Source organism: Stenotrophomonas sp. YJH_SMC_4, from assembly GCF_059371575.1.
Window position 1 is genome coordinate 1 of record NZ_JCAFUR010000013.1, and the last position, 55159, is coordinate 55159.

General features: G+C 65.6%; 55 protein-coding genes (1 of these 55 cut by a window edge). 27 read left to right on the forward strand and 28 right to left on the reverse strand.

The window, feature by feature from the left end; genetic code table 11:
- Window positions 1-330: 330 nt before the first annotated feature.
- On the reverse strand, window positions 331-579 hold the full coding sequence (locus AC5P9F_RS15870; RefSeq protein ID WP_006474562.1) for a hypothetical protein: 249 nt from the start codon (window positions 577-579) through the stop codon (window positions 331-333).
- A 182-nt stretch (window positions 580-761) separates the two neighbouring features.
- Here AC5P9F_RS15870 and AC5P9F_RS15875 point away from each other — a divergent pair, with 182 nt between their 5' ends.
- From AC5P9F_RS15875 to AC5P9F_RS15885, 3 genes are all read left to right on the forward strand, one after another.
- Window positions 762-1256: a lipocalin family protein gene (locus AC5P9F_RS15875; RefSeq protein ID WP_164225731.1), complete on the forward strand. Its 495-nt coding sequence runs from the start codon at window positions 762-764 to the stop codon at window positions 1254-1256.
- An 11-nt stretch (window positions 1257-1267) separates the two neighbouring features.
- Complete coding sequence (locus tag AC5P9F_RS15880; protein ID WP_012481468.1) at window positions 1268-2476, forward strand: NAD(P)/FAD-dependent oxidoreductase; 1209 nt, start codon at window positions 1268-1270, stop codon at window positions 2474-2476.
- Between the two features lie 126 nt (window positions 2477-2602).
- Entirely contained in the window at window positions 2603-3085 is a 483-nt protein-coding gene (locus AC5P9F_RS15885; protein ID WP_164225730.1) for a hypothetical protein, read from the forward strand.
- A 152-nt stretch (window positions 3086-3237) separates the two neighbouring features.
- Here the strand turns inward: AC5P9F_RS15885 and AC5P9F_RS15890 are convergent, their stop codons facing one another.
- Window positions 3238-3672, reverse strand: coding sequence for a PepSY domain-containing protein (locus AC5P9F_RS15890; RefSeq protein WP_308679363.1), 435 nt, complete (start codon window positions 3670-3672; stop codon window positions 3238-3240).
- Window positions 3673-3823: 151 nt separating this feature from the next.
- Between AC5P9F_RS15890 and AC5P9F_RS15895 the strand changes: the two genes are divergently transcribed.
- From AC5P9F_RS15895 to AC5P9F_RS15905, 3 genes are read left to right on the forward strand one after another with little or no spacing between them, the layout of a single operon-like run.
- Window positions 3824-4114 carry a PepSY domain-containing protein gene (locus AC5P9F_RS15895; RefSeq protein WP_033834860.1) on the forward strand — a complete coding sequence of 97 codons (291 nt, stop codon included), beginning with the start codon at window positions 3824-3826 and terminating at the stop codon, window positions 4112-4114.
- Complete coding sequence (locus AC5P9F_RS15900; RefSeq protein WP_005414726.1) at window positions 4114-4773, forward strand: response regulator transcription factor; 660 nt, start codon at window positions 4114-4116, stop codon at window positions 4771-4773. Before AC5P9F_RS15895 ends, AC5P9F_RS15900 begins: the two co-directional genes overlap by 1 nt.
- Window positions 4770-6089, forward strand: coding sequence for a sensor histidine kinase (locus tag AC5P9F_RS15905; RefSeq protein ID WP_164225729.1), 1320 nt, complete (start codon window positions 4770-4772; stop codon window positions 6087-6089). The genes AC5P9F_RS15900 and AC5P9F_RS15905 overlap by 4 nt, the downstream gene beginning before the upstream one ends.
- Before the next feature lie 302 nt (window positions 6090-6391).
- Here AC5P9F_RS15905 and AC5P9F_RS15910 read toward each other — a convergent pair whose 3' ends face one another.
- Together AC5P9F_RS15910 and speA are read right to left on the reverse strand one after the other, a co-directional pair.
- Window positions 6392-6712 (reverse strand): DUF6122 family protein, encoded by a 321-nt coding sequence (locus tag AC5P9F_RS15910; RefSeq protein ID WP_059035666.1) that lies wholly within the window; start codon window positions 6710-6712, stop codon window positions 6392-6394.
- 37 nt (window positions 6713-6749) lie between these two features.
- A complete protein-coding gene (gene speA, locus AC5P9F_RS15915; RefSeq protein WP_005411370.1) occupies window positions 6750-8639 on the reverse strand; it encodes an arginine decarboxylase in 1890 nt (629 codons plus the stop codon).
- 191 nt (window positions 8640-8830) lie between these two features.
- On the opposite strand from speA, the gene speE reads away from it, so the two are divergent.
- A complete protein-coding gene (gene speE / locus AC5P9F_RS15920; protein WP_005414731.1) occupies window positions 8831-9682 on the forward strand; it encodes a polyamine aminopropyltransferase in 852 nt (283 codons plus the stop codon).
- 118 nt (window positions 9683-9800) lie between these two features.
- Here speE and AC5P9F_RS15925 read toward each other — a convergent pair whose 3' ends face one another.
- The gene (locus AC5P9F_RS15925; protein ID WP_024957655.1) at window positions 9801-10706 is read right to left on the reverse strand and encodes an aspartyl/asparaginyl beta-hydroxylase domain-containing protein; all 906 of its coding nucleotides are present in this window, start codon (window positions 10704-10706) and stop codon (window positions 9801-9803) included.
- 435 nt (window positions 10707-11141) lie between these two features.
- Between AC5P9F_RS15925 and AC5P9F_RS15930 the strand changes: the two genes are divergently transcribed.
- Window positions 11142-11801, forward strand: coding sequence for an RIO1 family regulatory kinase/ATPase domain-containing protein (locus AC5P9F_RS15930; RefSeq protein WP_043034268.1), 660 nt, complete (start codon window positions 11142-11144; stop codon window positions 11799-11801).
- 279 nt (window positions 11802-12080) lie between these two features.
- Here AC5P9F_RS15930 and AC5P9F_RS15935 read toward each other — a convergent pair whose 3' ends face one another.
- A complete protein-coding gene (locus AC5P9F_RS15935; protein WP_005411374.1) occupies window positions 12081-12419 on the reverse strand; it encodes a P-II family nitrogen regulator in 339 nt (112 codons plus the stop codon).
- Window positions 12420-12574: 155 nt separating this feature from the next.
- Here AC5P9F_RS15935 and ubiK point away from each other — a divergent pair, with 155 nt between their 5' ends.
- Together ubiK and arr are read left to right on the forward strand one after the other, a co-directional pair.
- A complete protein-coding gene (ubiK, locus tag AC5P9F_RS15940) occupies window positions 12575-12826 on the forward strand; it encodes a ubiquinone biosynthesis accessory factor UbiK (RefSeq protein ID WP_005411375.1) in 252 nt (83 codons plus the stop codon).
- A 126-nt stretch (window positions 12827-12952) separates the two neighbouring features.
- Window positions 12953-13387, forward strand: coding sequence for an NAD(+)--rifampin ADP-ribosyltransferase (arr, locus tag AC5P9F_RS15945; RefSeq protein WP_044571000.1), 435 nt, complete (start codon window positions 12953-12955; stop codon window positions 13385-13387).
- On the opposite strand, the gene AC5P9F_RS15950 is transcribed toward arr, so the two are convergent.
- The 5 genes from AC5P9F_RS15950 to AC5P9F_RS15970 all read right to left on the reverse strand — a co-directional run bounded on the left by AC5P9F_RS15950 (window position 13380) and on the right by AC5P9F_RS15970 (window position 16912).
- A complete protein-coding gene (locus AC5P9F_RS15950) occupies window positions 13380-13826 on the reverse strand; it encodes a DUF4279 domain-containing protein (RefSeq protein WP_012481476.1) in 447 nt (148 codons plus the stop codon). The genes arr and AC5P9F_RS15950 overlap by 8 nt on opposite strands.
- A 98-nt stretch (window positions 13827-13924) precedes the next feature.
- The gene (locus tag AC5P9F_RS15955; RefSeq protein WP_197638249.1) at window positions 13925-14653 is read right to left on the reverse strand and encodes a hypothetical protein; all 729 of its coding nucleotides are present in this window, start codon (window positions 14651-14653) and stop codon (window positions 13925-13927) included.
- 58 nt (window positions 14654-14711) lie between these two features.
- Window positions 14712-15107, reverse strand: coding sequence for a hypothetical protein (locus tag AC5P9F_RS15960; RefSeq protein WP_143566062.1), 396 nt, complete (start codon window positions 15105-15107; stop codon window positions 14712-14714).
- A 634-nt stretch (window positions 15108-15741) separates the two neighbouring features.
- Window positions 15742-16071 carry a hypothetical protein gene (locus tag AC5P9F_RS15965; RefSeq protein WP_012481479.1) on the reverse strand — a complete coding sequence of 110 codons (330 nt, stop codon included), beginning with the start codon at window positions 16069-16071 and terminating at the stop codon, window positions 15742-15744.
- 238 nt (window positions 16072-16309) lie between these two features.
- Window positions 16310-16912: a DUF998 domain-containing protein gene (locus tag AC5P9F_RS15970; RefSeq protein ID WP_012481480.1), complete on the reverse strand. Its 603-nt coding sequence runs from the start codon at window positions 16910-16912 to the stop codon at window positions 16310-16312.
- Between the two features lie 627 nt (window positions 16913-17539).
- Here AC5P9F_RS15970 and AC5P9F_RS15975 point away from each other — a divergent pair.
- The 4 genes from AC5P9F_RS15975 (at window position 17540) to AC5P9F_RS15990 (ending at window position 22042) form a co-directional block, all read left to right on the forward strand.
- Window positions 17540-17896 (forward strand): hypothetical protein, encoded by a 357-nt coding sequence (locus AC5P9F_RS15975; RefSeq protein ID WP_043034263.1) that lies wholly within the window; start codon window positions 17540-17542, stop codon window positions 17894-17896.
- Window positions 17897-18031: 135 nt separating this feature from the next.
- The gene (locus AC5P9F_RS15980; RefSeq protein WP_258391028.1) at window positions 18032-18538 is read left to right on the forward strand and encodes a cold-shock protein; all 507 of its coding nucleotides are present in this window, start codon (window positions 18032-18034) and stop codon (window positions 18536-18538) included.
- Window positions 18539-18638: 100 nt separating this feature from the next.
- Window positions 18639-19301, forward strand: a complete 663-nt coding sequence (locus tag AC5P9F_RS15985; protein ID WP_024957931.1) for an imm11 family protein — start codon at window positions 18639-18641, stop codon at window positions 19299-19301.
- Window positions 19302-19342: 41 nt separating this feature from the next.
- A complete protein-coding gene (locus tag AC5P9F_RS15990) occupies window positions 19343-22042 on the forward strand; it encodes an XVIPCD domain-containing protein (RefSeq protein ID WP_308679372.1) in 2700 nt (899 codons plus the stop codon).
- A 99-nt stretch (window positions 22043-22141) separates the two neighbouring features.
- On the opposite strand, the gene AC5P9F_RS15995 is transcribed toward AC5P9F_RS15990, so the two are convergent.
- Complete coding sequence (locus AC5P9F_RS15995; protein WP_308679373.1) at window positions 22142-22900, reverse strand: carbon-nitrogen hydrolase family protein; 759 nt, start codon at window positions 22898-22900, stop codon at window positions 22142-22144.
- A 262-nt stretch (window positions 22901-23162) separates the two neighbouring features.
- On the opposite strand from AC5P9F_RS15995, the gene AC5P9F_RS16000 reads away from it, so the two are divergent.
- Entirely contained in the window at window positions 23163-24662 is a 1500-nt protein-coding gene (locus tag AC5P9F_RS16000) for a YifB family Mg chelatase-like AAA ATPase (RefSeq protein ID WP_012481486.1), read from the forward strand.
- Window positions 24663-24821: 159 nt separating this feature from the next.
- Here AC5P9F_RS16000 and AC5P9F_RS16005 read toward each other — a convergent pair whose 3' ends face one another.
- Together AC5P9F_RS16005 and AC5P9F_RS16010 are read right to left on the reverse strand one after the other, a co-directional pair.
- Window positions 24822-25208, reverse strand: coding sequence for a hypothetical protein (locus AC5P9F_RS16005; RefSeq protein ID WP_099472686.1), 387 nt, complete (start codon window positions 25206-25208; stop codon window positions 24822-24824).
- Between the two features lie 165 nt (window positions 25209-25373).
- Window positions 25374-27692 (reverse strand): TonB-dependent receptor, encoded by a 2319-nt coding sequence (locus AC5P9F_RS16010; protein WP_448177754.1) that lies wholly within the window; start codon window positions 27690-27692, stop codon window positions 25374-25376.
- 297 nt (window positions 27693-27989) lie between these two features.
- Here AC5P9F_RS16010 and AC5P9F_RS16015 point away from each other — a divergent pair, with 297 nt between their 5' ends.
- Window positions 27990-28523 carry a hypothetical protein gene (locus AC5P9F_RS16015; RefSeq protein ID WP_133050235.1) on the forward strand — a complete coding sequence of 178 codons (534 nt, stop codon included), beginning with the start codon at window positions 27990-27992 and terminating at the stop codon, window positions 28521-28523.
- Window positions 28524-28538: 15 nt separating this feature from the next.
- Here AC5P9F_RS16015 and yidA read toward each other — a convergent pair whose 3' ends face one another.
- Window positions 28539-29372 (reverse strand): sugar-phosphatase, encoded by an 834-nt coding sequence (gene yidA, locus AC5P9F_RS16020; protein ID WP_114619002.1) that lies wholly within the window; start codon window positions 29370-29372, stop codon window positions 28539-28541.
- 149 nt (window positions 29373-29521) lie between these two features.
- Between yidA and AC5P9F_RS16025 the strand changes: the two genes are divergently transcribed.
- Window positions 29522-30172, forward strand: a complete 651-nt coding sequence (locus AC5P9F_RS16025; protein WP_012481491.1) for an exopolysaccharide biosynthesis protein — start codon at window positions 29522-29524, stop codon at window positions 30170-30172.
- Window positions 30173-30319: 147 nt separating this feature from the next.
- Here AC5P9F_RS16025 and AC5P9F_RS16030 read toward each other — a convergent pair whose 3' ends face one another.
- Window positions 30320-31630 (reverse strand): PQQ-dependent sugar dehydrogenase, encoded by a 1311-nt coding sequence (locus tag AC5P9F_RS16030; protein WP_111173034.1) that lies wholly within the window; start codon window positions 31628-31630, stop codon window positions 30320-30322.
- Complete coding sequence (locus AC5P9F_RS16035; RefSeq protein WP_005411469.1) at window positions 31623-32063, reverse strand: DUF2231 domain-containing protein; 441 nt, start codon at window positions 32061-32063, stop codon at window positions 31623-31625. The genes AC5P9F_RS16030 and AC5P9F_RS16035 overlap by 8 nt, the downstream gene beginning before the upstream one ends.
- A gap of 309 nt (window positions 32064-32372) precedes the next feature.
- On the opposite strand from AC5P9F_RS16035, the gene AC5P9F_RS16040 reads away from it, so the two are divergent.
- Together AC5P9F_RS16040 and AC5P9F_RS16045 are read left to right on the forward strand one after the other, a co-directional pair.
- Complete coding sequence (locus AC5P9F_RS16040) at window positions 32373-34139, forward strand: S8 family serine peptidase (protein WP_005411470.1); 1767 nt, start codon at window positions 32373-32375, stop codon at window positions 34137-34139.
- Window positions 34139-34717: a hypothetical protein gene (locus tag AC5P9F_RS16045; protein ID WP_005414757.1), complete on the forward strand. Its 579-nt coding sequence runs from the start codon at window positions 34139-34141 to the stop codon at window positions 34715-34717. The genes AC5P9F_RS16040 and AC5P9F_RS16045 overlap by 1 nt, the downstream gene beginning before the upstream one ends.
- A 102-nt stretch (window positions 34718-34819) precedes the next feature.
- On the opposite strand, the gene AC5P9F_RS16050 is transcribed toward AC5P9F_RS16045, so the two are convergent.
- Genes AC5P9F_RS16050 through cyoA form a run of 5 tightly spaced genes read right to left on the reverse strand, consistent with a single transcriptional unit; the run spans window position 34820 to window position 39365 of the window.
- Window positions 34820-35500 (reverse strand): SCO family protein, encoded by a 681-nt coding sequence (locus tag AC5P9F_RS16050; protein WP_308679384.1) that lies wholly within the window; start codon window positions 35498-35500, stop codon window positions 34820-34822.
- An 11-nt stretch (window positions 35501-35511) separates the two neighbouring features.
- Window positions 35512-35844, reverse strand: a complete 333-nt coding sequence (gene cyoD, locus AC5P9F_RS16055) for a cytochrome o ubiquinol oxidase subunit IV (protein ID WP_005411473.1) — start codon at window positions 35842-35844, stop codon at window positions 35512-35514.
- A 1-nt stretch (window position 35845) separates the two neighbouring features.
- Window positions 35846-36481 carry a cytochrome o ubiquinol oxidase subunit III gene (cyoC, locus tag AC5P9F_RS16060; protein WP_005411474.1) on the reverse strand — a complete coding sequence of 212 codons (636 nt, stop codon included), beginning with the start codon at window positions 36479-36481 and terminating at the stop codon, window positions 35846-35848.
- Complete coding sequence (cyoB, locus tag AC5P9F_RS16065) at window positions 36478-38454, reverse strand: cytochrome o ubiquinol oxidase subunit I (RefSeq protein WP_006474876.1); 1977 nt, start codon at window positions 38452-38454, stop codon at window positions 36478-36480. Before cyoB ends, cyoC begins: the two co-directional genes overlap by 4 nt.
- 5 nt (window positions 38455-38459) lie before the next feature.
- Window positions 38460-39365 carry a ubiquinol oxidase subunit II gene (gene cyoA, locus AC5P9F_RS16070; RefSeq protein WP_308679388.1) on the reverse strand — a complete coding sequence of 302 codons (906 nt, stop codon included), beginning with the start codon at window positions 39363-39365 and terminating at the stop codon, window positions 38460-38462.
- 183 nt (window positions 39366-39548) lie between these two features.
- On the opposite strand from cyoA, the gene AC5P9F_RS16075 reads away from it, so the two are divergent.
- Genes AC5P9F_RS16075 through AC5P9F_RS16090 form a run of 4 tightly spaced genes read left to right on the forward strand, consistent with a single transcriptional unit; the run spans window position 39549 to window position 43421 of the window.
- A complete protein-coding gene (locus AC5P9F_RS16075; protein ID WP_005414762.1) occupies window positions 39549-40964 on the forward strand; it encodes an aminotransferase-like domain-containing protein in 1416 nt (471 codons plus the stop codon).
- Between the two features lie 55 nt (window positions 40965-41019).
- Window positions 41020-41298, forward strand: a complete 279-nt coding sequence (locus tag AC5P9F_RS16080; protein WP_258394007.1) for a hypothetical protein — start codon at window positions 41020-41022, stop codon at window positions 41296-41298.
- On the forward strand, window positions 41298-41897 hold the full coding sequence (locus AC5P9F_RS16085) for a DUF6436 domain-containing protein (protein WP_308679390.1): 600 nt from the start codon (window positions 41298-41300) through the stop codon (window positions 41895-41897). Before AC5P9F_RS16080 ends, AC5P9F_RS16085 begins: the two co-directional genes overlap by 1 nt.
- Before the next feature lie 9 nt (window positions 41898-41906).
- A complete protein-coding gene (locus tag AC5P9F_RS16090; protein WP_043034246.1) occupies window positions 41907-43421 on the forward strand; it encodes an aminotransferase-like domain-containing protein in 1515 nt (504 codons plus the stop codon).
- Between the two features lie 499 nt (window positions 43422-43920).
- Here AC5P9F_RS16090 and AC5P9F_RS16095 read toward each other — a convergent pair whose 3' ends face one another.
- The 3 genes from AC5P9F_RS16095 to AC5P9F_RS16105 form a co-directional block, all read right to left on the reverse strand.
- Window positions 43921-45222 (reverse strand): aminotransferase class V-fold PLP-dependent enzyme, encoded by a 1302-nt coding sequence (locus tag AC5P9F_RS16095; protein ID WP_043034245.1) that lies wholly within the window; start codon window positions 45220-45222, stop codon window positions 43921-43923.
- Window positions 45222-47624, reverse strand: coding sequence for a TonB-dependent receptor plug domain-containing protein (locus AC5P9F_RS16100; protein WP_080334777.1), 2403 nt, complete (start codon window positions 47622-47624; stop codon window positions 45222-45224). The genes AC5P9F_RS16095 and AC5P9F_RS16100 overlap by 1 nt, the downstream gene beginning before the upstream one ends.
- Window positions 47625-47841: 217 nt before the next feature.
- A complete protein-coding gene (locus tag AC5P9F_RS16105) occupies window positions 47842-48462 on the reverse strand; it encodes a hypothetical protein (protein WP_227860230.1) in 621 nt (206 codons plus the stop codon).
- Here AC5P9F_RS16105 and AC5P9F_RS16110 point away from each other — a divergent pair.
- The 3 genes from AC5P9F_RS16110 to AC5P9F_RS16120 are packed head-to-tail and all read left to right on the forward strand — an operon-like array spanning window position 48431 to window position 51077.
- Window positions 48431-49258, forward strand: a complete 828-nt coding sequence (locus AC5P9F_RS16110) for an AraC family transcriptional regulator (protein ID WP_005411484.1) — start codon at window positions 48431-48433, stop codon at window positions 49256-49258. The two genes, AC5P9F_RS16105 and AC5P9F_RS16110, sit on opposite strands and share 32 nt — an antisense overlap.
- Before the next feature lie 13 nt (window positions 49259-49271).
- A complete protein-coding gene (locus AC5P9F_RS16115) occupies window positions 49272-50351 on the forward strand; it encodes an alpha/beta hydrolase family protein (protein WP_043034243.1) in 1080 nt (359 codons plus the stop codon).
- A 54-nt stretch (window positions 50352-50405) separates the two neighbouring features.
- On the forward strand, window positions 50406-51077 hold the full coding sequence (locus AC5P9F_RS16120; protein ID WP_043034242.1) for a VOC family protein: 672 nt from the start codon (window positions 50406-50408) through the stop codon (window positions 51075-51077).
- A gap of 1 nt (window position 51078) precedes the next feature.
- Here AC5P9F_RS16120 and AC5P9F_RS16125 read toward each other — a convergent pair whose 3' ends face one another.
- The 3 genes from AC5P9F_RS16125 to AC5P9F_RS16135 all read right to left on the reverse strand — a co-directional run bounded on the left by AC5P9F_RS16125 (window position 51079) and on the right by AC5P9F_RS16135 (window position 54825).
- Entirely contained in the window at window positions 51079-52398 is a 1320-nt protein-coding gene (locus AC5P9F_RS16125) for a TPM domain-containing protein (protein WP_043034241.1), read from the reverse strand.
- A 2-nt stretch (window positions 52399-52400) separates the two neighbouring features.
- Complete coding sequence (locus tag AC5P9F_RS16130) at window positions 52401-54239, reverse strand: M3 family metallopeptidase (RefSeq protein ID WP_043034240.1); 1839 nt, start codon at window positions 54237-54239, stop codon at window positions 52401-52403.
- 73 nt (window positions 54240-54312) lie between these two features.
- The gene (locus tag AC5P9F_RS16135) at window positions 54313-54825 is read right to left on the reverse strand and encodes a hypothetical protein (RefSeq protein WP_043034239.1); all 513 of its coding nucleotides are present in this window, start codon (window positions 54823-54825) and stop codon (window positions 54313-54315) included.
- A gap of 82 nt (window positions 54826-54907) precedes the next feature.
- On the opposite strand from AC5P9F_RS16135, the gene AC5P9F_RS16140 reads away from it, so the two are divergent.
- Window positions 54908-55159 carry the 5' end (the start) of a YiiX/YebB-like N1pC/P60 family cysteine hydrolase gene (locus AC5P9F_RS16140; RefSeq protein WP_043034238.1) on the forward strand. Its footprint extends 375 nt past the window's final position, so only the first 252 of its 627 coding nucleotides appear in the window; its start codon is at window positions 54908-54910; the stop codon falls past the right edge of the window.

Consider the following 55159-nt stretch of genomic DNA (forward strand, 5'->3'; position numbering starts at 1 on the left):
ACGGTCAAACGGGCATTTTTATGGTGGTTCATCCGGGCTCTTTGGGGTCTGGAGAGGTGTGGTAACCACCATTTTCCAAAGATGTCCCGGATGAACAACGTACAGAGAGATCACAACTAACAGTCGACTCTACCCCGTCGATTTGCCCCGTCGATTTGCCCCGTCGGTTTGCCCCGTCGATTTGCCCCATCGGTTTGCCGCGTCGGTTTGCCCCATCAATTTGCCCCGCCGTTCATCCCGTCGGTTTATCCCGTCGGTTTATCCCGTCGATTCGCCCGGTCAGTTCGCCCAGCCCACGTTTCCGCGCGCCCGCACGCCACGCCGGCGGAATCAGTACTTCAGCCGCAGCTCTTCCACCGTCGGCTGCTGCAGCGCGTACCAGTCCTGGAACTCTTCCTCGGTGATCTCATCGGGCGCGTACACCGCCACCGGGTGCCAGTCGTGGTCGGTGGGCAGCGGCTGGCGCGGGCCGGCACGCAGGCTGTAGCTGACGCCCTCGTAGTCGACCAGGTCATCAACCTGCGGCCACTGCTCGCGTGCGAACGCGGATTCACTCTTCAACAGGATCACCTGGTACATCGGCACCTCCACCTCGGTTGGATCAGGAAAACACGGCGCTGGCGGCAGCATACCGCCACGCCGGTGACAACGGACACGCCGCAGCGGCGACGGAACGTTCTGGACACGGCCATCGCCCCGGCTTCACCCGCCCATGGCAAGGCCATCGGCATCGTGGAGGCCCACCCCTGCCACGACCGCCGATGACCGACCACCCGCCGCTGAAGACCGTCGCCGACCTCAAGCTGCCCCGCTACCTGGGCACCTGGTACGAAATCGCACGCCTGCCGATGCGCCACGAGCCGGAAGGCTGCACCGATGTGTCGGCGCACTACACCCTGCTCGACAACGGCAACGTCGGCGTCACCAACCGCTGCCGCATGGACGGCGACGTCGAGGAAGCCACCGGCGAGGCCTGTGCCGTCGACAACGACAGCGCGCGCCTGGAGGTGAGCTTCCTGCCCAAGGGCCTGCGCTGGTTGCCGTTCGCCAAGGGCGACTACTGGGTGATCCAGATCGCTCCGGACTACAGCGTGGCGCTGGTCGGCAGCCCGGACCGCAAGTACCTGTGGCTGCTGGCCCGCGAACCGCAGCTGGACGCTACCGTGCAGGACCATTATCTGGCCACCGCCCGCCTGCAGGGCTTCGATCTGTCCGAACTGATCCACACCCCGCACACCGGTCGCCCCACAGCCTGAGCCGCCCACTCATGGACCTGAAGAGTGGCTACCCGTGGTGGGCGGTGCGCAACGGCCTGATCCACGCCTTCCCACCGCTGGAGCGGGATCTGCGCTGCGACGTGCTGGTGGTCGGCGGCGGCATCACCGGTGCGCTGATTGCCGACGAGTTGTCCGGGCATGGCCACGACGTGGCGGTGATCGAGCAGCGTGACATCGGCTGGGGCAGCACCGCTGCCAGCACCGCGCTGCTGCAGTACGAGATCGACACCCACCTGCTGGAACTGGCCCAGCGCTATGGCCAGGACGCCGCGGCGCTTGCCTACCGGGCGTGTGCGGAAGCAATCCCAGCGCTGGGCGACGTGGCACGCGGGTTGAAGGACGTGGATTTCCAGCGCATGGACAGCCTGTACCTGGCCAGCCGCCATCGCGACGTTCCGCGCCTGATGGCCGAAGGTGAGGCGCGGCGAAGCATCGGCCTGGATGCCCGTTGGCTGGGCCCGGAGGCACTGCAGGAACGCTTCGACGTGGACGCCGGTGGTGCCCTGCTCACGCGCCAGGCGGCGCGGGTCGATCCGTATCGGCTGACCTATGCACTGCTGCAGCGCCTGCGCCGGCGCGGCGGCCACGTGCATGACCGCACGGTGCTGCACAGCCTCGACGCCACTGCGCGCGGGGTGACCGCCCGTACCGAAGACGGTGCCACCATCCGCGCACGCCACGTGGTGCTGGCCATGGGCTATGCCAACCAGCGCTGGCTCAAGCAACGGGTTGCACGCAACCGCAGCAGCTACGCCTTCATCACCGATCCCATCGATGCGGACGTGCTCGGCCGGCTGCGCACCACCATGGTGTGGGAGAGCGCCCGCCCCTACCTGTACCTGCGCGCCACCGGCGACCGTCGCCTGCTGGTGGGCGGGCTGGACGACGCCATCGACATCCCCGCCCGCCGCGACCGGCGCGTTCAGAGCAAGGCCGACAAGCTGATGAAGCAGCTGCTGCATTGGTTCCCACGGCTGGACCCGGTGCCGGCGTTTTCCTGGGCCGGCACCTTCGCCGAAACGGCGGACGGCCTGCCGTTCTTCGGCCCGCACGATCAGTGGGGGCCGCGGGTGCACTTCGCCATGGCCTACGGCGGCAACGGCATCACCTATTCGATGATCGGCGCGCAGCTGCTGCGGGCCGGGATCGAGCGGCGGGCGCATCCGCTGGCGGGGCTGTTCGGGTTCGGGCGCTTGTAGCCTGCAGCCAGGCATGGCCTGGCTCTACCGCGAGCGGGCGCCGACAGGCATCATTCAAGCAGCCCCTGCTAGCGTCGGCCTGTACCGCCGCGTGTTGCGCGGCCATCTGTCCGCTGGAGCACCGTCATGATCCGCCCCCTGACCCTGCTGCTGTGCCTGGCCCTGCCGGGAACCGTGCTGGCCCAGTCCGCCGCCGGCGCCACCGCGCCGCAGGCTGCCGGCCTGGACCTGACGCTGCCGCAGGCGCCGATGCGCTACCTCAACGACCCGGCCCTGCAGCAGGATCCGCCGGGCACGTACTACGGTGACAAGAGCGGCCCGCGCGTGCACGACGACGCGAAGATTGCCGACGTCACCGACGACAAGGTCAAGGTGTCCGGCAGCTTCACCACCGGCATCGGCTATTCCAAGAATGGCGGCAACAGCCACTACAACGCCGCCACGCTGAACCTGAGCAAGAACTACACCACCGATGAGGGCAAGACCCACGGGGTCAACGTCAACATCCACGTGAGCGAGGGCAAGGGCCCGGGCTTCTTCGGCCCGTACGGCGGCTACTACGGCCACGGCCCGGGCTATTGGGATTACCCGCCGCCGTTTGGCTGGTAACGCCCCGCGTCGGCCTGGGCCGACCAAGGTCGGCCACTACCGCTGCGTACGCCTGGTAGGTGTCGACCTTGCATGTGCCGGTGGGTGTCGACCTTGGTCGACACGCTCTGCATTCCGTGCCGGCCAGCGGCCGGCACCTACCCGCACGCGAATCAATCCAGCCAGCCATCGCGCTCGCTGTGCAGGATGCGGCCGTCATAACCGCTCAGGCGCACCTCCACCTTCTGGTTGCGGGCATTGCGGGCTTCCAGCGACCAGGTCGCACCATCGCGTTCCAGCGAATGGATCTCGCGCAGGCCATGCGCCTGTGCCCGTGCCAGCACCTGCTCGGTGGTCAACAGCGCGCGGCTGCTGTGCTCATCGAAGATCTCGCCGGTCTTCGGGTCCGCGTAGACCTCGCTGAAGCGGCCATCGGCGCGGCTCACGTCAGCCTCCCACAGGCCATCATCGCGTTCGATCTCGTGGATCTGGGTGTAGCCGGCCTTGCGCAGGGTCTGTTCAACCTGGGCCATGCCCAGCGGCGCAGCCTGTACGGCCGGCGCGACGGCCAGCAGGGCAACAGTGGCGAGGGTGAGTGACTTCAACATGGGGGTTCTCCTGTTCGTGTTCGTGGCCGGACCATCCCGGCAACGCCACAATGCACCCCGTGGTTAACAGTGCCTTAGCCGGCACTGTTAGCCAGCTGTTAGTCACCTCCGCCACACTCACGCCTGGTCCTACAGTCCTCCCCGCGCCCCGATGCTCTCCACCCTGCCCCTGCTGCTGGCCCTGGCCAGCGCCCCGACCGCCGCCGCGCCCGCACAGGACCCGGCGCAGCAGGTCGCGCGCCGCGCCGTGCAGCAGGGCCGCTACGTGCCATTGGAAAGCGTGGTGCGCGATGCGCTCAAGCGCTTTCCGGGCCAACTGCTGGAAGTGGAGCTGGACGACGGCGTCTACGAAGTGGAGATCCTGCGCAGCGACGGCGTGGTGGTGGAGCTGGACTATGATGCGCGCAGCGGAAAGCTGCTGAAGACGGAGCTGGACGACTGATGCGCATCCTGTTGGCCGAAGACGATGCCGCACTGGCACAGCGCCTGGTGCCCCTGCTGGAACAGGCCGGCTACGTGGTGCACGTGGTCGCCGACGGCCGCCAGGCCGAGGAGATCGGCCAGATCGAAGACCTGCAGGCGGCCATCGTCGACCTGGGCCTGCCCGGGCTGGACGGATTGAGCGTGATCGAGCGCTGGCGCGGCAACGGCCGCAGCTTCCCGGTGCTGGTGCTGACCGCACGCGGGCGCTGGCACGACAAGCTGGCCGGCTTCGACGCAGGCGCCGACGATTACCTCACCAAACCGTTCCAGGCCGACGAACTGGTGCTGCGCCTGCGCGCCCTGATCCGCCGCAGCCATGGCCACGCCAGCCCGCGCCTGCACTGCGGACCACTGCAGCTGGACGTCAACGCTGGCCGTTTCGAGCTGGACGGCCAAGCGCTGTCGCTCAGCCCGCAGGAATTCCGCCTGCTCAGTTACTTCATCCACCACAGCGGCCAGGTGATCGGCCGCGACCGCCTGGGCGAACAGGTGTTCGACGGTGGCCACGACCCGGACTCCAATGCGCTGGACGTGCTGCTCGGACGCGTGCGCCGCAAGCTCGGCATCGACCTGATCCAGACCGTGCGCGGCCAGGGCTGGCGGCTGGCCGCGCCGTGAGCCGGCAACCCTCCCTGCGACGGCGCCTGCTGCTGGCTGGCGGCGCCGGCCTGCTGCTGGTTTCGCTGCTGGCCAGCGCGCTGCTGGGCGAACTGTTCAAGCGCAGCGCGCGTGACCGCCTCGACCACGAACTGCAGCAGGACATGCTGACCCTGCTGGCGCAGGCCGAAGTGGACCCCGAAGGACAGCTGCGCCTGCGCCAGGAACCGAATGACGCGCGCTTCCAGCGCGTGTTCTCCGGTGCCTATTGGCAGATTGCCGGTGCCGATGGCCGTGTGCTGCTGCAGTCGCGCTCGCTGTGGGATGAAACCCTGCCGGCCATGGCCACAGGTGCGGCCACCCGCAATCTGGCTGGGCCACTACAGCAATCCCTGCGTGCACGCGTGCAGCAGGTGCGCCTGCCGCGCGCCAGCGCACCGTTCGTCGCCGTGGTTGCCACCGACCGCAGCGCGCTGGATGCGGATGTGGCCGCGTTCCGCAAGCGCACCGCCATCGCGCTGGGTGTGCTGGTCGCGGCCTGGCTGGCGGTGCTGGCCAGCCAGGTGCACTTTGGATTGCGTCCACTGCACCGCCTCGGTGCACAGCTGGAACGGGTTCGGCGCGGCGATGTGCAGCGCATCGAGACGCGGGGACTTGGGGCGGAAGTCGCACCACTGGGTGAGGAACTCAACGCGCTGCTGGACCACCAGCAACGCATGGTCGCGCGCGCGCGCACCAGCGCACAGGATCTGGCGCATGCGCTGAAAACCCCGATGAGCGTATTGGCCACCGAGGCCGACGGCGACGGCAGGGACTGGCGGGCGACCGTTCGTGAGCAGAGCGCCCGCATGCAGGCCAGTGTCGACCGCTACCTGGCCGCTGGGTTGGCCGCCGACCATCGCCAACGCACCGACGTGGCGACTGTCGCGCAGGCGCTGTGCCGGCTGATGGCACGCGTGCATGGCGAACGCGGCATTGCGTTCACAGCGGAAGGCATTGATCCGGCGCTGCAGTTCGCCGGTGCCAGTGCGGATCTGGAAGAGATATTGGGTAATCTGTTGGACAACGCCGGGCGGTGGGCGCAACAGCAGGTCACTGTCGAAGCGGAAGCCCACGACGGGCAGTTGCGCATCGAAGTGCGTGATGACGGCCCTGGCCTGGCGGCGGATGCGCTGTCACAGGTCACACAGCGTGGTGTACGCCTGGATGAGCGCGAGGGCAGCAGTGGATTGGGGTTGGCGATTGTGAGCGATATCGCCGCCAGTTATGGCGGGCGCCTGGCGCTGGAAAATGCGCAGCCCGGCCTGCGCGCAGCGTTGTGGTTGCCGGTGGGGTGAAGCGGCCAACCAAACGGTGGGTAGTGCCGGCCGCTGGCCGGCAACCACGTGGTCACCGGAAACGCCCTGCGGAAGCCGGCCAGCGGCCGGCTCTACCAAGCGCCAATCCGGCCGGTCGCCGTACGCCCGGTAGGCGTCGACATTGGCCAACCCAACGATGGGGAATGCCGGCCGCTGGCCGGCAACCGCGTGATCAGGGAACGCCCCGCGGAAGCCGGCCAGCGGCCGGCTCTACCAAGCGCCAATCCGACCGGTCGCCGTACGCCCGGTAGGTGTCGACCTTGGTCGACACACATCAAACATCAACGGTGATGCATCCACCAGCAATCAATCGCGTCCAGCACGATGTGGATGATCAAACCGATGCCGAACAACCGCGTTTTCTTCGGCACGCACAGGCCTGCATACACGGCAATCGCCGGTGCGGTGTGCAGCGGATGGAAACCGATGCTGCAACGGTTCGGTGCGTAGATCGGGTCGGCCAGCAGGTGGTCCAGGTCGATGATCCAGCCCAGCAGCATCAGCAGCCACGCCGAAGCAAAGCGCTTGCGCCAGAACAGCCATGCCAGCAGGGCTGGCACGGCGGCATGCAGGAACAGGTGGAAGATCGCGCGGACGCTCATCTGCAACGGTGGCGCCGGGCAGGCCCGGCGCCGTCCATCAGACCAGCGGTTCGTCGGACAGGTAGGTGTAACCGGTCAGGCCGGCTTCCAGCGCCTCCGACAACTCCTGCGCACGTTCCGGCGACAACTGGGCCTCGGCCACGCGCTGCGCATAGGTCGCACGCAGTTCGTCCAGGCGGTAACCCACGTAATCCAGCATCACGTCGGTGGTGTCACCACGGCGCTGCTGGGTGATCGCGTAGCCATCGGCATCGGCCAGCACTTCCACCGCGTCGGTATCACCGAACAGGTTATGGATGTCGCCCAGGATCTCCTGGTAGGCGCCGACCATGAAGAAGCCGATGCGGTAGCTCTCGCCCGGCTTCATCTTGTGCAGCGGCAGCGAGCTGTCCAGGCTCTCGTTCTCGACATAGGTTTCCACCATGCCGTCCGAGTCGCAGGTCATGTCGGCGATGATGCCGCGGCGGTCGGGGGTTTCGTCCAGGCGCTCGATCGGCACGATCGGGAACACCTGGTCGATCGCCCACACGTCCGGGATCGACTCGAACACGCTGAAGTTGACGAAGTACTTGTCGACCAGGCGCTCGTTCAGTTCGTCCAGCACCGGGCGGTGGCTCTTCTCGTCATAGCTCAGGCGCGCACGCACGCCGTGGGCGATGGCGTAGAACAGGTCGTCGATACGCGCACGCTGCGGCAGGTCGATCTGGCCCAGCGCGTAGCTGGCCAGGCCTTCGGCGTGGAAATGCTGCGCTTCCTGGAACAGTTCCACCGCCGGGCGCACGTCCAGCTCGTCGTGGATCTCGCGCAGGTGGCGAATCGCCGCCGGTTCGTCGTCGTGCTGGTCCGGCACGCGGCCTTCCTGCGCCTCTTCCACTTCCGAGACGTTGGCGATCAGCACCGCGTGGTGTGCCGTCATCGCGCGGCCGCACTCGGTCACGATGCGCGGCGGGGTCAGGCCGAACTCTTCGCACGCATTGGCCAGCGGCTGCACGATGTTGCTGGCATAGGAATGCAGGCCGTAGTTGATCGAGCAGAAGCTGCGCGAACGGGTGCCTTCATAGTCCACGCCCAGGCCACCGCCCACATCGACGTGGGTGATCTTCGCGCCCAGGCGCGACAGCTCCACGAAGTAGCGGGTGGCTTCGCGCATGCCGTTGGCGATGTCGCGCACGTTGGAGATCTGCGAGCCCATGTGGAAGTGCAGCAGGTTCAGGCAGTCGGCGTACTCGGTGTCACGCAGCGACTTCCACAGGTCCAGCAGCTGGCGCGGCGACAGGCCGAACTTGGCCTTGTCACCACCGCTGTTCTGCCACTTGCCGGCGCCCAGCGAGGCCAGGCGCATGCGCACGCCCAGGCCCGGCTTCACGTCCAGCGCCTTGGACTCTTCCAGCACCAGCTTCAGCTCGGACGGCTTCTCGATGACGATGAAGGTCTGCAGGCCCAGCTTGCGGCCGATCAGGGCCAGGCGGATGTACTCGCGGTCCTTGTAGCCGTTGCAGACGATCAGGCCACCCGGGCGCGACAGCGCCAGCACGGCCATCAGCTCGGGCTTGCTGCCCGCTTCCAGGCCGAAGCCCTCGCCGTGGTGGCTGGCCAGGGTGCCGGCCACGCCGCGGGTCTGGTTGACCTTGATCGGGTACACGGCGGTGTAGCCGCCGCTGTACTCCCAGTCCTGCTGGGCCTGGGCGAAGGCCGCCTGCAGCTTGCCCAGGCGCTGGCCGAGGATGTCCGGGAAGCGCACCAGCAGCGGCAGCTTGGCACCGGCCGCGCGCGCAGCATCGACCACCTTGGGCAGCGACACCACCGGGCCGTCCGCCCCGGTCGGTCTCACCACCATGTGCCCGGCCTGATCCACGTCGAAGTAACCGTCCGCCCAATGCGGGATCGAGTAGGTCTTGCGGGCTTGGTCGAGGGACCAATCGGTCATTTCAGTCGGCCTTGTTGGCAATAAAAGGGGGGGCATGATAACGCCTATATGCCCACAGGTTCGTTATCATGCGCGCCCGCGCCCGTGACAGGTTCCAACCTGAACGGGCCGATCCGTCCGGATGTGGCATCTGTGCCACGCGGCCCCGCCCGCCAGCCCGGCTCCACCCCTCCGAACAGGACTGTTTTCCAATGACTGACAGCAACAACTGGTACATCGAACACTTCGAGCGCACCGGCTCGGCCATCGGCTACCGCATCACCGGCAAGCTGGACGAGGTGCAGTCGCCGTTCCAGAAGATCGAGATCTTCCAGACCACCGACTGGGGCAACCTGATGACCATCGACGGGGCCATCATGCTGACCAGCAAGGACAACTTCTTCTACCACGAGATGATCAGCCACCCGGTGCTGTTCACCCACGCCGCACCCAAGCGCGTGGTGATCATCGGTGGCGGCGACTGCGGCACCCTGCGCGAAGTGCTCAAGCACACCGGCGTGGAGAGCGTGACCCAGTGCGATATCGACGAGCAGGTCACGGTGATGGCGCGCAAGCACTTCCCGGAACTGTGCGATTCCAACGACGACGCCCGCGCCGAGCTGCTGTTCGACGACGGCGTGGCCTACATGGCCAACTGCCCGGCCGGCAGCGTGGACGTGGTGATCGTGGACTCGACCGACCCGGTCGGCCCGGGCGAAGGCCTGTTCAACAAGGCCTTCTACGAGAGCTGCTTCAAGGCCCTGAAGGACGACGGCATCCTGGTGCAGCAGTCCGAGTCGCCGCTGATGCAGCTGGAGCTGATCAACGAAATGCGCGCCGAGATGGGCAAGGCCGGCTTCGGTTCGTTCAAGACCCTGCCGTTCCCGCAGCCGTGCTACCCCACCGGCTGGTGGAGCGTGACCATGGCGCGCAAGGGCGACAGCAGCTTCGACTTCCGCCAGGCCGACTCGGCCGCCAAGACCTTCAACACCCTGTACTACACCGCCGCGCTGCACACCGGCGTGCTGGTGACCCCGCCGTTCGTACAGGCGGCACTGAAGTAAGGCGTGCCGACCAACGGTCGGCACCCACCCATGCAAAAGAAAAACCCGCGCTGGCGACAGCGCGGGTTTTTTCATGTTCCGGTAGTGCCGGCCGCTGGCCGGCAACCTCATGTAACGATCAGAGCGCCCAGATACCGGCAATCACCGCCACCACCAGGCCCCACTTGATCAGCTGGTAGGCCACCACGCTGCGCTCGCGCAGTGCCTTGGCCTTCAGGCGCACCTTGTAGACGCTGCCGAACGCCTTGTTGACGCCACCGGTCGGGTCACCCGGCAGGTTCGGCGAGGCGCCACCGGCCAGCAGCGTGGCCGCCACCGCGCGGTTGAACAGGCCCGGCAGGCCGAAGCGCAGCGGGCGGGCGATGTCGCAGAACAGGATCACCCGGTCATCGGGCGTCTCGTTGTGCGCGTGGTGGATGTAGGTCTCGTCGAACATCATCCACTCGCCATCGCGCCAGCTCTTCTTGATGCCGTCCACTTCGATGTAGCAGCCGTCGTTGTTCGGCGTGGCCAAGCCCAGGTGCAGGCGCAGCGAACCGGCGAACGGGTCGCGGTGCGGACGCAGCTCGCTGCCCGACGGCAGCTGCGCGAACATCGCCGCACGCACGTCCGGTAGGGACTCCAGCAACGCCGTGGTCTTGGGGCACATCGCCTTCGCCGACGGGTGCGACGGGCCGTACCACTTCAGGTAGAAGCGCTTCCAGCCACGGCGGAAGAACGAGTTGAAACCGGCATCATTGAACGTGCTGGACGCGGCGATCTTCTGCGCGTCGCGCAGCGCCAGCGCTTCATCGCGGATCATCTGCCAGTTCTGGCGCAGCGGCTCCAGCTGCGGGAACTCCTTGGCCGGGTCCAGGAACGGCGTGGTCGGCACCTTCGAGAACATGTACATGACCACGTTGATCGGGGCCATGAAACTGGAGTGGTCCAGCAGCTGGCGCGACCAGCGCGCGCGGACCTTGCCACGGAAGTGGATGTACAGCACGCAGGCGACGAACAGCGCTGCAATGACGATTTTGATGATCAAAGCACTTTCCTCCAGCCGCGGCCGGAACGGGAATCGGGGCGATGCACGGCCTGGTGGCCAGCATCGGTAAGGAACGCGGCAGGGAACGGGGACGTGCCGAAGGGTGCGGCCGCCGATGTCGCGAATTAACAGCTTATGGTCGGCAGGCCGTGCGTCGGGGTCAAGCCGGACGTGCGCGACGTTCAGCGGGCCGCGGATGAACGAACCGATGCGGCGCCCAACCTATTGATTCGGAAAGAACCGTCGACCAAGTGAGACATAATTGTCCGATTGAGCGCGACGAACTGTTCCAGCCACGCCCCTGACATTTCTCCGACAAATCGTGGAATAGCGAACTGGCGAGTACTAAAATTAACGAAAACTTAGTAACTCCCTGTAACACCGGTTCGCTTGACGCTTTGCGCCACCCACCGGGTCGTCCGAGACCCCGACATGTATCTTCCTGCTCTGCCCCCCTCCTCCTGCGGCGATGAGGCCGCCACCCCGCTGCTGCTCAAGCGCGGCGAACGCTTCCTGGCCCCTGACGTCTATCGCACCTGCCTGGACGGGCGCGAGGCAGTCATCAAGGACTATTCCCGCTACCGCGGCACTCCCGTTTCGCTGATCGCGCGACTGATGGTGCGCCGCGAGGCCCGCATGCTGCAGCGCCTCGGCGGCTGGAAGCACGCCCCCGCGCTGCTCGGCACCCTCGGTGGCCTGGCGCTGGGCATGGAATTCATCCCCGGCCAGACCCTGAGCACCGCGCAGGCCGTGGGCAATGACGTGTTCGAGCAGCTGCAGCACGCGCTCAGCCGTTTGCACGCCGCCGGCATCAGCCACAACGACCTGCATGGCACCAACGTGGTGGTCAGCGGCGGCGTACCGGTGCTGCTGGACTTCACCTCGGCCTGGCGCGCTCCACGCTGGCTGCGCCGCAACCCGCTGAGCCGGCAACTGAGCCGCAGCGACATGAAGAACTTGCTGAAGATCCGCCAGCGCGTGACCGGCCAGGCGCCAAGTGCCGCGCAGGCCGCACTGGTGGCCGACCCGGGCTGGGTCGCGGCCGTGCGGCAGGGCTGGAAGCGGTTCTATAAGTGGGCCAAGCGGCGGTAAGCGCCGCGTCTTTCGGGCGGCGATGGATCGCGAGATGAGATGGGACAGCGCCGGGGGGCTGCGTGCCCCGACGGGGACGATGCCTCGGGGGGGGCGTGCGCCGATGGGGACGACATCTCGGCGGCTGCGTGCGCCCTATCAGGTAGAGTCGACTGTTAGTCGACTGCTCTTCGTTCCGAAGCCGAAAAACCCCGCGCTGCGCGCGCAAGTCGACTAACAGTCGACTCTACCTCGTCCCATTCCGGCATCCCTGTCGTGTGCCGGCAGCCCGCGGCGCGCTTACAACGCGTCCGCGTCCAACTCACCGGTACGAATACGCACCACACTGCCCAGGTCGTACACGAACACCTTGCCGTCACCAATCTTGCCGGTGCCGGCGGCCTTCACGATGGCCTCAACCACGGCCTCCACCTGGTCATCGGTCACCGCCACTTCCAGCTTCACCTTCGGCAGGAAATCGACCACATACTCCGCGCCACGGTACAGCTCGGTGTGGCCCTTCTGGCGACCAAAGCCCTTCACTTCCGTCACCGTGATCCCAGTGACCCCACGCTCGGCCAGCGCTTCGCGCACGTCGTCGAGCTTGAACGGCTTGATCACCGCCATGACCATCTTCATCGTCTATCTCCTGTCTTCCGGCGTGGAGGATAGCGCCTGAACGCGGCCCGTGCGAAGCCGCTGCCGCCTGTCCGGGCAGTGGGTGCCAGCAGTATCCTTGTGCCTGAATGGCCTGCCCGCGCCGGATGCACGGGCCCACCCCCACGGAGCACCCCATGATCGACCTGAATCAAATCGATGACCTCGCCCGTCGCCTCAGCGACCTGGTGCCGCCGGGCCTGCGCGAATCGCGCGAGGAACTGCAGGCCACCTTCAAGAGCGCGCTGCAGGCCGGCCTGGCCAAGCTCGACCTGGTCACCCGCGAGGAGTTCGAAGTGCAGCGCGCCGTGCTGCTGAAGACCCGCGAAAAGCTGGATGCGCTGGAAACCGCCGTGCGCGAGCTGGAAGGGCGCGGCGCCGCAGAATGAAAAAAGGAGGCGCACCGCGCCTCCCGTTTACAGATTATTTCCCGGATGGGGCCTTGCAGCAAGGCCCACCGGGCGCCCTAGACTCGCCGGCCTGTCAATCCGGCAGGACACGCGGGGGCAGCAGCGATGGCGCAGGACACCGATTGGACACCCGTTTCGCATGACACCTGCGACCAGGTCGCCGGGCCGTTCTATCACGGTACCCGCGCTGATCTGGCGGTGGGCGAGCTGCTGAGCGCGGGCTTCCGCTCCAACTATCGCGACAGTGTGGTGATGAACCACATCTACTTCACCACCATTGCCAAGGGCGCCGGGCTGGCTGCGGAGATGGCCCGCGGTGAAGGGCGGCCGCGCGTGTATGTGGTGGAGCCGACCGGGCCGTTTGAAGACGACCCGAACGTGACCAACAAGAAGTTTCCCGGGAACCCGACGCGTTCGTATCGGAGTGCGCAGCCGTTGCGGGTGGTTGGGGAGATTACGGAGTGGGAGCTCTACGACGCGGAGTTTATTCGGCAGTTGAAGGCGTTCGTTGCTTCGGGGAGTGGAGAGATCATCAACTGATGGCCTGCTGGCGCTGGGCGTTGCGCACTTCTTCATCGGCTTCATAGATGTCCAGCCCGAGCTCAATGCCGCGCTCACCCAAGGCGAGCAGCGCGCGAGGCGAAAGCGAGACACCATCATTGCTGCTGCCCATGAAAAGGCCACAGAACAGATCAGGCCGGAAGCGTGCCAGAGCCTGCCATACGGCGAGATCGCCGGTGAGTTGATCGAGGATCTCGAAGATCTGCGCTTCCAGATCTTCAGGCTCACGACGCTCCGCATCAAGTCGCCAGCCCCCGGTCCTGGCGATACGCACGGTGCCTGATTGGTTGCCTCTGAGTTCCTGGCCCTTGTGATGCGATGCGGTTGGAGTCGCTCCGAGCAAGGCACTGACTTCTTCGGGCAGGAGGCCGTCTCCGAAGAATCGGAGGGTTACCAGGGAATGATCGAATGCTGACATGGGAATCCAGTTGTCCCTTCGGAATCTCTTCCAATCCACACGTCTCATCGACGTTAGATCAGTTACCCGCCATCGACCCTGAATGAATTATTCGACGACTAGCTAACGAAACCTTCAATGCCGCGATCAGAAAAGCGATCCAGCCCAAAGCAGTGCAGAGATATTTGCGCCGCCGATCGCGTGAGCTTATAGGTCAAATCAAACGGCTTCTCGTATATGTCCGACGCAATTTTCAACATATTTGCACCTGACTCACTGCCGCGCGACGGATTCTTTATCCCCATGATCATCAATCCGTTGGCCATGAATATATTCTTCTGCTGGGATGTAGCGAGTCCGCCCGGGTGCGGATCTGAGAGCAGCTCAATGTCTTTCAAATATACTTTCGATATGATATCTGCGAGACGAAGGTACTCATCGACGGCAATATCCCTTCTAGCACATGCATTGAATAGTTTGCCAACGAATTCTGGCTTTTTCTCTGAATCAAGTCTATCAATCAGGTCGAGGATAGCTGTTCCCGCCGCCTCGGTACCGCCCTTTTTTCGGGATATATCTTCAATGACGCGATCCCGCTCCTCTTTTGATGTCTGTCCAATAACCTTAAGAAATTTGTATATCTTTGCAGCAAATATCCTGGCACTGATTGATGTAACCGCATCATTAGCCTTCATTATTAAGCCAAAGAAAGGGATGTCTTTGGCAAGCCCATCATCGAGAAGGGAGTCGATAGCGACCTCCCCAACCTCCAGGGTGAGGTCAATTAAAGACGGGCTTTTCATTGACTCTACAACAGATGTTTCAATGGTCGCTGGAAGATTGGCCATAGCCTTCTAGAATTTTAGTTAAGCCGCGCCGCGAAGCGGCGTCGGCCTGGATGAATTGTTAGCCGATTTGCTCAATCCACATGTTCGCTTGCCGCTTGCCATTCAACCAATCCGCATAGGTAATCATCCTTTTCCAAGACTGATCATTATCCAACTGCTGGATGCGAGAACTCGACTCATGGGCATTGGAAACCTCAACGAATCTTCTGGCTTGATTGGTGAAACCACGCCGAATCTTCATTGGGCGCCCCATATAGCCGCCCCTCTGATCATCGTCAGCGACAAAAAGAATCCTATCTTCACCATCCGCATTAAAAGTAGGGTCACGAAAAACATCGCCCAGCTTGTGAACTACGTGGCGCTCAGCCTCAATGTAAGACTTGGGCAGGTACCAGATCTTGTACCCAAGCACCTTTTCGCCACCACGCCCTTCTATCAGCTTATCGACATTCATCTCGCAACATGACTGTCGACACCAAAGCTCGGGGATAACATCAACGAATATGGGCGCCCCCTTGCTGATTGACTTGCAAAAGTCTCGAACTTTCGCGTCTATTTGCCCCGGGGTTGTCAGCCCATCAAGCTCCATCAATTGCTCCTCTCGGCTAATTATCTAATAGACGACCCCAGGGTCCGGCTATACAGCTTATCCGCAAAACAGCGCATGGCGGCCTTTCACCTTAATGCAGTTCGATCCTAGACCGACCATGCGCAGCTGACAAGCCAGCGCGTACCCGGACCCGGCGGTGGGCTCATTGACCGAGCCAATGTCCTTTATGTTTCGCATGACGCCCTGTGGCCAGATGCGGACACTCGCAATATCTCAACCACGCCCAGCCACGAAGCGGTTTGGCCCTGAGAGAATGTTCGAGCCGGCCCCTACTTGAACATGTCCAAAAAGTCCTCGTCTTCATGCTGCTGCTTCCACGTGGAGAGTACGCAGAGACTCATCCCACTACGCATGGCAACCACCTGGAATCCTACGAGTTCATTCTTCGTGACACGCTACTGCAAGGCGATTACCGGCTAGCGGCTTTGGTCTCTGGAGCAGCTCCAAGCCGGAACTAGGCATCTACTTCAGCGATTCGTCATTCCCGCCTTTCCGCCTGGATATGGATAGACGAAACACCGGAAACCAAGGAATGATTGGACCAAGCATCCAGCTCTTCCGCAATTGAACCACTCAGGAGCCATCCGCGGCCGGTGCACTGTGCCGAAGCCAGGGCAAGAACCACAAACTCAGGCCACGATTGCGCAGCATGACGGGAGCAGGCACTCACCATGAAGCCGCCCTTGTGATATGGCTCGGCGTGGAGATTGCTGACTTCAAGACCTGCTTGCTCAAACATCCGCGCCGCGACCTTGAGAGCCGCCTGCTGCGATGTGCAACTGGTGAACAAGCGCCAGTACAACTCCATGAGCCCACAATCTTCCAAAAGGCCCTCTGGGCGCGGTCCCTACTTATAGCAGAAGGCGCGCACGACCTTTCCCCTCTTACCACCCGTGGTGCCAGCATCAAGGAACAGATGGTTGAAGAGCACCCACGGCTTGAACAGTGAGCACCCTGGCATGAATCCCGAGAAGATCACCTTGAGCTGGGGCCGGAGAATCGAGAAGCCCTTGTTCGGCCCTCTATGTTCCTGTCGCGCGCCGCCATCAATGCACAGGCTCCGCCTTCAGCGCGCTTGAATCCCTGCGCATCAGGTACAGCGCAACCAGGAACGGCCACAGCGAGTTGATCGACGAGAACAGCCGCTGGGTCAGCCCCCTGAAGCCCTCCGGATCCGCTCCCACCACGTTCAACCAGAGATAGACGATGCCCGCGATGCTCACCATAGCGGTCACGGCGTACGCCCTTCGGTTGGCCGACCACGCGCTCAATTCGATGTGCGACATCGCCGGTGCAATGATGTTGGCGATACCGATGGTGTAGAAGCCGTGCATCGGATGGCCCATGGGCCAGAGCCCGTTGGTCAGCATGGAAATGCCAAAGACCAACCAGCAGATTGCACCTACTGCAATCCGGCGACCGGACTCCCGCCATACCCCGATGGAGAACGCCACGAAGCCCATACCGGAGCCGATAGCCGCAATCCTGCCGCAGATGCTTGCAAGCGTTGGCGCCTGCAGCAGCTCGCTGGCGTGCTGGGCAAGCGGGTTGTAACCCGGCGCGAACAGGGCAGCAACGCTGGTCCAGAACAGGAACCACGGAAGCGGGAGCAGACCCGCAGACAGAAGAAGTCGATTGCGGCGTAACACGTACAGTGATCCTTGTAGCGGCCTGCGCCAGTGGGTGGAGTCCGTTCAAACGCCGCAGAACCTTCCTGCTGCGGGCAGGATAGTTCCTGGTGACTACAACGGTAGTCAGATTCTGCGTGACGCCCCACGGGGTCAATAGGCAGAAAGTCACTCACGCATGGAGGCGAATTACGCGGCATCCATCAGCGACCGTCAGACCAATGCTGTCGCATTTGCCGCGCCCTACATCTCTGACGGAAGGTTCTGACGACTCCGTTCCAGAAGTGCCGCTGCGCCTAGCACACCAAGGCTCTCGCCCCTTTCCACGCTATGCGACAATGCCAAAAGCGTCTCGGGTTTTGGCGGCATTGACCCCTACCCGTTGGCATTCCGAACAACAGCAGGTAATCGTTACTGCGCCACCGTGCATCGGTGGTCGGGACTCGAAAACCCGTTTTGTTGGGAAGTAGTTTGCGCTTGCCAGCCGGCACCACCGCGCGTGGTGCCGGCTGGCAATCCGTCTGCCGGCTATGGCGGGCGGGGCGTGGGGGTCTTGTACCCGCCGGTTCCCAACATCCGGTTTTCGAGCCACGCTCTGCCCGCCACCTTTATCGGTGGCGGCTTCTGCCTGCTTGCACGGAGCCCGCCATGACCACGCCGCACTCCCCTCCCCCGCGCCCGATCCAGGAAGCGCCGTCACGCGCTTCGGCCCCAGACCGCAACAGCCTCATCGCCATCCTGCACGCCATCGGCGCGGGCGCTGCGGCCGACGGCCAACCCTGGCCCGAGCAGCATCACCTGCGCAGCCGGCAGATGGCGTTGTCCGACGCCGACTGCGCGCTCACCGGCCAGCGCATCGTGCAGGAGATCCTGCTGGCGGCCGAGCGCACGCGCCAGAACGGTGAGCCTGAGCAGTACGTGGGCGACCGGGTGATGGAGGGGCTGGTGATGGCCGATCTGGCGCTTACTGCGTTCATCCACGAACGGGTACGGCCCAAGGACTGAGCGCGCTTGTGGCGCGTACGTTTCTGCCTGTGTCTGGGGTGACAAATGAAGAACCACGGCCTTGCCGCTGCGGCGGTGTGCGCCTCGATCATGGCGGCGGTGTGGATGGGGTGGCCCGAGCCTGCGGGCGATCAGGTGTGGGCCTACCAGAAGCTGCGGCCGGCCGATTACCGCCTGCTGCACAGTGATGCACTTGGCTTCGTGACCGCGAAGGCCCACGAGGGCTTTGAACTGCACGCGCGCCATGCCGGGGCGACGTCCTTCGAGATCCGGTGCAAGGGCGTGCTGGTGATGGCCGTGGAGAACGCGCCCTCGCGCGTGCTGATCCGCATGCCTGCCGATGCACGGTGGCGGGCGCCGGACATCGAGCGTCTGCGCACCAGCTTCGAGCGTTGGCTGGATCTGCACCAGAGCCAGGGGCGGTTGCTGGTGGAAAGTGCGGGGCCTTCGTGGGTTGAGGCACGGCTTGGGCGCCTTGACAGGTCGGTGCCTGATGACCAGCGCTGCGTGTTCAGGGACCCAGGCCACCCTCGGCTGGAATCTCCCTCGTCATTCCGCCTATCCAGCAGACCATTGCAGGCAGTGGAAGGAATGGCAGCATCATCCTCGGCATTGCTCCGAAATTCCAAAAGAGCCGCGTGAATCACGTGCCCTCGGCACCGTTTCGGCGCAACTTGTGGCTGCGCAGAAGCCCCGCTAGCATCGGCTCAACGGTTTTTCCCGTTCTGCCCCCGCATCCATGATGGAAGCCCCCGTGACCGAATCGACCGCCACCGAAGTTTCAGCCGAAGCCGCATCCCACAAGGGCGAATTCTTCCTGATCGACGCAGGCTTGCTGAGCAACGGCGGGGTACCCGGTATAGAGATCGCCAACGAAGACAAGCTGATCGATCCGGGGATGAATGTCATCTCGCGTCCTGATGGAACGCCAGGCCAGTATCCGGAGCGCCCCCACCTGGTTCATGTGCCCGAGAAGGGCGCAATGCCACGCGATCTGGAAGAGCTCGCTGGCATCTGGATTGTGTCGGAACCGTTGAAGCAGCTGTTTGAGCAGATGGACCCCCAGGCGTTTGCCTTTGTGGCCTGCGACTTCAGCCTTGCCGACGGCAGCCCCGGGCCCCAGTACTACCTGGGCAATGTGCTGCGCAGGCTCGACGCCCTGGATGAAGCCTCGTCCCGCGTGAGAATCAAGCTCGACCACAATTATCAGACCGGCGAGGACGAGAAGCTTTACAGCCTCGTCGGCGGCGCCAGCCTGGTGTTCAAACAGGACGTTGTGGGTGATGCCCATATCTTCCGCCAGGATCGCATGGGCGCACCGCCCATCTGCGACCGCGCGATGTTTGATGCATTGAATGCCGCCAACTTCTCCGGCGTACGGCTGCGCGATGTAGCCGATCTCTAGGACGAGCTCCTTCAAACGGATTCTTGAATGAGGTGGTGCGCATGGCCGACACACCGGTTTTCCAGGGACACCATCTGATCGAACAGAATGCGTTCGAACAAAGCCAGCTGCTGAAGTCGCTTGCCAGGAGTGGTCATTTCACGCTCCACGGTTCCGACAACATCCTCAACCTGCCCGCGAACCCCGCGCTGGCAACCCGGTTGGGTATATCGCCGCACTCGGGCGGCCCGTTGAGTGCGTACTCGGATCAACTGAAGTTCGTTCTCGACGACCTCGCAGAAACCTACGATGGCCGAGCGCTGTTGGCGAAGGATTCTGCGCCGGATGTGCGCGCTGCCGCCGCCGAGCGTATGGCTGCCCGCATCCAGAACCTGGAGTTCACGCTTCGCGCCGGCATCCTCAACGGCGACCTGGTCACCAACACGCCGGAGAACATGACCCCGGCCGAAGCCAACGCCAGGATCCGCACCTTCTTCGCCGATCTGGACGGCTACCAGCGCACCCACGCCGCGCAGATTGCGGAACTGAAGACCCTCAACCCGACCGAGTTGCGCTGGCGCGGCGTCACCCACTCCGAAGCCAACGTGACGGCGGCGCTGGATGCCATCGACCAATCCGGCAACTCCACCCTGAGCGAGCGCTGGGGGGGCCGCGCATCGTTGGGCACCGCAATCCAGGAGGCCAACCAGGGCGGCCGCCTGCCGCTGAGCGAGCACACCGCGGCCCGCGTGCGTACGGCGTTCAACCCGGAGATGCCACTGACCATCGTGCGCCCTGGCCCGGCAACCACCGCTCCGGAACTGGCCGGCTCTGCTGGGCGCGCTGGCGCTGCGGAAGGCGCCGCCGAAGCTGCCGCCGCGCGCGGACAGATCACCGGCGCGCGCGTACTCGGGGCCGCGGGTGTTGCCGCACTGGCCGTGGACTTCGCCATCACCGGCCACCGCGTGGCCGAGTTGCACAGCGAGGGCAACAACGCCGGCGCAAAATCCGCGGCCACCCACTTCGTGGGGCGCACTGCAGGCGGCTTCGGTGGCGGCTTCCTGCTGGGCGCGGGGTACGGATTGTTCACCGGATCGTGGACCGGGCCAGGTGCGCTGGCTACCGGGCTGCTGGGCGGCGTGGCCGGTGGCTTCGGCGGTGAGTACTGGGCTCAGTACCAGGACAAGAAGGCGGTTTACACCCAGGTGGACCGCAGCGGCAACGAATGGAGCCACGATCCGGAAGATGCCAAGGGCACCTGGAGCCGCAGCGTGCGCACACCGCAGCCCGACGGAAGCTACCGCGAGATCACGATGGTCGCCGGTGGCCGGCTGCTGGATGAGCTGAACTACAAAGCCGCCAACGACTCATATTCACTGGGCATGGCCAACCTGCCCAAGCCGCAGAACCCCTTCAAGCTTGATGCAGGCGGCGAGAGCACGCCGCCGCGCGAGCCGTTTGAAACCAACCGCCACTACGTGCGCAATCCGCACAACGGCGAATGGAACCTCTCCATCCACGCGATGATTGATGGACGCGTCCCTTTTGACTACAGCGTGCCTGTCAGCCCGGAAAAGTCGGGCCAACTGGAACGGGAATCGCAGCGCATCATTGCCCAGAACGCCTTGAACACGCCGGAGGCGCTTGCCGCCCGTTACCAGGTGGCGTTCAACCAGTACAACTGGCACGAGTTCGCCACCATTGAGCCGGTACCGGAGGTGATCACCAACGCGCTGACCCAGACGCAGCCCCTGCGCGCTTCCAACGGCGAGAAGTACACGCAGGACGCCAACGGGCAGTGGCAAACGCCGGGTTGGGTGTACGGCACCAACCCGGCCGAGGGCAGCATCGTCGAGGAGCTCAATCGTACGCGCCAGAGCCAGCAGGCCGGCGTACAGGAGCTGACGTCCATGGCCGACATCGCCCGGGCCAACCCCACGCCAACCGAATACGGCCTGCGCAGCCAGGTGGTGGACGCCTACCGTAGTGCCGGCATTGTGCGCAGTGCAGAAGAGATTGATGACGCCGTAGCCGCCGTTGCCCAGGATCACGCACGCGCCGTGCCCGACTTCGGTACGTTCATGCTGCAGGTGCAAAAGGATGGCTCGCTGGCCACACTGGCCGGGAAAGATGACGAGCGCATGCAGATCGTCTGCGTCACCACGCCACAGGAGATTGCCCAGGCACACGTGCAGCGCTCGACTGCGGAGCAGCAGCCCGCGGATGCCCTGCCGCGCGCGCCAACTTCACCTGAGCCCGCACCGAGTGCATCGCCGCCACACACCTCCAGGCCTGCCACGCAGCACGACGCTGACGTAGACCGGCACCACGGCACGGCCCTTCGCCCAGATGGCAGCGGGCTGCTGGAACAGCTGCGCTCGTCGGTAGCCATGCTGGATGAGAAGAACAACAAGCCGTGGGACCAGAGCAGCGACCGCCTGCTGGCCAGCGCCTACCGGCTTGCAGCAGAAGCCGGGTTCAAGCCCGGCGACCAGGTAGACATGGCACTGAGTGAAGCCACCGAAACCCGTGCTGCGGGCGCCACGCTGTTCGTGACGCGCTCAGGACCGGGCGCGTCATCGGACCCCGCCGCCAACCGGGTGCAGATGCCAACACAGGAGGCCCTGGCGGTCGCACCGGAGCAGCAGTATGCAGCGGCCAACCGGAGCCTCGGCGCTCAGGATCAGGAGCAGTCGCAGCAGCTGGCACAAGCGCAGGAACGGCAGCAGGAAGAGAGCCGGCAGGGGCCGCGGTTGGGTTGATGGCAACGTGACGCTTGGGTTCTTCATGAGAACGCCAGGGTTCCTGCCTGGACGGAATCAGGCGAATGCTCCCTCCGAACATCTCAAGCCTTCCGGGCGTTAGCCCGCACTCCCGAGCGTGCCCATTGCTGGGAGTGTCACGGCACTACCGCTCTGATCTGCGAGGTCATACACCACCAATGCCTCGTCTCCAGTTCCGGCGCGGCACTTCAGCGCCCCCCTGTTGTCCCAGGCGGCGGACCCTCCCGTCATCTCGAATCCATCGGCATGGCCCACGCCGTTGCATACCAACACGCTCATCCCAAGCTCCCGCGCGACTGTTGCGTAGTGGCGGTGAGCCCGCTCCATACCGATCATGTTCTTTGCAACACTGGCAACGTAGACCGTCGCTCCCGCGTCCTTGGCCCGCAGTGCACTTTCCATCTGTAGCGACTCGAAGCAGATGGCGGGGACCAGAATTTCCTGCCCAATGGTTACTGACAGGGACGTGGTTCCTGCCTTGAAATAAGGTAGTTCGTCGGGATGCAGCATCTGCTTGGTGTAGACAGCCGGTGCCTGACCGCTGCGGAAGACGAACATGCCGATCTCCGGCCCATCCTTGCCGCGATACGGCCCGCCGACTGCGACCAGAATCTGGTGCTGATCGCTCAGAGACTGGAATACCTCCAGATGCGCGTCACTTGGGATCATTGCCAGCTGTTCGGCCAACCGTGGCTCATAGCCGGTCAGCGACATCTCCGGAAAGAAGACCGCCGCACCGCCACACGAGGCGGCTCGTTCAATGAAGTGCACGTGCCGTTCGATATTGCCATCGATGTCGCCAGGAGCTGATCGCATCTGTGCTGCAACAATCTTCATTCCATCCTCTCTACTCAGACGCAGGCCGAAGCAAGAACCGCCTCGTACGCTGATTATGCAACCGCCGGTTGAGTGCATCCATCGGGGATCGAGGCGCGATTTTGACGCTTCAGCGAGGCGACTCCTGATGCGCAGCGATGACTATTCAGAGCGAAGGATCGCCCTTGACCGGAATCCCCCTAGCCGTTTCACCCGCAATGCCCGATGGCGCCGTGCCGAATGCCTGCCGCACCATCGAACATCCATCCGCAGGAAACCACACATGAGCCTGGCGCTGGTCCACAGCCGTGCCCGCGCCGGGGTCGATGCCCCGCTGGTGCGGGTGGAAGTGCATCTCTCTGGCGGCCTGCCTGTCACCCAGATCGTTGGCCTGGCCGAAACCAGCGTGCGCGAATCCCGCGAGCGCGTGCGTGCCGCCCTGCTCTGCGCGCGCTTCGACTTTCCGCAGCGGCGCATCACGTTGAATCTGGCGCCTGCCGACCTGCCCAAGGAAGGTGGTCGCTACGACCTGGCGATTGCCTTGGGCATTCTTGCGGCCAGCGGCCAGGTCGATCCACAGTCGCTGCTTCAATACGAGTTTCTGGGCGAGCTGGGGCTGACCGGCGAGCTGCGGCCGGTGGCCGGTGCACTGCCGGCCGCGATTGCAGCCGCTGAAGCCGGTCGCATCCTGGTGGTACCGCCAGGGAATGCCGCAGAGGCAGCCTTGGCCGAGCACGCCGATGTGCGTGTAGCGCGTACGCTGCTGGAGTGCTGCGCCGGGTTGGGCAATCCGCGCCTGTTGCCGCCCGTGGAACGCGTGGACACGACACCGTTGCCACTACCCGATCTGGCCGACGTGCGCGGGCAGGCGCATGCTCGGCGCGCGTTGGAAGTGGCCGCAGCGGGTGGGCACCATCTGTTGTTGATCGGCAGCCCTGGCTGCGGCAAGACGCTGCTGGCCTCGCGCCTACCCAGCTTGTTGCCGGATACCGAAGAGACTGAGGCGCTGCAGCTGGCCGCGATTGCATCGGTGAGTGGCGAAGGGCTGGACCCAAGACGATGGCGGCAGCGGCCCTTTCGGGCACCGCATCACAGTGCCAGTGCGGCGGCGCTGGTAGGTGGGGGCAACCCGCCCTGCCCCGGTGAGATATCACTGGCCCACCATGGAGTCCTCTTCCTTGACGAGCTTCCAGAGTGGAACCGCAGCGCACTGGAAACCCTGCGCGAGCCACTCGAGTCCGGCCACATCCGCATCGCCCGCGCGGCACGCAGCGTACAGTACCCCGCGCGGTTCCAACTGGTGGCCGCGATGAATCCCTGCCCGTGCGGCTGGGCCGGTGATCGCAGCAACCGCTGCCTGTGCAGCGATGAACGGATCAACCGCTATCGCGCACGGGTGTCCGGTCCGTTGCTGGACCGCATCGATCTGCATATCGGCGTGACGCGGATGGACGCGGTGGAGCTGCGGGAGAGCACGCCGCTGGGTGAGCCCAGTGCTGCGGTACGCGCACGGGTGGAAGCCGCCCACGCCCGGCAGCAGGCGCGTGGCGCGCTCAATGCGCATCTGCCGCCAGCGGCGCTGCGGGCGTGCACGAAGCTGAGCGAGGCCGATCAGGATCTGTTGGAGCAGGCCATCGAGCGTCTGCAGCTTTCGGCACGTGCGATGCACCGGATTCTGCGGGTGGCGCGCACGATTGCTGATCTGGCGGGTTGCGAAGTGATCCAGACAGCGCATCTGGCTGAGGCTATTGGTTACCGGCAGTTGGACCGGGGAAAGCCCTAGAAGCACCGTCCCGAGTGGTCGTTGGTAGAGTCGACTGTTAGTCGACTCGCGCGCGAAGCGCGGTATCTTGGTGGGCCGACGCGAAGAGCAGTCGACTAACAGTCGACTCTACCAGGAGCGGGTCATGGCCGCCTGGCGGCGCTAATGCCGCCCCCGCCATCACGCCGCGGAATCCACCCGCCCCCGCTTCGCCAGCAGCGCCACCCGACGGCTGACCAGCGCATGGAGCTCCGCCAGCTCCGACGCCCGGTCAGCCGTCATGTTCCCGCCAAACAGCACCCGCGACAACGCCGCCTCGTCGCTGTCGTCCGGGTGCTGCCACCGGTCCCGGTAAACCTTCTGGCACACCAGCCAGGCCAGCCGCAGCCCCCCACCGGGCAACGGACGGACCACGCGCTCGTAGACGTGCCAGAACTGGTACTCGGCCTGCAGGTCGATCACAGGCGTCACGGACGGCACCTGCCGGAGCCGTCCTGGGCCCCGGATGCCGAACAGCAGGGTTCGCGGGTTGTGCTGTGCCATGCCAACAGGATGACCCAGCAACATTGTGGGAACCTTGCGTCGTTGCCGGAAAATCGCTGCCGGCCGCGCAAAGCTGGGTCTGGGGTCAGAGCCCTTTGCTGCGCAAAGGGATCTGACCCCGATCACGGGATGGCTGCGGGGTCGGATCCCTTTGCGCAGCAAAGGGCTCTGACCCCGGCCTTCGTTGCCTCAGAACGTCATCGAGGTACTGAACATCAGCTGCCGTGGCGCGCTGCGCTGCAGGGTCTGGTAATCCCCCGAGAATGACGAGCCTGCAATGGTGGCGGTGCCGATGTTGTGGCGGTTGAACAGGTTGCTCACGTCCAGCCGCAGCTCCAGGCCGGGCACCGCGCTGTCCGTACCGAAGCGGTAGGCGGCATAGGTGTTGACCTGCCAGAAGGTCGGCACGCGAATGTCGTTCTCGTAGGTGAAGGGCTGGCGCAGGTACGAGGTGCTGGTGGCACCGAAACGCCAGTCACCGAAGTGGGCGGACAGGTCGCTGACCAGCGAGATCTGCGGGTAACCCGGCTGGGCATTGCCCTTGATCGGGTACACCGTGTCACCCACCACGAAATCACTGTCGTAGTACGAACGGGCCACGGCCACGCCCTGGTAGAACTGCAGGTGGTCGCTCAGATCGGCGGTGATGCCGAGGTCGGCACCGATCACGTGCATCTTCGGCATCAACCGCACGGTATTGATCTGTGCGAACTGAGTGCCGATGGCCGCCGACAGCAGGCGATTGCGGATGTCGTTGTAGAGCACGTCGCCGGTGATCGTCAGCCGGTCGAAGCGATGCGACGCGCCCACGGTGAGGTTCCAGTTCTTCTCCGGACGCAGCGTGCCCGCCACGCGATCGAACTCTTCCTGGTCGGTGATGGTCCAGGCCGAGGCGGTGTAGCCGATGTTGCCGCGCTGGGCGACGCGGTAGCCGTTCATGGTGTTGGCCAGGTCGATGAAGGCATCGGTGGATTCGGTCGGGCTCCAGAACAGCGAGACATGCGGCAGGAAGTTGCTTTTCGCGCGCAGCGTGCCGTTCACCGGCCGGTCCTTGGCATCACCGAGGCCGCCACCACTGGTGCGGAAATCCACGGCCTTGAAGCCGACACCCAGCTTCAGCGTGTCGTTCAACACGATGTCGTCCTGCAGGTAGAACTGACGCGAGCGGGTCACCCAACTCGATGCGTTGTCGGTCTTGAACGCGGGGCCGTACACATCAAACGGACCGGTGGTCTTCAGCGGCGGGCCCTCGCCCAGCAGCGGCTGCTGGTACCACTCGGTCTTGGCGGCGGCCTTGCTCTTCTCCTGCCAGAAACCGGCGGTGAAGGTGTGCGCGCCCGCCTCGAACTGCAGGTTGAGCATGCCGCCCAGCCGGTTGAGGCGCGGTGTCTGCACCTGTTCGGAGAATGGCGCGCCGTTGGGCGACGGTACGGTCGGGTCGGTCAGCGTGGCCTGGGTGTGGCTGTTGGCGTTGTACAACTGCACGTTGCCGCTCAGCGCCGGACTGATCTGGAAGCGATGGCTGATCGAAGACACCCGGTCACGGGTGATCTGGCCGGTGTCGTACGGAATCAGTTCGGACAGCTCACCGCAGGTGTAGGCGCCGCAGGAATTGCCCGCGTTCTCCGGCGAGGCCACGTAATACGCCCAAGCGTAGTCCGGGTAGAAGATGTCGGCCTTCCAGCCCAGCTTGCGGATCATGTCGAAGGAGATGTTGTTGTAGCCCCAGACCTTGGCCTTGCTGTCTGACAGGAACACGGTGAAATCGCCCCAGGCGACGTCCTGCTGGAGCTTCAGGTCGCCGCGCAGGAAGTTCTGCGTGCCCTCGCCCTGGTACTTGTCGGCGGACACACGCTGCAGGTCGACCAGTACTTTCGGGCCATGCTCGCCGAGCTGGCCGCTCTGCCCGGATACGGTGGTGACCAGCGTGTTGTTGCTGCCCACGCCCTGCTTCACGCGCAGGCTGGGCGTGTCCTGCAGCTCGCGCAGGCGATATTCCAGGCTGCCACCGTTGACGCTGCTGGAGAACACGCTGACCGGTGCGCCACCGGGGCTGACCGTGATCGCGCCGATGCCATCGGGCACGCCCACGTTCACCACGCTGGTGCCGGTGAGCGAGAGGAAGCCGTTGTCGTTCAGCGGCACGCCTTCGAAGGTGATGCCCATTTCGTTCATGCGGAAGCCGCGCACGAACAGGCTGGTGGCCGAGATATCCAGGCCCAGCCCGTCGGTGGCGGTGTAGCTGGCGCCCGGCACCTGCTTCAGCATCGCCAGGCCGTTGTTGCCGGTGACCATCGCGTCGAGGTCGTCTGCCTTGATGATGTAACGGTTGGGGCCGACCACCTGGGTCGGTGCCACGGCCGCACCGCGCGGTGTGGCAATGACCTGCAGGGCGTTGAGCGTGGTGGGCGAGTCGTGCGCGGCATCGTGCGTGTCTGCTGCGTACGCAGGTGCGGTGATCGCCGCGATGATGGCCAGGGCGAGGCGCGTCGTGGGTGGGGTGTTCATGGGCAGATCCAGGTGCAGGGAGAGAGCGGCGCAGGCGCACGCCCAGCGCGTTGCAGCACCGGTGTCGGCGCCCTGGCTGGCGGTGCGATCGCGTTGAGGGGGTGACGGCGCGCTGCGCGCCGGTCAGCAGACGAAGACGATCATCTGCCGTGGGATTCGGTGGGGTGATTTCGACGTGCGAAATTCTTGCATCGCACTGCCGCATCCGCCATTGCACCGTGGTACAGCGCGGCTATACGCAGGTATCGTCCTGTCCGGTATCTTCAGATACCCGATTCCAGATTGGCAGGAGCCTTGATGACCCGCTGGACCACCTGGAAAGCAATAGCCAGCGTTGGCATGATGTTGCTTTCGTGCATGGAAACTGCGCTATCGCACGACAGAGTTGAAGTGCGTTCCCCACAGCGTCTGGATGCCCTGATCGACGCGCTCGTCACCACGCCGTCGCCGATCAGCCCGGCCCAGTTGCATGAGCTGGGCATCATCGCGCCGTTTTCATTTGAGAAGGATGCAGGACCGCGCATCTACCGGTCACAGCCGATGCTGACCGCCGATGGCTTTGCCATCGATAACGTGGAGTATCGCGTTATACGCGGCGAGGACGATGAAATCCGCCTTCTGTTCGTCACGTTCGTGGATACGCCATGCTTCCCACTGGAGCGGTTGGCTAAGCGTTACACCCTGCAGCCATTCATCTATCCACCCAGCCATGGTGCGCCATTGATCGCGCGGAACCACGAGCAGCACCATTCGCTCACCGTAGGAGCGCAGGAGATCATCGTCCGCAGCCAGCGCGATGCTCCGCACTGCGTGCTGGGCCTGAGGCGCTGAGCGCCGCTTGGCGCCTCAACGCAATACGTAGGCCTCAATGGCGCGCGCCACGCCGTCATCAGCATTGCTGCTGGTCTCAAACCGCGCCACCGCCTTCACCGCATCGATGGCATTGCCCATCGCGACGCAGGTACCGGCGTACTGCAGCATGGTCAGATCGTTTTCCTGGTCGCCGATGGCCATCACGTTGGCGCGGTCGATGCCCAGGTGCTCGGCCAGCTTCTGCAGGCTCGGGCCCTTTCCCGCGCGGTGGTCGAACACTTCCAGGAAGTACGGCGCGCTCTTCAATACCGCGAAGCGCTCGGTCAGCGCGCTGGGCAGGCGCGCGATGGCGGCATCCAGTACCTCGGGCTCGTCGATCATCATCAGCTTGATGAAGGACATCGACGGGTCCATGTCTTCCACGCGGCGATAGGACAGCGGCATCCGCGAGAGATGCGAATCGGCCACGGTGTAGTAGCTGATGTCCTGGTTGGGCGTGTACATGCGCTGGCTGTCCAGCGCCTGGAAGTGCACGCCCACTTCGCGGGCCACCTGCTCGCAGAACAGGAAATCGTCGAAGCTGAGCGGATAGTCGACCACGGTTTCGCGCGTGCCGACGCGCTGCACCAGGCCGCCATTGCAGGCGATGCAGTAGTCGTCGTTGCCGGTGATGCCGAGCTCGTGCAGGTACGGCGCCAGGCCCGGAACCGGGCGGCCACTGGTCAGCACGATGTGCACGCCCAGCGCGCGCGCCTGCGCGATGGCCTTCCTGGCGCGTGGGGTGAGCTGGTGCGACGGGTCCAGCAGGGTGCCATCCATGTCGATGGCGACCAGTTCGATGGTCGATTGCCTGCGGCCCATGTCCATTGCGTTCAACTCGTGCGGGGCACGCCAGTTTACCCCCTCATGGCCGGTTCACCTCTTTGCCCACGTTGGCCGGGATACTGCAGGAGCCTGTGCGTTCCCCACCGCAGGACGGCCCATTGACCGCCCTTCCCTGGAGAAGCTTGCGACGCATGACCTACCGTGCCCCCGAAACCGACGACAGCGCCCCCCTGGCCCAGCAGATCGAGCAGATGATCGACGAGCTGCCCGGCGACCAGGTGAGGGTCGGCACCCTGCTCAGTGCGCTGGGCGATGAAGGCCTGTTGCTGATCGTGATCCTGCTCTCGGCCATCTTCATTATTCCGGTGTCGATTCCGGGGCTGAGTACCGTGTTTGGCGCCTCGATCCTGCTGATCGGCCTGAGCCGGGTGCGCAACCGCCCGCTGTGGGTACCGCAGAAACTGGCGCGCCGCGAGATCGCCACCGACAAGCTGAAGGCCAACCTCGGCCGTGCGCTGAAGTGGGTGCACCGCATGGAGCGGTTGTCGCGGCCGATGCGGCTGGCGGTGATGGTGCGCTCGAAGAAGATGATGCGCCTGAACAACCTGATGCTGGTGTTCGCCACCTTGCTGCTGATGGCGCCGGCCGGACCGATTCCCTTCAGCAACACGCTGCCGGCATTGGCGCTGATGTCCTTTGCGATTGGCTTCATCCAGCGCGATGGTGCGGCGGTGGCTGCCGGTTATGGTTTCGTGGTGGCCACGGTGGTGTATTTCGGCGTGCTGCTGGGTGGCATGGGGTTTGCCGCCGAGTCGGTGTTCAGCGGGTTCCGGGCACGCTGAACCCGGTGGCAGAACCGGCAGGGCGGACTCGACAGGGTGGAGTCGGCTGCCCTTCGCTGCTTACCGGGGAAGCACGCGCTGCGCGCTCGAGTCGACTGACAGTCGACTCTACCGGATGTTCTTCGGCCATGGCTCGACGCTACACAGCTACTTGGCCGACACCCGCCACACCACGTCGCCCACGTCATCAGCCACCAGCAGCGCGCCTTCGGCATCCATCGCCATGCCCACCGGTGCGCCCATCAGGGTCTTCTCGTCCTTCGAGGCGAAGCCACTGACCACGGTCTGCGGCCGCCCGGTCGGCTTGCCGTCCTTGAACGCTACGTAGACCACTTCGTAGCCACTCAGCGGCGAACGGTCCCAGCTGCCGTGCTCGCCGATGAAGGCGCCGCCGTGGTACTGCGCCGGCAGTGCCTGGCCGGTGTAGAACAGCAGGCCCAGCGGTGCCACGTGCGAGCCGATGGCGTAGTCGGGCGTGATTGCTTTGGCCACCAGGTCCGGCCGCTGCGGCTGCACGCGCTCGTCCACGTGCTGGCCGTAGTAGCTGTAGGGCCAACCGTAGAAGCCATCCTCCTTCACCGAGGTGAGGTAATCAGGCACCAGGTCGGCACCGATTTCATCGCGTTCGTTCGCCACGGCCCACAGCGTGCCGGTGCTCGGCTCCCAGTCCAGCCCGGTCGGGTTGCGGATGCCCGACGCATAGATGCGGCTGCCACGGGTGGCCACGTCCACCTCCAGCACCACCGCGCGGCGGTACTCGACGGCCAGACCATTTTCGGTGATGTTGCTGTTGGAGCCCACGCCAACGTACAGCTTGCGGCCATCGCGGCTGGCCAGCAGTTCCTTGGTCCAGTGGTGGTTGATGGTGCTGGGCAGGTCGGTGAACTCGCGGCCCTTGTCGGACATGCGGGTTTCACCGGGCACGTAGTGGTACTGCACGATGTTGCCGGTGTTGGCCACGTACAGCGTGTCGCCGATCAGCTGGATGCCGAACGGCGAATGCAGGCCTTCGATGTAGACATGCTGGGTCCAGGTGTTCGTTCCCGGCGTGCGGCGCAGCAGGGTGACCCGGTTGCCGCCCTTGCCGGCCTTGCCCGAGCGCGCCTTCACCTTGCCGGCGATCCACTGCTTGGGCGTGGTGACCGGTTCTTCGCCGGGGCCGTTGCCTTCCACCACCAGTACATCGCCGTTGGGCAGGGTCAGCAGCCGCCGCGGATGCTGCAGGTTGGCGGCGATGCGCTCGATCTTCAGGCCCTCGGCCACCGTGGGGGTCTGTCCATCAGCCCAGCCAACGCCCTTGGGCACCTGCATCGGCGGCATCAGGAAGTTGGCCGGCTTGGGCAGCGGCGGCTGCGGGCCCGACTGGTCGGCCGGATGGTACTCGGCCTTGCCGGCGCAGGCCGACAGGGCGGCGGCCAATGCCAAGGCGGCGACGGTGGGCAGGATGTGCTTAGCCATGACGACCTCCCTGCAGCACCGGCGGCTGCAGTGACAGCAGGATCAGGCCCAGCGCGATCAGGGCCACGGTCAGCGCCGACAGGATCGTGCCCGGCACTGCAACGGCATACGCATCGCGGCTGTGCACGAAGGCGTTCCAGATGGCCAGCACCACCGCGACCAGGTTGAGGAAGAAGTCGATGCGGTCGATACGGGTGGCCGTGCCGTTGCGGCGCCAGACCGCGAACAGGTTGATCAGGCGCGGAAGGATGGCGATCAGCAGGCCGAAGGTGATCAGCCAGGCGGCGGCCTTGCCCCACATCACCTCGGCGCTGTTGAGGTAGATCGCGTCGAAGATCAGTGCGCCGACGAAGAAGCCGAAGGGTATCGGGTTCAACAGGCTGAACAGCGTGGTGCCGAGGCCGCGATGGGCCTGGGCGAGCGGATTGACCATCATCGTGCTCCGTGCGGAAGGGTGCACGGGCTGTAGTAGCACAGCGGGCTGTGAGGGCGCGCGATGACACCTGGTAGATCCACGCCATGCGTGGATGCAGGTGCCAATCAGGATTGGCGTCCGCCAGATGCGGGGCACGGCGGTCGTCATTACTCCGCGGCATAAGCGTTTGTGACGCAATCGGCACATCTGCACATTGCTTGTGTGAAGAGGTAGGGGGTTCTCCGTTGTGTCGCGTTTGGCTCGTTGCGATGGGGCAGTTCCGCCCCGCCGTCCTGCCATGCCGATTCACAACAGAAGGATTCGTGTATGAAGCGACACACGCAACGCTCCGCGCCACCGCGCTCTGCGCGCCTGGCCCTCGCCACTGCCCTGGTGCTGGGCAGCCTGGCCGCCACCGCCCAGGCCCAACAGGCTGATCCGCTGGCGGGTATCCAGTGGCACCTGCTCAACACCGGTCAGACGGTCCCGGCCGACACACTGCCGGTGGCCGGCAACGATCTGAACGTGGATGGCCTGTTCCGCAATGGCATCCGTGGCCAGGGCGTCACCATCGCCATCGTCGACGATGGCCTGCAGATCGCGCATCCGGACCTGGCGGCCAACGTGGCCGCGGTGGCCGGCAAGAACTTCACCAATGGCTCGAACAACCCCACCCCGACCAACCCGGATGTCGACAACCACGGCACCATGGTCGGTGGCATCGCCGGTGCGGTGGGCGCCAACAACCTGGGCGTGCGCGGTGTGGCCCCGGCGGCGACGCTGAAGGGCTTCAACCCAATTTCGCGCTCAGCCTTGGGCAACCAGCAGAGCAACATCGAGTACGCCTGGTGGGACGGCGCGGAGTCGGCCGACGTGCAGGTGTTCAACAACAGCTGGGGCGCCGGCCCGGGCAATCCGAACCTGCCGTTGGCGTACAGCGAGAACACGATTCGTTCGTACGAGCAGGCGCTGTCGGGGACGCGCGGTGGCCGCGGCGGCATCTACGTGAAGTCGGCCGGCAACAACTTCAACAATGCCTCGATCAGCCAGACCCAGGATGTCTGCACCACCGACACCAAGAACCGCAACACCGGCTGCGTGCCGGCTGGCCGCGACCCGCGCAACAACCTGTTCAACGTCATCACCGTAGGCGCGGTGCGCGCCGATGGCGTGCGCTCGTCGTATTCCTCCACCGGCTCGGCGCTGTGGGTGTCGGCCTTTGGCGGCGAGTACGGCCTGCAGGCGCAGTACGCGCCCGGCCTGGTGGCACGCGCCTACGACCCGGCCATCGTCACTACCGACGTGACCGGGTGCGCGCAGGGCAGCAACAAGAACACCAACCGCCAGAACACGCTGGACAGCAACCTGTCGGCCATCGACAGCACCTGCAACTACACCGCCAAGATGAACGGCACGTCCGCGTCGGCACCGATGGTGTCGGGCGTAGCGGCACTGGTGCTGGAAGCCAATCCGAACCTGTCCTATCGCGATGTAAAGTACATCCTGGCCACCACCGCCACCCGCAACCACCCGAACCAGCCGGCGGTGACGCTGGCCGACGGGCGCACGCTGGTGCCGGGCTGGACGGTGAATGCTGCCGGACGTGCCTACAGCAACTGGTATGGCTTCGGCGTAGTCAACGCTGCACGCGCGGTGCAGGTGGCCGAGAACTTCCAGTCGCTCGGTGCGCTGGTCGACAGCGGCTGGCGCAACACCACGCGTACCGTGGCCATCGGCAACACCTCGGCTGCCGCCGCACGCCTGACCTTCCAGTTGGCTAACGGCGCGCGCAACATCGAAAGCGTGCAGCTGGGCTTCCGGGTCAACCACCGCAACACGCGCCAGCTGCAGTTCGTGCTGGTGTCGCCCAGCGGTACCCGCAGCGTGGTGCAACCGGCGTTCACCGCGATCGGTTCGGGCACGGGTGGCGCGCAGAGCAACTTCACCAGCTGGGACCTGCTGTCCAGCAATGCCTTCCTGGATGAGAACGCCAGCGGCACTTGGACGCTGGAAGTGACCGACATGGGGCAGGCCGCGACCGCTGCATCGCGTGGCAACCTCGAATTCTTCAAGATCCGCGTTCTGGGGCACTGATGATGAAGACGACCATTCTGTTGAGCACGCTCGCCTTCGCGGCGATGACCTCCCCTGCCTGGGCACAGAGCTCGGGGCAAACCCCTCCAGCCAGGACCCTGTCGACCGTGGACGCGCAGGAACTGAAGGCCTCCGCTACCGGCCGTTCGTTCGATGTGGGCGGCACACGCTTCCAGCTGTCTCCCTCGACCACCGTGAAGCAGGCCAGCGGCGGTCAGTTCACGATCACCCCGCAGGCGGCGGCGACCACCAGTTCGCGTACCAAGCGTTCGCTGGATGGCGCAGCGGCCGCGCCTGCTGATGCCGGTGCCGGCAAGTTCGCGGCGGCGGTCTCCCGCGACGGAGCGCCGGTGGTGGCGACCTCGCGGGTCAAGGTGTTCTTCACCGATGCGGCATCGGCCCAGCGCGCGGCTACGGCCACCGGTGGCACCGTGGTGAAGGTGTCGAAGGCTTCGGGCCAGGCCATCGTGGAGTATCCGTCGGTGAACGCGGCACTGGATGCGACCACCAGGCTGCTGTCCACCGCCGGTATCCGCGCCACCGAGCCGGACGTGGTGCAGTGGGAAGAGACCAAGTAAGGCGTTGAGCGGTGCCCCGGCCGGCTGGCTCTCCTGGCCGGCCGGGGATTGGTGTGGGGGTGTGCCGACCAACGGTCGGCACCCACCGCGGTAAAGGTGGCGTCAGCGGGCGGCGAGTGTGCCGCTGTGCTTGAGGTGGCAGCTGGCCAGCGCGTCGTTGCCGGCGGCGGGATGAGCGGGCTCCAGCAGCAGTCGCTGCACGTCCGAGAACAGCTTTTCCACCGGCATGCCGTACGGCGCGAACAGGCGCAGTCGACCCTGGCGGTCGAACACGTAGCCACCGGCAATGTGGCTCATCGTGTAGGTATCCGGTACTTGACCGGGTTCCTTTTCGTAGAACGCCTTGAAGTCGCTGGCCATCGCCGCCAGCTGCGCTTCGTTGCCGACCAGTGCGATTGCCTTGGGGTCGAACGCTTCCACGTAGGTCCGCGCAACCTCCGGGGTGTCGCGGGCCGGGTCAACGCTGACGAACACCACCTGCAGCTGGTCGGCATCCTTGCCCATCAGGTGCTTGACCTGGCTCAGCTCGACCATGGTGGTCGGGCACACGTCCGGGCAACTGGTGAAACCGAAGAACAGATAGGTCACCTGCCCCTGCAGGTCCTTCGGGCCGCGCACGGTGCCGTGGCTGTCGGGCATCGACCACTGCTGGCCGAGCTCTTCGCAGGCGATGTCCTTGGAGTAGAAGTCCATGCGCGACTGCGCACTGCAGCCGGCCAGCAGGCCGAGCAGCAGGCCTGCGGCCAGCCGCAGGCCACGTTGGGGGAACGCGATGCCTTTCACGGTTCGCAGGCTCAGTTGATCATCATGTGGTAGTGCATGCTCCAGATGATCCACACCGACAACGCGACGATGATGAACAGGATCACCAGGGTGAACACGAAGCTGGCCAGGTTCCAGCCACCTTCGGACTTGCGGTCCATGTGCAGGAAATAGACCAGCTGCACCAGGATCTGCGCCACCGCGAAGCCGACCAGCAGGAACAGCGTGAGCGGCCGCGACAGCACCGGGTTCATCACCAGTGCGAACGGCACCACGGTCAGCAGCGCGCACAGCACGAAGCCGATCAGGTAGGACTTGGTGGAGCCGTGCGCATTGCCGGCGCGCGAAGTTTCGACGTGGGCCATGTCAGAAGGCTCCGATCAGATAGACGAAGGTGAAGACGCAGATCCATACCAGGTCCAGGAAGTGCCAGAACAGGCTCAGGCACGACACACGGGTGATGTTGGTCGGAGTCAGGCCACGGCGGTAGACCTGGTGCATGACCACCGCCATCCAGATCAGGCCGCTGGCCACGTGCAGGCCGTGGGTGGCGACCAGCGCGAAGAACGCCGACAGGTAGGCACTGGTGCTGGGGCCTGCGCCTTCGTGGATCAGGTGCGAGAACTCGTAGATCTCCATGCCGATGAACGAGGCACCGAGCACGAAGGTCACGCCCAGCCAGCGCAGCACCGCCGAGGTGTCGTGGCGATGCATCGCCAGTACGGCCTGGCCGTAGGTGATGCTGGAGACCAGCAGCAGGAAGGTCTCGGCCATCACGAACGGCAGCGAGAACAAGTCCTTGCCGGTGGGGCCGCCTGCGTAGGCGGTGCTGAGCACCGCGTACGAGGCGAACAGCGAACCGAACAGCACCAGGTCGGACATGAGGTAGACCCACATGCCGAACACCTTCATGCCGCCCTGTTCGTGGCCGTGGTCGTGCTCGTGGTGGTCCTCGCGCGCCTGCGTGTCGCTGGCCAGTTCGGGGCGGGTCAACAGGTTCATGCGCGTACCTCCTTCAGCTTGGCAAGGTTGGCCGCTTCGGTGCGCGCCACCTCTTCGGAACTGACGTAGTAGTCCACGTCCTCGTCGTAGGACCGCACGATCAGGGTGACGATCATCGCGATGAAGCTGGCCGCGGCCATCCACCAGATGTGCCAGACCAGGGCGAAGCACAGCACCAGGATCCAGATGTTGAGGATCAGCGGCACGCCGGTGTTCTTCGGCATGTGGATCGGTGCGTACTTCTTCGGCGGCGGCGGCAGGCCGCGCTTCTTCGCTTCGTGGAAGGCGTCCAGCTCATCGGCCTTGGGCACCACGGCGAAGTTGTAGAACGGCGGCGGCGACGGCGTGGCCCATTCCAGCGTGCGTGCGTTCCACGGGTCGCCGGTCAGGTCCAGGTTGCGCTTGCGGTCGCGCACGCTCACGTAGATCTGCACCAGCATCAGGATGATGCCCGCGAACACGAACAGCGCGCCGATGAAGGCGGCGATCAGATACGGCGTCCACGCCGGGTTGTCGTACTGGTTCATGCGGCGGGTCATGCCCATGAAACCCAGCATGTACAGCGGCATGAAGGCCAGGTAGAAGCCGATCACCCAGCAGGCGAACGACCACTTGCCCAAGCGCTCGTTGAGGGTGAAGCCGAACACCTTCGGGAACCAGTAGGCGAAGCCGGCCAGGTAGCCGAACAGCGCGCCGCCGATGATGGTGTTGTGGAAGTGCGCGACCAGGAACAGGCTGTTGTGCAGCAGGAAGTCCGCGCCCGGAATGGCCAGCAGCACGCCGGTCATGCCACCGATGGTGAAGGTGACCAGGAAGGCGATGGTCCACAGCATCGGCACGCTGAACTCGACGCGGCCGCCGTACATGGTGAACAGCCAGGTGAAGATCTTCACGCCGGTGGGGATGGCGATGATCATCGTCATGATGCCGAAGAAGGCATTGACGCTGGCACCGGAGCCCATGGTGAAGAAGTGGTGCAGCCAGACGATGAACGACAGGATGCCGATCGCCAGCGTGGCACCGACCATCGACTTGTAGCCGAACAGCTTCTTGCGCGCGAAGGTGGCGGTCACTTCGGAGAAGATGCCGAACGCCGGCAGCACCAGGATGTACACCTCCGGATGGCCCCAGGCCCACACCAGGTTCACGTACATCATCGGGTTGCCACCCAATGTGTTGGTGTAGAAGTTGAAGTCCAGGTAGCGGTCCAGGGTGAGCGCACCCAGCGCCACGGTCAGGATCGGGAAGGCGGCGATGATGATCACGCTGGTGACCAGCACGGTCCAGGTGAACACCGGCATCTTCATCAGGGTCATGCCCGGCGCACGCATGCGCAGGATGGTGATGAACAGGTTGACGCCGGTCAGCAATGTGCCGATGCCCGAAGCCTGCAACGCCCAGATGTAGTAGTCGACACCCACGCCTGGACTGAACTCGATGCCCGACAGCGGCGGATAGGCCACCCAGCCGGTCATGGCGAATTCGCCAACGCCCAGCGAGATCATCATCAACGCTGCGCCGACCACGAAGATCCAGAAGCTGAAGGCGTTGAGGAACGGGAACGCCATGTCGCGCGCACCGATCTGCAGCGGCACGATGATGTTCATCAGGCCGACCACGAACGGGGTGGCCACGAAGAAGATCATGATCACGCCGTGCGCGGTGAAGATCTGGTCGTAGTGCTCCGGTGGCAGGAAGCCGTCACTGCCCGGCCCGGCCGCCGCCAGCTGCGCGCGCATCATCAGCGCATCGGCAAAGCCACGCACCAGCATGACCAGCGCCACCACCACGTACATGATGCCGATCTTCTTGTGGTCCACGGTGGTGAACCAGTCACGCCAGAGCGGACCCCACAGCTTGAAGTACGTCACTGCGCCGAGCAGCGCGAGGCCGCCCAGCACCATGGCTGCCAATGTGACCACGACGATCGGCTCGTGCAGTGGCACGGCCTCCCACGTCAATTTACCCAACATGTTCGTTACTCCTGGGAAACCTGGGCACCGCCGGCAACGCCCGCCGGGGTAGCAGCAGCGGTGTTCTCACCGACGCCGATGAACTGGTCGATGACCTTCTTGAACAACAGCGGTTCAACACTGGAGAAGTGCTGCACCGGTGCGTTCTTCGACGGCGCGGCCAGCGCCTTGAACTGCGTGAAGCTGAGCGCGTCCGGCGCTCTGCGCACCTCGGCCACCCAGCGATCGAAGTCTTCGTTGCTGCTGGCGGTGGCGATGAACTTCATGTTCGAGAAGCCATGCCCGCTGTAGTTGCCGGACATGCCACGGAACTGGCCGGGCTCGTTGGCGATCAGGTGCAGCTGCGTGCGCATGCCGGCCATCGCGTAGATCTGCCCACCCAGCTGCGGGATGAAGAAGGTATTCATCGTCGAGTTGGAGGTGATGTTGAACGCCAGCGGGCGGTTGGCCGGGAAGTTGAGCTGGTTGACCGTGGCGATGCCCAGATCCGGATACACGAACACCCATTTCCAGTCGGTGGCGATCACGTCCACGTGCAGCGGCTCACCGGCCACGTCCAGCGGCTTGTACGGGTCCAGCTCGTGGGTCGACTTCCACACGATCACCGCCAGCACCGCGATGATGATCAGCGGCACGCCCCAGACCACGATCTCCACCTTGGTGGAGTGCGACCAGTCCGGCGTGTATTTCGCTTTGGTGTTGCCGGCGCGGTAGCGCCACGCGAACACGAAGGTCAGCACGATGGCCGGTATCACCACGATCAGCATCAGGCCGATGCAGATCAGGATCAGGTCGCGCTGGGCGAGCCCGACCATGCCCTTCGAATCCAGCAGCACCCAGTCACAGCCCGACAGGCCGACGCAGGCCAGGGCGACCAGCGCCAGGCGGATGCGGTTCCAGCAGATATTCATTGGAGGTCAACCCTGTTGAAGAAGCGCGCTTGACCGGCTCGCCTGCGCGCAGCGCCCGGGCGTGGAGCGGCTACACTGTGGGTACGAGGTCGCCTACAAGCAGGCGAACCACTCCAATCAAGCCCATACAAGATACATCATTGTATGGAATTGTGCATCTGCACGTATGGAAAAAACTGACCGATGACGCCACCTGCCGCCGGCCGCCGCCTGAAACACCCCAATCGCACCTGGGTTCGCCCCTTCCGCGAGGGCGCCGGCCCGCTGTACCTGCAGATTGCCCAGCAGGTACGCGAGGCGGTGGATGACGGCGTGCTGCGCCCGGGCGACCGGCTGCCGCCGCAGCGCGACCTGGCCCAGCAGGTGGGCGTGGACCTGACCACCGTCACCCGTGCCTTCGCCGAGCTGCGCCAGGCCGGCCTGCTCGACGCGCAGGGCGCCGGCGGCACCTTCATCGCGCTGTCGGCCGGCAACCGCAGCACCTCGGTGGACCTGAGCATGAACATCCCGCCGCTGCTGGGCAGCGCGCCGTTCGCACAGGGCATGGAGGCCGGCTTCCAGCACGTGGGCCAGCAGCTGGGCCAGGGCGAACTGATGAGCTATCACGTCGGCGCCGGCACCCGTGAGGACCGCGCCGCCGCCGTGCAGTGGCTGGCGCCAATGCTGGGCACGGTCGGTGCCGACCAGGTGGTGATTTGCCCGGGCGCGCAGACCGCGCTGTGCGCGCTGATCCTGGCCCGCACCCAGCCGGGCGAGCTGATCGCCGCCGAGCAGCTGACCTACCCGGGCCTGCTGGCCGCCGCGCGCGTGCTGCAGCGGGGCGTGGTGCCGGTGGCGATGGACGCCGAGGGCATGCTGCCGGGCGCGCTGGAGGAGGCCTGCCAGCTACGTCGCCCGCGCCTGCTGTACCTGGTGCCGACCATCCAGAACCCGACCACGGCAACGATGTCGGCGCAGCGCCGGCAGGCCCTGCTGGCGGTGGCGGAGCGCCACGATCTGACCGTGATCGAAGACGATCCCTACTGGTTGCTGGCCGGTGACGCCGCGCCACCGCTGGCCGCCCACCGCGACGCCGGCTGCCCGGTCTACTACATCTCCACCCTGTCCAAGTGCCTGGCGCCGGGCCTGCGCACCGCCTACCTGGTGGTGCCGGCCGGCGAGCCGATGGAACCGGTGCTGGATGCGCTGCGCGCAATCGCGCTGATGCCGACCCAGTCGATGGTGGCGGTGGCGTCGCAGTGGATCCGCAGCGGCCAGGCCCGGGACATGGTGCAGCGCTTCCAGCAGGAACTGCGCGAGCGCCAGGCGATTGCCGCGCAGTTCCTGCCGCCCCGCGCCCAGGCGCATCCGGCCGGCCTGCATGTGTGGCTGCCGCTGCCGCCACGGCTGGACCAGTACCGGTTGATCCAGGCCGCACAGGAACAGGGCCTGGGCATCGCCAGCTCGGATGCCTTCAGCGTGGAAGAGCCGCCGCCGGGCAACGCGATCCGCCTGTCGCTTGGCGGCGCGGTCGACCAAGGCGCGCTGGCCGGGGCGCTGGCCAAGCTGAACGAGATTCTGTCCGAAGCCCCCGAGGCCCGGCACAACGCCATCGTCTGAACCGGGTGCATGGCGCTTCATCCATACAAGATGATATTTTGTATGCAATGTATGGATGAAGGGACGTGCATCGATGCGCGCCGAGAAACTGAGGTTCCACCTGGTGATGGCCGGGTGCGGTGGCTTTGTGGTGTTGATGCTGGCCGCGCTGGCCTGGGTCTGCCTGCAGCCGCAGACCGTGGACGTGCAGGCCGCCGAACGCCACGCCATCGAGCAGTGCGTGCAGCGCAGCGAGGATCCGTCGCGTAGCGAGATCCAGCGCCGCGCGCAGGCCGATTCCTGCCGCGAGATGCGCAAGCAGTACGTGCACAAGTTCGGCCGGGAAGATTCCTGATGGGCGCAGCCGCGCCGCGTCGCCGCAGGCTGCTGCCGACGATGATCGCCCTCGCCTGCCTGTTCATGGCTGGCGTCGCGGCTGCGCTGTGGCAGTACTTCGGCTACAGCGCGCAGTCCACCTTCACCGAACAGGCCATCGTCTTCGACGACTCGCAACTGCGCCTGCCGGCCGATCTGGCCGGTGATACCGGCCGCATCCGCGTGGTGCATTTCTGGGACCCGGCCTGTGCGGTCTGCAACCGCGAGACCGGCGCGCACCTGAGCTACCTGATCAGCATGTACCGCCGCGCCGGCATCGACTTCTATGCGATCCGCCGCCCGGGTACGCAGGGCGAGCTGCCCGAGCCGCTGCGCAACAAGGTGATCAACCTGCCGACCATCGACGGTATCGAACACATCCCGGCCAGCCCCGCCGTAGCCATCTGGGATCGCCAGGGCCATCTCGCCTACGCGGGGCCGTACAGCATCGGCATGGTCTGCAACTCGGCCAACAGCTTTGTCGAACCGCTGCTGGACAGACTGGTGCGCGGCGAGACCGTGCGCCCAAAGGGACTGCTTGCCGTGGGCTGCTACTGCCCCTGGCAGGCCAAGCGCTGAGGACGTGCGATGACATCACTGACGCTGGCCGGTGTGGCCGCCGCAAACAACAACGGCGGTCACCTGTCCGAACCGACCGATGGTTATGGACAGGCTCCCGCCGTTGGAAGCAACGATACGCCCCGACATGCTCCGTACATGCCGCGACCGGATGTCGCAGCACGCGAATGGGTGCAGGACGTGCTCGCGCACAACGGGCCGATCTACCTGCGCATCGTCAATTCGCTGGAACGCACGGTGCGCCGTGGCGGCCTCGCACCCGGACAGCGCCTGCCCTCGCAGCGTGCGTTGGCGCAGCAGCTCGGCATCGACCTGACCACGGTCACCCGCGCCTTCGATGAAGCACGCAAGCGCGGCCTGATCGAAGCACGCGGACCACAAGGCAGTTTCATCGCACCGCCCAAGGCTGGCTTCGACCAGGCGGTGGACCTGAGCATGAACGTGCCGCCGGTGCCCGATGCCGATGCGCTGGCCGAGACGCTGCGCCGCGGTGCGGCCGCCGTGCTTGCGCGCAGCAATGCACCGAACCTGATGACCTACCACCTGGGCGGTGGCAACCCGACCGACCGACATGCAGCGGCGCGCTGGCTGCAACCGATGCTGGGAAAGGTGGACGACGCCTGCCTGTTGCTGACAGAAGGTGCCCAGGTGGCACTGGCCGCGATCCTGGTCAGCCAGGGCCGCGACAATGATGCGATCCTCTGCGATGCGCTGGTCTATCCGGGCCTGCTGCAGGCCGCCGCCGCACTGGGCCGGCGGCTGGTGCCGGTGGACAGCGACGAACACGGCATGTGCCCCGATGCGCTGGCCCGGCTGGCACGCGAAAGCGGCGCGCGGTTGGTCTATCTCAACCCCACCTGCCAGAACCCGACCGCGCTGACCCTGCCGCTGCAGCGGCGCGAGGCGCTGGCACGTGTACTGGAAGGCGAAGGCCTGCTGGCGATCGAAGACGATCCTTACTGGCACCTCGCCGAGGATGCACCTACACCGCTGGCGGCACTTGCACCGCGTCATGTGTTCTACGTGGCGACGCTGTCGAAGGTGATCAGCCCCGGCCTGCGCACTGCGTTCGTGCAGTGCCCAAGCGCTGCGCACGCGGAGGCGATGACGGCTGCATTGCGGGCGACGCGGCTGATGGGTCATCCGCTGGTCTCGGCGTTGGCCAGCCAGCTGCTGCTGGATGGTTCGGCGCAGTCGCTGCTGGCCCTGGTGCGCACCGAGGCACGCGAGCGCATGCGCATGGCGCGCTACCTGCTGGCGCCATCGCTGCTGCAGCGCGCGGAAGGGCTGCATGCCTGGTGCCGGGTACCAGCGCCGTGGACCGACGCCACACTGGTGCGTACCGCACAGCTGCAGGGGCTGGCGATTGCGCCATCTTCGGCGTTCTGTCCGCCAGGGGTTTCGCACCAGAGCGGCGTGCGTTTGTCGCTGGGGCTGGCGACGGACCGCCGACAGCTGGAGAGTGCGCTGCGACGGATTGACCGGTTGTTGTTGTCCGATGCGTTGCCGACGATCGAGCGGTAGCCCTGGAATGGGATGTGCCGACCAACGGTCGGCACCCACCCGACCGGTAGTGCCGGCCGCTGGCCGGCGGAAGACTCCTCAGCATGGTTGGAATGTGCCAACCAACAGTTGGCACCCACCCGACCGGTAGCGCCGGCCGCTGGCCGGCGGAAGATTCCCCGGCACGGTTGGAATGTGCCAACCAAGGTTGGCACCCACCCGACCGGTAGTGCCGGCCGCTGGCCGGCAGAAGATTCCCCGGCACGGTTGGAATGTGCCAACCAAGGTTGGCACCCACCCGACCGGTAGTGCCGGCCGCTGGCCAGCAGAAGATTCCCCGGCACGGTTGGAATGTGCCAACCAAGGTTGGCACCCACCAGATCGGAGGTAGATCGTGGAATGGGATGTGCCGACCAACAGTCGGCACCCACCCGACCGGTAGCGCCGGCCGCTGGCCGGCGGAAGATTCCCCGGCACGGTTGGAATGTGCCAACCAAGGTTGGCACCCACCAAAGCAGGGTCAGGCCAAGGCGGAGAGGGCCTTCACCAGCGCATCCATCTGCTCCGGCCGGGTGAACACCGACGGCGTCACCCGCACGCAGGCGCCGGAATCCAAACCGTCGCGATGGGTGGTGAACACGCGATGCTCATCCAGCAGTCGCTTCTGCAGAGCCATGTTGTCAGCCACGCCGGTGCGCCCGCGCAGGCGGAAGCTGGCCAGCGCACTGGCCAGCCCCGGGTTCGGCGAGGACAGCACCTCGATGTGCGCCATCTGCCGCGCTGGCAGCGTCCAGCGCTCGCGCAGGTAGCGCAGCCGCGCCTGCTTGTTGGCCACGCCGACGCGCTGATGCAGGGCAATCGCCTCCGGCAGTGCCAGGTAGGCGGCGAAGTTGACCGTACCGGTGTGCACGCGGCTGCCCACGCGACCATCATCGGTCTCGCCCATGTACGGGTCCAGGTCCGCCACGCGCCCCTTGCGCACGTACATCGCGCCGACGCCGACCGGCGCGCCGATCCATTTGTGCAGATTGATGCCCACGAAGTCAGCCTTCAGATCCGGCACGGCGTAGTCGATCTGACCGAAACCATGGGCAGCATCAACGATCACATCGATACCGCGTGCCCGCGCACGCTCGGCGATCTCGGCCACCGGCAGCACCAGCCCATGGCGATGGCTGACCTGGGTCAGCAGCACCAGTTTCAGGCGCGGCAACCGCGCGAACGCGGCCTCGTAGGCCTGCAGGATCTGCGCGTGGTCGGGCACGGCCGGTAGCGCGATACGCTCGACCTGCACGCCGCGACGCTGCTGCAGCCAGCGCATCGCGCCGATCATGCTGTCGTAGTCGATGTCGGCATACAACACCTGGTCGCCGGGCTGCAGGCGGTTGTAGCCACCGATCAGCGCCAGCATCGCCTCGGTGGCCCCCCGCGTCAGTGCGATCTCATCAGCACCCACACCCAGCAGTTCGGCTACCTCTCGCTGCACCGCCATGTATTGCGCCGGAAACGCGCGGCGCCCATACCAGGCGTTGCCACGGTTCACTTCAGTGGTGTGGCGCTGGTAGCTGGCCAGCGTCTCGCGACCCATCGCGCCCCAGTAGCCGTTCTCCAGGTGGTTCACTTCATCGGTGATGTCGAAGTGGCTGGCCACGGCGGCCCAGTAGCCTTCATCGAGGGCCAGCACGTCCGGCGCCACGGTCGTCGAGGGAATCTCCATCGGCGAAGCGTAACGCGCAGCGGCGCTGGCAGGCAGTGAAGACAGTGCAGCTGCGGCCGGCAGCAGTGTGCCGGCGCGCAGCAGGGAACGACGACGAGCGTCCATCAGAAGGTCAGCCGGTACTGCGCGTACAGGTTGGCACCGTCGGTGTCGTACGGCGCGTTGCGCGAGTAGACCAGGCCACGGCTGGCCTGGAACGTGGCCTCATCCGGGTAGCGATCGAACACATTGTCGGCGCCCACGCGCAGGCTGTGGTGCTCGTTGATGCGATAGCCCACGGCCAGGTCGAGGAAGCTCATCGCACCGAAGCGCTGGTAGATGTCGCCCACCGCGTTGCCGCTGGAATCGGTCCAGGCGCCGTAGTAGCGCATGCGCGCCATCAGCGACCAGGCACCGATGTCCCAGCTGCCGGTCAGACTGCCCTTGTGCTCGGGCAGCCGGTCTTCGAACAGCACGCGCTGGGTTTCGTTGGTGGCCACCGAGGTGCTGCCGTTGTCCACGCGGGTGCGGTTGTAGTTGTAGGCCAGGATCAACGTCATGCGGCCGGCGCCGAGATCACGCAGGTAGTTGCCGACCACGTCGACGCCGGTGGTGGTGGTATCGAAGTCGTTGGTGAAGTAGTTCACCGAGGTGTAGCCCAGTGGATTGGGCGTACCGGCCGGAATGGCGAAGCTGGCCGACTGGCTGAAGCGGTCGGTGAGCTTGATCTGGTAGACGTCCACCGAGCCGGACAGACCCAGGTCCGTGCGCCAGGTCAGGCCCAGCGAGGCGGTGCGCGATTCCTCCGGCTTCAACGGCTTGGCTCCAAGCAGCTGCGCCAGCGGATCGTTCGGCGACAGGCGGCCACTGGTGAAGATCTGCAGCGTGCGCGTGTCCAGGCCCTGGGTGGTGCTGGTGGTATTGAGCTGTGCCGGCGTCGGTGCGCGGAAGCCGCTGGACACGGTGCCGCGCAGGGCCACGTCCGGGGTGATCGCAAAACGCGCCGACAGCTTGCCATCCAGTGTGCTGCCAAAGCTGGAGAAGTCCTCGTAACGGCTGGCCGCACCGATGCTCCAGCGCTCACCCAGCGGCATCTCCATGTCCACGTAGGCGGCCTTGCTGCGCTGGCTCCACTGCCCGGCCTGGCTGGCCGAGAAGCCCGGTGCACCGTTGGAGTTGGCTTCCAGCCCAGCGGCAGCGCCCGGGCCCACGGCGTATGAAGCCGGATCACCGGCACGCACCTGGTAGGTCTCCTGGCGGAACTCGCCACCAAAGGCAACGTTGATCGGCTTGGACAGCGCGGCCACGTCCCATTCGTAGTTGAAGTCGGCGTTGGCATTCTTCTCGGTCTGGGTCAGGCGGCCGAGATCGAACGCGGTCGGGCTGGCGGGACCCAGCGAGGCGTTGATCGAATTCTTCAGGCTGTAGTCGATGGCATTGCGGCCATACGAGGCGCTTACATCCCAGCGCAGCTTCGGCGTGATCTCGCCGCGCAGGCCACCGACCAGCTGCAGGTCGTTCTGGACGTTGCCGTACTGCGGGCTGAAGCCGACCGGATACAGCAAGCGCAGGTTCCAGCCGGGGAAGATGGAGGTGGTGCGGTACGCGCCGGTGGTGGTGTCCGGGTTGCGCCAGTTGAAATCACTGACGCCATCGCTGTGGCTGTACAGGCCGAAGGCATAGAGCTCCAGCGTCTCGCTGGCATTGGCCTTCACGTTGAAGCCGACGCGGCGGCTTTCCAGCTCCGGCTGGCCCCAGCGCTGCACCGGGTTGGGCACGTCCAGCGCGGGATGCGCGGCCTGGAAGGCGATGGCATCGGGGCGCTGGCGGGTGCGCGAGGTGGCATCGGAATTGGAGGATTCAGCGAACAGCACCAGGCTGCCATAGTCGCCCAGCGACCAGCCGGTGCGCGCACTGAAATCGCGGGAGGCACCGTCGCCCTGCGCGTACTGTGAATAGCCGGCGGTGATCTCGGTGCCCGGACCATCCTCGAGGATGATGTTGATGACACCGGCGATGGCGTCCGAGCCGTACTGCGCCGATGCGCCGTCGCGCAGCACTTCGATGCGCTTGATCGCGCTGGTCGGAATCTGTGCAAGGTCGGCCGCCTGTGCACCACGGTTGCCGAGCAGCGCGCTGCGGTGGAAGCGGCGGCCGTTGACCAGCACCAGGGTCTGGTCCGGCGACAGGCCACGCAGCGTCGCCGGACGCACGAACACCTGGCCATCTGCCATCGGCAGGCGCTGCGCCACGAACGAGGGCACCAGCTGGGCCAGCACGTCCTTCAGGTCGGTGGATTCGACGGACGTGATGTCTTCCTTGGTGAACACGTCCACCGGCGCCAGTGTTTCGAACTGGGTGCGGTTGGACGCGCGGGTACCGGTGACCAGCATCGCGTCGAGCTGGGTGGGCGCGGCGCGGCTGCCGCCGGCGGCATCGACCGCATCGGCCTGCGCTGCGATCGCGCCTCCTGCGCTGGCCATGGAAAGGGCAAGGAGGATGGAACGCGAAAGCTTCGAACGATGCACGGCAGGGCTCCGGGAGGACGCGACAGGGCCAGCACCTGTGCGCACACAACAGGCCTGGACAAGGCGCGCAGTCTCGGCGCGATGTGTGAAGGAGGCATGACGTCAGTACGACAGCTTGATGCGCCAACCAAGGTAGGCCCCTGCCAGGGCTCATCCGTAGATCCACGCCATGCATGGGTGGCAATGCAGACCCACGCCCCATCCCCGCACACAGCGGCTAGCCGTTGGCGTCGTCGCCAAAGCCAAAACGGGCCGGCCGTGCCGTTCGCAGCGGAACGAACATCATGGCGGCGAACACCACCAAGGCGGGGGTGGACATGATCCAGATGCCCCTGTTGCGAATCCCGATCCCCATGAAGTCGACCTGCAGATCGCCGATCCACTGCAGCTGCGTCAGTATCATCACCAGCCCGCCGATAGTCGCGCACGGCAACCCACCGTGACCGGCCCCCAACAACGTCGGTGTCAGAAACCCGCCCAGCAACGCGAAGCCGACACGGTACACCCAGGGATTGCCGCGCCACCGTGGCGCGCCGAACAACATCAGCAGCATCAGCGCCAGGGTCAACAGACTGGGAAGTACCCAGAGGGCAAGCAGCATTTCGATCATCTCGATCATCGGCCGGGCTCCGCTGGCCTGGCATCCCACGTCGTCGATCGCATCTCCCTGCCCCTCATCACGTCCATGAAGCACGCATTGTTGCCGGTACGCGGGCAGACGCAAAGCCCCGGCAGCGCAAGAACTGCTAAACGCCGCGCCTGCCGATCCGCTACTGTGCCCGGCATCGGATTCAAGGAACGGCAGGATGAGCGCGGCAGGCAAGGCGTTGTGGTACATCGAAACCCATGCGGATCGACCGCTGGCACTGGCCGACGTCGCCGCTGCGGCGGGGCTGTCGCCGTTCCATCTGTCACGCCTGTTCCAGGCCCGCACTGGCACCTCGGTGGTGCGCTACCTGCGGGGACGGCGCCTGACCGCTGCGGCGCAGCGGTTGGCCGCCGGCGCAGGCGACATCCTGCAGGTGGCACTGGGTGCGGGCTACACCACCCATGCAGCGTTCACCCGTGCCTTCAGCGAACAGTTCGGACAGACACCAGAGCGGGTACGCGAACAGGGCACCGACGGACTGGCACTGGTGCAGGCGATCCGCGTGGACGAGGCGCCTGTACCCTGCGATGAGGCACCGCGCCTGCTCGACACGCCCGCCTTCCAGCTGGCGGGTATCGGCATGCGGCATACCCGCGACAGCAGCGGCGCGATTCCGGGCCAATGGGCCCAGCTCAACCGCGAGTGGCCGACGCCGGCACCGGTCAGCTTCGGCGTGTGCTGCAACAGTGATGACGATGGTGGCTTCGACTACATTGCGGCACTACCGGCAAGCACGGTGCCGAGCGTGCCTGCGCACTGGCGACGCGTGGACATCCCGGCGCGCCGCTACCTGGTGGCTTGGCACGGCGGACACATCTCGGCCATCCGCTCGACCTGGTTCTGGTTGCTGGATCATTATCTCCCTGCGTCCAACCTGAGCCTTGCCGATGCGCCGGACCTGGAACGCTACGACACCCGCTTTGATGAGCACACTGGCAACGGCGGCGTGGAGATCTGGCTGCCAGTCGACGAACGTCCCAACTGACAAGGAACTGAAGATGCGCATGATGGCCGCTGTGCTGGGAATGATCCTCATGGTCTCCGCTGCCATTGCCGAGGGCAGCGAGACGCAGGCGGCCGGCGAGCGCCACGGCGCCACCATGGTGGCCAGCGCGGCTGTACGCGATGCGCAGCACCACGACGCGCTGCGCTACACGGTCTGGTACCCAGCGCTGGCCGGCAGCCGGGAAACCGCCCTGACCATCGGCCCGCCCGACGCACCGCTGTTCGAGGTTGGACGCGCAGCGGTGGATGCTCCCGTCGCGGGGGCTCGCCTGCCGACGCTGCTGCTGTCGCACGGTAACGGCGGCAGCGCACGCATGATGGGCTGGTTGGGCACGGCGCTGGCGCGGGACGGTTATCTGGTGATCGCGGTCGATCATCCCGGCAACAACGGTGCCGACGAGATGACGCTGGCCGGCAGCATGCTGAGCTGGCTGCGCGCGGATGATCTGCGCGCTGCGTTGGCCGCCGTGCAGGCCGATCCGATCCTGGGCCCGCATGTCGATCCAGAGCGGCTGGGCGTGGTCGGCTTCTCGGCCGGTGGCTACACCGCGCTGCTGGCAGCCGGTGCACGGCCCAGCCTGCAGCGACTGCTGGCCTTCTGCACCGCGCACCCGGATGACGGCGTCTGCCAACCGCAACAGGAGGCGGCCACGCACACGATGCAGGCGCGCCGGGCCGCTGCGGCTTCGCCCGCGCTTGCCCCCTGGATCGCCGAGGCTGACGCACAGCGCGCGATTCCCGGCGTGCGTGCCGTGTTCCTGCTGGCACCCGCCATCGTGCAGGCGTTCGCGCCCGCGCAGCTGTCCGCGTTGCGGCAGCCGGTATCGATCATGTTGGGGGCCGCAGACACCGTCGCGCCACCGGAGACCAATGGTGAGGCCGCACAGGCGCAGATTCCGCGCGCAACGCTGCAACGCCTGCCGGACGTGGGTCACTACGACTTCCTGGCGGCCTGTACCGCTGTCGGCGGGCAGAGGCTGCCCGGACTGTGCAACACGTCGGTTCCCAGGGCGAAAACCCACCGGCAGGCGGTGGATGCAGCCACGCGATTCTTCGCCGACGCACTGCGCTAGTGGCCGCCGGGTGCGGCCCGGCGCTACAGTGGTCGCGTCCACGGAGGAACGATCATGCGTCTGCTGCACCTCACCCTGCCGGTCTCCGATGTCGGTGCCGTGGCCAGCTACTTCCACGATGTGCTGCAGCAGCGCGTGGTCGGCCCCCATGTGCACATCGGCTGGAGCACGATCGAACTGCAGCCCGCTGAAGGACGTCCGGTCGGAGGCGTGCACCTGGCCTTCAACGTACCGGACAACCGCTTCGGCGAGGCAATGACCTGGCTGCGCGAACGCACGCCACTGCAGCGCAATCCAGCAGGGCTGGATTACTTCGCGCTGGAAAGCAGCTGGCAATCGCAGTCGGTGTACTTCACTGGCCCCGATGGCTTGATCCTGGAACTGATCGGCCGCCGCCGCTTGCCCGACAGTACGCATCAGGGCGCCTTCCACGGCAGCGAACTGACCTGCCTGAGCGAGGTCGGCCTGCCCAGCCACGATGTCGATGCCGTGCGCGAACAGTCCAGTATGCGATTCGGCCTGCAACCGATCAGCCCGCCTTCGGCGCAGTTCGCGCCGATGGGCGACGACGAAGGCCTGCTGATCGTGGTTGCTGCGGACCGGCGCTGGTTCCCCGAGCAGAAGGACCTGCCCAATGCGCAGGGGCTGTTGCTGCAGGTCGGCGACGTGGCTGGCCCGGGCGTTGTGGAGGACGCTGCACTCGGCTGGCGTGTGCAGGCGACCTGATCTACCAGCTGCCCGATGCGCCGCCTCCGCCGCTGCGGCCGCCGCCTCCGGACCAGCTGCTGGAGCTGCTCGACGACGAACTGCTGGATGACGAACTGGACGCGCTGCGGTGGCCGCCGGATGCTCTGCGGCTGCCGCGTGCCTTCTCACCTGGCAGCATGGTGAAGATCCAGGTGAAGTACAGCACGAGCGTGCCGGCACTCCACCCGATCGTCGTGGCGAGGCGAGCAACCGGGCCGGCGCGATCGATGGCCAGCAGTGCGAAGAGCACGTAGCCAGCGGTCAGCAGCAACAGCACTGCGCACCTCACCCCGAAGCTGCTGCGGTCCTTGTGCCAGCGCGCGCGGCACGCCTGTACGAGGAAAAACACCAGCATGGCCATGATGCCTACCGCCAGGTCCAGCGACGTGTGCAGGGCCAGACTGGGTGGCAACTGGCCACGCACCACCATCACCACGAAGAACCCCGAACTGACCCCGAGCATGCCGAGCAGCACCACGCGCACACCGCGGCTAGGGCGCCAGCACCAGCCAAGCAGGCTCGCCACCGGTACGCACAACGCCAACACGATGCAGAGCGCTGCCAGTGCCTGGCGTGGCGCCCACATGGCCGCCGCCAGCAGGCCCGCGGCCACCACGGCCGTCACCAGCAGCGGGCGGGCCCAGGCCGGCAATCGCTCCGGGTGCGCCTGCGCCGAGGGCGGCGAGCGCCACAGACCCGCAAGGAAGCCGGCCAGCAGCGTCAGTGCAACCACCGAGTCTGCGCTGCGCCAATCGGCCGGCAGCACGTTGCGCATCGATGGTTCTTCCCATGCCGGTAGGTCCTCGCCATCGATCAGCGCCACTATGATCTTCGTTCCGTCCAGCACGCCCTGGTCAAGGTCGCCATCGCGGAAGCGCGGCACGATCGCCTTGTCGATGATGCGGGCGGCATAGGCATCGGGTATCGCGCCCTCCACGCCGTAGCCGGTCTGGATGCGTACACGGCGGTCCTGCACGGCCACAAGCAGCAGCACGCCATCGTCAACGCCTTCGCGGCCCAGCTGCCACTGGTCGAACACCCGCTGTGCGTAAGCTTCGATGCCTTCGTCGCCAACATGGTTGACTACCATCACCTGCAGCTGCGCGCCTGTGCGCGCCTGCAACTGGAATGCCTGCGTGCGCAGTTTGTCGCGGGTATCCGCCGAAAGTGCGTTGGCGGCGTCCACCACCGGATCATCCAGCGCAGGGACTGCAGCACCGGCCATCACCACCCTCGGCAACAGGCACAACAGCATCAACAGCCATACCGTGGCCCAGGTGCACGTCATCCTGCGCAGCATCTTCACGTTCCCTGCCCTGCCTCGATCCGCGCATGCAGCGCCTGCAGCTGTGCCGCCGTCTGGTTGAACACCTGCAGATCGGCGTCCACCAGGGCCGCCCAGTCAGGCGCGTGCCCCAGCAGTTGCGCCACCTGCTCGTTCGGCGCGCGATCGAAGCCCTCGCCAAGCACGGCAAGATAGCGCGCACGGAACCCCTCGGGATCGCGCTGGTCCTGCACATACAACTGCACGGCCAGCAGACCCGCGTACAGGTAGTTCACCAGATAGTTCGGGTCTTCATACATCAGGCGCTTGCCGATCCAGGTGTTGCGCAGCTGCGGGTAGCGCTCCGGTTGCTGGCCGAAGCGTGCGAGCACCCGCCCGGTCAGCGCGTCCAGGTCATCGGCGGTGCCCAGCGTGCCGGCGGCAACACCCTGGTAGATCGACTGCTCCAGCTGCGCTTCCTCTGAAGAGGTGAACAGCTGCAGCACCATGTCGTCCAGCAGCGACTTCAGGTAATAGGCTTTGGCACGCGGGTCCTGTGCCTGCTGGTACAGCTGGTCGCGGAAGCGCAGCTCGTTGTAGATCGCGAACGCCTCGGTCAGCCACTGGCTGCCATTGCGCTGCAGCGGCGACGCATGACCCCGCTGCATCCACTCGCCATGCACGGCATGGCCAGCTTCATGAGCGATCTCGACATCGCTTTCCAGGTCCCCGCTGCGGACACCAACGAACAGCATTGCCGGCACACCGGGAGCGCTCACGGAGAACGCGTCCTGGCTGCGGTCACCGCGTTCGGTGGCCAGATCCATGCGGTGGCTGGCCGGATCGAGCAGCGCGCGCAGTTCAGCGACGTACGCCGGGCCCAGGTGCTTCATGGCATCGGCGGCGTTGTCGCGCAGCTGCGCCAGCGTCAGCACCGGTGGCGTGTAGCCAGCATCGGGCACCGTGGTATCCCAGATCTGCGGCGCGTCGATGCCCGATCGCGCAGCGTGGTGCAGCAGCATCTCCTGATAGGCGCGGCGGTCTCCCGCATGCTGTTCGATCGCCACCAGCGTTGCATCCACTGCGGCAGTATCCAGGCCCATGCGCTGATAGCCATGTGCCGGCGCCGAGCCGTCACCCTGCAGGCGTGCCGCGGCGTCATTCACCTGCACCAGCCCCAGCAGCACCGACGCCATCGGCTCACGGCGCGATTGCAGGCCTTGCCAGTAGCCCTTCCAGCCCGCCTCGCGCAGGGCGCGGTCGGGCTGCCGGGCCAGTGCCTGCCTGTCGCGCCCCGTGTCCCAGTGCCGGCCGCCGTGCTCGATCTGCGGGTACTCGGCGCTGCGCAGGATCTGCCCACGCAGGCGCGCGAAGCTGTCCAGCGCCGGATCGGCCAGTGCCTCCACGGCCTCATCCAGCGCGGCGTTGGCCGGGGCGGCGGCCTCCTTCAACGCGCGTGCGCGCAGGAAGCCATAGGGTGCTGCCCATGGTGCATCCGCGGACGCCTCGCGCAGAGCGGCGCGGCCGCTGCGGGCAATGCGGCTGCACAGCCCCATCACCTGGTCCAGCGCCTGGGCCGGACGCTGATCACGCGCATTGCGGGCGGCCTGCAGGTGCAGGTAGCTGTGATGGCGCAGGCACTGCGCCTCCAGTACCTCGGCCTGCCGGAAGCGTTCCGCGGGTGCAACGGTGGACGCCTGCTGCAGAGCCTCGACGCGCTTGCCCAGTGCGTCACGCGCGGCCTGTTCGGCGGTGGCATTGGCGAAGTAGGCGCGGTCATCGGCATGCACCGACTGTGCCTGAGCGCCGCTGAGGGAGGCTATCGCCAGCACAGCTGCGATGGCGGTGGTGGTGGCGTGCTTCCTGAAAGCCTGCATCGGCGTCTCCCTGCCTGGACCAGGGATCGAGCCTAGCAGTCACTGGCCCGCCGCGCCTGTGCCGGATCAGGTTTCAGATCGACTCGTCCTCACGCTTGACCAGTGTCCAACACGGCGTCTGCGCAAAGGTGTAGGTCTGCTGGTCGCTGCTGTCCGGCATACGGATCTGCACCTGCCGCTGCCCGTCGGCCAGGAGGCTGACCTGCATTTCGCGGCCCTGCCCGGCCAACGCGGCAGGATCGGGCATCACCGGCCACTCCACATCGGCCAGCGCCAACCGGCTTTCCACCTTGCGCGGTTCCGGCTCGGCCTCTGCATCGATGTAACTGTCCAGCAGCGGATCGGCAGTAGCCTTTTCCTGCAGCGCGATCTCATTGCCGAAATGCTTCAGGAATGTATCGAATTCCGGGTGGGGGCATTCACTGTGTGCAGCCACAGGTGTGGGCTCGGCGGCAGTGATCGCCGGCGCCGCTGCGGCAGGCCCGGCTTCGCCCGCTGTCTGCGGCGGCTGCGGCGCTGGCGTGCAGGCAACCAGCACCACGCCACAGGCGAGCATCAGCAGTGCGGCAGAACGGTATCGACACATGGGCTCATCCTGAATCCGGTCCGGTCGCTCCATGCTACCGCGCGCCCTACAATTCCGGCATTCCGCCTGTCCGAGAGTCCTCATGCATCGCCTCCTGCTCCTGATCGGCCTGCTGCTGCCCGCCCTGTGGCCAGCGGTGGCGATGGCCGTCGATGTCCACGAAGGCGATCTGCTGTTTGTCACCGCCGGCCACAGCGGCCTCAGTGCGGCCATCGACGATGCCACCGGCAAGCAGGGCGCGCCCAGCTTCGATCACGTCGCCCTGGTCGCTTCCACGCCGAAGGGCTGGGAGGTATTGCATGCGGACGAGAAAGGATCGCGCCGGCAATCGCTG

What these genes read in the sequence shown, in the direction of transcription:
- AC5P9F_RS16030 (WP_111173034.1), bottom strand. Translation starts at nt 31,630, where the DNA reads ATGGCTAAGCACATCCTGCCCACCGTCGCCGCCTTGGCATTGGCCGCC.
- AC5P9F_RS15935 (WP_005411374.1), bottom strand. Translation starts at nt 12,419, where the DNA reads ATGAAGATGGTCATGGCGGTGATCAAGCCGTTCAAGCTCGACGACGTG.
- AC5P9F_RS15930 (WP_043034268.1), top strand. Translation starts at nt 11,142, where the DNA reads ATGTATCTTCCTGCTCTGCCCCCCTCCTCCTGCGGCGATGAGGCCGCC.
- AC5P9F_RS15895 (WP_033834860.1), top strand. Translation starts at nt 3,824, where the DNA reads ATGCTCTCCACCCTGCCCCTGCTGCTGGCCCTGGCCAGCGCCCCGACC.
- speE (WP_005414731.1), top strand. Translation starts at nt 8,831, where the DNA reads ATGACTGACAGCAACAACTGGTACATCGAACACTTCGAGCGCACCGGC.
- cyoA (WP_308679388.1), bottom strand. Translation starts at nt 39,365, where the DNA reads ATGAATATCTGCTGGAACCGCATCCGCCTGGCGCTGGTCGCCCTGGCC.
- AC5P9F_RS16025 (WP_012481491.1), top strand. Translation starts at nt 29,522, where the DNA reads ATGACCTACCGTGCCCCCGAAACCGACGACAGCGCCCCCCTGGCCCAG.
- yidA (WP_114619002.1), bottom strand. Translation starts at nt 29,372, where the DNA reads ATGGACATGGGCCGCAGGCAATCGACCATCGAACTGGTCGCCATCGAC.
- AC5P9F_RS15965 (WP_012481479.1), bottom strand. Translation starts at nt 16,071, where the DNA reads ATGGAGTTGTACTGGCGCTTGTTCACCAGTTGCACATCGCAGCAGGCG.
- AC5P9F_RS16035 (WP_005411469.1), bottom strand. Translation starts at nt 32,063, where the DNA reads ATGGTCAATCCGCTCGCCCAGGCCCATCGCGGCCTCGGCACCACGCTG.
- AC5P9F_RS15960 (WP_143566062.1), bottom strand. Translation starts at nt 15,107, where the DNA reads ATGAATGTCGATAAGCTGATAGAAGGGCGTGGTGGCGAAAAGGTGCTT.
- AC5P9F_RS15900 (WP_005414726.1), top strand. Translation starts at nt 4,114, where the DNA reads ATGCGCATCCTGTTGGCCGAAGACGATGCCGCACTGGCACAGCGCCTG.
- AC5P9F_RS16005 (WP_099472686.1), bottom strand. Translation starts at nt 25,208, where the DNA reads ATGTTGCTGGGTCATCCTGTTGGCATGGCACAGCACAACCCGCGAACC.
- AC5P9F_RS16120 (WP_043034242.1), top strand. Translation starts at nt 50,406, where the DNA reads ATGCGTCTGCTGCACCTCACCCTGCCGGTCTCCGATGTCGGTGCCGTG.
- AC5P9F_RS16040 (WP_005411470.1), top strand. Translation starts at nt 32,373, where the DNA reads ATGAAGCGACACACGCAACGCTCCGCGCCACCGCGCTCTGCGCGCCTG.
- AC5P9F_RS16085 (WP_308679390.1), top strand. Translation starts at nt 41,298, where the DNA reads ATGGGCGCAGCCGCGCCGCGTCGCCGCAGGCTGCTGCCGACGATGATC.
- AC5P9F_RS16105 (WP_227860230.1), bottom strand. Translation starts at nt 48,462, where the DNA reads ATGTACCACAACGCCTTGCCTGCCGCGCTCATCCTGCCGTTCCTTGAA.
- AC5P9F_RS16000 (WP_012481486.1), top strand. Translation starts at nt 23,163, where the DNA reads ATGAGCCTGGCGCTGGTCCACAGCCGTGCCCGCGCCGGGGTCGATGCC.
- AC5P9F_RS15990 (WP_308679372.1), top strand. Translation starts at nt 19,343, where the DNA reads ATGGCCGACACACCGGTTTTCCAGGGACACCATCTGATCGAACAGAAT.
- AC5P9F_RS16045 (WP_005414757.1), top strand. Translation starts at nt 34,139, where the DNA reads ATGATGAAGACGACCATTCTGTTGAGCACGCTCGCCTTCGCGGCGATG.
- AC5P9F_RS15955 (WP_197638249.1), bottom strand. Translation starts at nt 14,653, where the DNA reads ATGGCCAATCTTCCAGCGACCATTGAAACATCTGTTGTAGAGTCAATG.
- AC5P9F_RS15875 (WP_164225731.1), top strand. Translation starts at nt 762, where the DNA reads ATGACCGACCACCCGCCGCTGAAGACCGTCGCCGACCTCAAGCTGCCC.
- AC5P9F_RS16125 (WP_043034241.1), bottom strand. Translation starts at nt 52,398, where the DNA reads ATGCTGCGCAGGATGACGTGCACCTGGGCCACGGTATGGCTGTTGATG.
- AC5P9F_RS16135 (WP_043034239.1), bottom strand. Translation starts at nt 54,825, where the DNA reads ATGTGTCGATACCGTTCTGCCGCACTGCTGATGCTCGCCTGTGGCGTG.
- AC5P9F_RS16115 (WP_043034243.1), top strand. Translation starts at nt 49,272, where the DNA reads ATGCGCATGATGGCCGCTGTGCTGGGAATGATCCTCATGGTCTCCGCT.
- speA (WP_005411370.1), bottom strand. Translation starts at nt 8,639, where the DNA reads ATGACCGATTGGTCCCTCGACCAAGCCCGCAAGACCTACTCGATCCCG.
- cyoB (WP_006474876.1), bottom strand. Translation starts at nt 38,454, where the DNA reads ATGTTGGGTAAATTGACGTGGGAGGCCGTGCCACTGCACGAGCCGATC.
- cyoD (WP_005411473.1), bottom strand. Translation starts at nt 35,844, where the DNA reads ATGGCCCACGTCGAAACTTCGCGCGCCGGCAATGCGCACGGCTCCACC.
- arr (WP_044571000.1), top strand. Translation starts at nt 12,953, where the DNA reads ATGGCGCAGGACACCGATTGGACACCCGTTTCGCATGACACCTGCGAC.
- AC5P9F_RS16010 (WP_448177754.1), bottom strand. Translation starts at nt 27,692, where the DNA reads ATGAACACCCCACCCACGACGCGCCTCGCCCTGGCCATCATCGCGGCG.
- AC5P9F_RS15910 (WP_059035666.1), bottom strand. Translation starts at nt 6,712, where the DNA reads ATGAGCGTCCGCGCGATCTTCCACCTGTTCCTGCATGCCGCCGTGCCA.
- AC5P9F_RS16015 (WP_133050235.1), top strand. Translation starts at nt 27,990, where the DNA reads ATGACCCGCTGGACCACCTGGAAAGCAATAGCCAGCGTTGGCATGATG.
- ubiK (WP_005411375.1), top strand. Translation starts at nt 12,575, where the DNA reads ATGATCGACCTGAATCAAATCGATGACCTCGCCCGTCGCCTCAGCGAC.
- AC5P9F_RS15885 (WP_164225730.1), top strand. Translation starts at nt 2,603, where the DNA reads ATGATCCGCCCCCTGACCCTGCTGCTGTGCCTGGCCCTGCCGGGAACC.
- AC5P9F_RS16080 (WP_258394007.1), top strand. Translation starts at nt 41,020, where the DNA reads ATGAAGGGACGTGCATCGATGCGCGCCGAGAAACTGAGGTTCCACCTG.
- AC5P9F_RS15870 (WP_006474562.1), bottom strand. Translation starts at nt 579, where the DNA reads ATGTACCAGGTGATCCTGTTGAAGAGTGAATCCGCGTTCGCACGCGAG.
- AC5P9F_RS16095 (WP_043034245.1), bottom strand. Translation starts at nt 45,222, where the DNA reads ATGGACGCTCGTCGTCGTTCCCTGCTGCGCGCCGGCACACTGCTGCCG.
- AC5P9F_RS16090 (WP_043034246.1), top strand. Translation starts at nt 41,907, where the DNA reads ATGACATCACTGACGCTGGCCGGTGTGGCCGCCGCAAACAACAACGGC.
- AC5P9F_RS15950 (WP_012481476.1), bottom strand. Translation starts at nt 13,826, where the DNA reads ATGTCAGCATTCGATCATTCCCTGGTAACCCTCCGATTCTTCGGAGAC.
- AC5P9F_RS16075 (WP_005414762.1), top strand. Translation starts at nt 39,549, where the DNA reads ATGACGCCACCTGCCGCCGGCCGCCGCCTGAAACACCCCAATCGCACC.
- AC5P9F_RS15975 (WP_043034263.1), top strand. Translation starts at nt 17,540, where the DNA reads ATGACCACGCCGCACTCCCCTCCCCCGCGCCCGATCCAGGAAGCGCCG.
- AC5P9F_RS16110 (WP_005411484.1), top strand. Translation starts at nt 48,431, where the DNA reads ATGAGCGCGGCAGGCAAGGCGTTGTGGTACATCGAAACCCATGCGGAT.
- AC5P9F_RS16130 (WP_043034240.1), bottom strand. Translation starts at nt 54,239, where the DNA reads ATGCAGGCTTTCAGGAAGCACGCCACCACCACCGCCATCGCAGCTGTG.
- AC5P9F_RS15880 (WP_012481468.1), top strand. Translation starts at nt 1,268, where the DNA reads ATGGACCTGAAGAGTGGCTACCCGTGGTGGGCGGTGCGCAACGGCCTG.
- cyoC (WP_005411474.1), bottom strand. Translation starts at nt 36,481, where the DNA reads ATGAACCTGTTGACCCGCCCCGAACTGGCCAGCGACACGCAGGCGCGC.
- AC5P9F_RS15995 (WP_308679373.1), bottom strand. Translation starts at nt 22,900, where the DNA reads ATGAAGATTGTTGCAGCACAGATGCGATCAGCTCCTGGCGACATCGAT.
- AC5P9F_RS15985 (WP_024957931.1), top strand. Translation starts at nt 18,639, where the DNA reads ATGGAAGCCCCCGTGACCGAATCGACCGCCACCGAAGTTTCAGCCGAA.
- AC5P9F_RS15890 (WP_308679363.1), bottom strand. Translation starts at nt 3,672, where the DNA reads ATGTTGAAGTCACTCACCCTCGCCACTGTTGCCCTGCTGGCCGTCGCG.